Below are 57,671 nucleotides of genomic sequence, written 5' to 3'. Positions count from 1 at the left end.
AACCATCAAGCTTCTCATGCGTACGCGCCGCGTATCTATTTCATCGATCCCCTGCTCGTCGGCCCGCTCGCGAACTGGCCCGCACAGTTCGAGCACGCGGCCGGGCTCGGCTTCGATCACGTCCTGATCGCCTCGCCGTTCGTGCCCGGCAGCAACGGGCATCGCGAGGCGATCGCGGATCATCATCGGCTGCATTCCGTCTTCGAATCGGATGCGAGCGCAGCCGTCGGCCTGCGCCAGCTCGCCGACGCCGCCAAGCAGCACAAGCTCACGATGCTCGTCGATATCGTGATCGACCGCGTGAGCGCCGAAGGCGGGCTCTACCAGGAGAACAAGCACTGGTTCCAGCCGTTCGAAAGCGCGGATGCGCGGCTCGATCCGCGCAAGCCGCCGCGTCAGCGCGATGTCGCCCGTGCGAACTTCGCCGATGGCGAGGCCGCGGATCATCTGACCGGATGGTGGGCGCGCGAGCTGAACCTGCTCGCCGACTCCGGCGTCGGCGGTTTTCGCTTCGATTCGCCGCACGCTGTGCCCGCGCACGTTTGGCGCAGGCTCGGCGCGGCGGTGCGCGAGAAGCATCCGGAGACGCGCTGGCTCGCCTGGACCGTCGGCGTCACGCGTCATGATCTGCACGGTCTCGCCGATGCCGGGTTCGACGCCGTGTTCGCCTCGACGCGCTGGTGGGACTTCAAAAGCGCCTGGCTCTTCGACGAGCACGCGGCGCTGTCGCACATCGCATCGCCGATCGCGCTTCCGGAAGACCCGTTCGGCGCGCGGCTCATCAGCGATCTCTCGGACACGAGCGACACCGCGCTCGTCGAACGCGCGTACACGCGCGTGCTCGACACCGCGGCCGCGCTCGGCACCGGCATCATGGTGCCGATGGGCTTCGAATACGGCGTCGGCCTGCCGATGTCGCCGCAATACGGCATTGCGGCCGAGTACGAGCGTGCGAAGAACGAGAAGCGCATCGACCTCACGGCGCGCGTCAGGCGTGCGAATGAGTTGCAGCACAACGTCGGCACGCTTGCGAGCGTGGGCGAATTGCGCGCGCTGACCGGCGCGGGCACGCCTTACGCCGCGCTCATTCGCGCGGATGGCGGCGATCTGCGCCACAGCAACGACGCCGTGCTCACCTTGATCAATCCCGATCTCGTCGCGCCCGTGCACGTCGATACGCTGCATCTGCTCGAATCGGTGCCGGGCAACTACACGCGCTTCGCGCTCATCGACGATGCGATGGGCAAGCCCGAGCGCCTCGAACCCTTCATGCTCAAGGCGGGCGAAGTGCGCCTCTATCGCGCGGAGGCCGAGCCGTTCATTCTGCTCGCGCAGCCGCAGGTCAAGCGCGGCGCGAAAGCCGCCGACAAGAAATCCGTTGCCGAGGCGATCGCCGCGCCGCGCGTGTCGATCGAAAGCGTGACGCCTTCGGTCGATCACGGACGCTTCCCGGCGAAGCGCATCGTCGGCGAGGCGGTGGAGATTCAGGCCGCGATCTTCGCGGAAGGGCACGACAAGATCGCGGCCGCCGTGCAATGGCGCGCCGCCGACGAAACCGGCTGGCACGAAGCGCCAATGAGCGCCGTGCAGCCCGCCGGCCTCGATCTGTGGAGCGCGCGCATTCCGCTCGAACGCGTGGGCCGCCATGAGTTCGTCGTGATGGCGTGGCGCGACGATTACGCGTCGCTCGTCGATCACATGCAGAAGAAGCTGAAGGCCGGGCAGACGGTGGAACTCGAAGTCGAGGAAGCGAAGCATCTGTTCGCGCTGATCCTCGCCGAAGTGAAGACCGCCGACGATCCCGACAGCGACAGCGCCGCGCTCGACGCGATCGTGAAGGAATTCACGAAAGCGAACGACGCGCGCAAGCTCGAACTCGTGCTCGCGAGCGCGACCGCGAAGGCCGTTGCAGCGGCGCGGCATCGGCCGTTCCTGTCGCGCGATCCGGTCGTGTATCGCGTCGATTCGGAACGCGCCGCCGCGCGCTTCGCGAGCTGGTACGAGATCTTCCCGCGTTCGATGAGCGACGACGTGAATCGTCACGGCACGTTTATCGACGTGATCGGCAAGATGCCGCGCATTCGCGAGATGGGCTTCGACGTGCTCTATTTCCCGCCGATTCATCCGATCGGCATCGCGAACCGCAAGGGCAAAAACAATTCGCTGACCGCGCAGCCGGGCGATGTCGGCAGCCCGTATGCGATCGGCGGCAAGGAAGGCGGCCATACCGCCGTGCATCCGGAACTCGGCAATCTCGACGACTTCAAGGGCATGCTCGAAGCCGCGCATGAACATGGGCTCGAAATCGCGCTCGACTTCGCGGTGCAATGCTCGCCGGATCATCCGTGGCTCGGCGAGCATCCGACGTGGTTCGCATGGCGTCCCGACGGCACGCTGCGCTATGCCGAAAATCCGCCGAAGAAGTATCAGGACATCGTCAACCCGGACTTCTACGCGCAGGACGCGAAGCCCGAATTGTGGGTCGCGCTGCGCGACGTGTTCCTGCACTGGATCGCGGCGGGCGTGCGCATTTTCCGCGTCGATAACCCGCATACGAAGCCCTTCCCGTTCTGGGAATGGGTGATCGGCGACGTGCGCGCGCGCCATCCCGACGTGATCTTCCTCGCCGAAGCGTTCACGCGGCCGCGCGTGATGAATCGTCTCGCGAAGCTCGGTTTCTCGCAGTCGTACACGTACTTCACGTGGCGCGAGAGCAAGCGCGATTTCATCGAGTACATGCACGATCTCACGCAGACCGACGCGAAGGAATTCTTCCGCCCTAACTTCTTCGTGAATACGCCCGACATCAATCCGCGCTTCTTGCAAAGCTCCGGGCGGCCGGGCTTCGTGATTCGCGCGGCATTGGCGGCGACGTTGTCGGGATTGTGGGGCGTGTATAGCGGCTTCGAACTGTGCGAATCCGCCGCGCTGCCCAACAGCGAGGAGTATTTGAACTCCGAGAAGTACGAATTGAGGGCGTGGGACTGGAACCGGCCCGGCAACATCGTGACCGAGATCACGGCGCTCAACCGCATCCGCCGCGCGAATCCCGCGTTGCAAACGCATTTGGGCATCAACTTCCTGCCCGCGCATAACGATCACATCCTGTTCTTCGAGAAGGCGAACGCATCCCGCGACAACGTCGTGCTCGTCGCGATCAATCTCGATCCGTTCAACGAGCAAGGCGCGGATATCGAATTGCCGTGGCAGACGCTCGAACGCTGGGGCGTGCACGAGTGGGACGCGGTCGCGGTCGAAGATCAAGTGACGGGCGAGAAATTCGAATGGCGCGGGCGGCGTCAGCATGTACGGCTCAATCCGCATTCGCTGCCCTTCGCGATCTGGCGCATATCGCCGACATGGGGCTTGCCGAAGCCGCAGCCTTCCGACGCAGGATGAATTCGCGGCAACGAACGAAAGCACAGCGATAACAAGGGCGAATAGCCAGGGCATTTGCCCATAAAGGACATTGGAGCGAAACGTGGATACAAGCGTGAAGCGCAACAAGAAAGCCTCGATTCTCAGCGACGATCCGCTCTGGTACAAAGACGCGATCATCTATCAGGTTCACATCAAGTCGTTCTTCGATGCGAACAACGACGGCATCGGCGATTTTCCCGGCCTGCTCGCGAAGCTCGACTACATCGCGGAGCTGGGCGTCGACGCGATCTGGCTGCTGCCGTTCTATCCATCGCCGCGCCGCGACGACGGCTACGACATCGCCGATTACCGCAACGTGCATCCTGACTACGGCACGATCGCGGATGTGAAGCGCTTCATTCAGGAAGCGCACGCGCGCGGCATACGCGTGATCACCGAGCTGGTCATCAATCACACGTCGGATCAGCATCCGTGGTTTCAGCGCGCACGCCACGCGAAACCGGGATCGAATCATCGCAACTACTACGTGTGGTCCGACACGGACAAGAAGTATGAAGAGACGCGGATCATCTTCATCGACTCGGAGCCTTCGAACTGGACGCACGATCCGGTCGCGGGCCAGTACTACTGGCACCGCTTCTATGCGCACCAGCCCGACCTGAACTTCGACAATCCCGCGGTCCTCAAGGAAGTGCTCTCCGTGATGCGCTTCTGGCTCGACATGGGTATCGACGGGCTGCGGCTGGACGCGGTGCCGTATCTCGTCGAACGCGAAGGCACGAACAACGAGAACCTGCCCGAGACGCACGCGATCCTGAAGAAAATTCGCGCGACCATCGAAGCGGAGTATCCGAATCGCATGCTGCTCGCGGAAGCGAATCAGTGGCCGGAAGACGTGAAGGAATATTTCGGCGACGAAGACGAGTGCCACATGGCGTTCCACTTCCCGCTGATGCCGCGCATCTACATGTCGATTGCGAGCGAGGACCGCTTTCCGATCACCGACATCATGCGGCAGACGCCTGACCTCGGCGTCACGAATCAATGGGCGATCTTCCTGCGCAATCACGACGAGCTCACGCTCGAAATGGTCACGGACTCCGAGCGCGATTATCTGTGGAACACGTATGCGAGCGATCGCCGCGCGCGCCTGAATCTCGGCATTCGCCGGCGTCTCGCGCCGTTGATGGAACGTGACCGCCGCCGCATCGAGCTGATCAATTCGCTGCTGCTGTCGATGCCCGGCACGCCCGTCATCTATTACGGCGACGAGCTCGGCATGGGCGACAACATCCACCTCGGCGATCGCGACGGCGTGCGCACGCCGATGCAATGGTCGTCCGACCGCAATGGCGGTTTCTCGCGCGCCGATCCGGAACAACTCGTGTTGCCGCCCGTGATGGGCTCGCTCTACGGTTACGACGCCGTGAACGTCGAATCGCAAAGCCGCGATCCGCATTCGCTGCTGAACTGGACGCGCAAGATGCTCGCGGTGCGCCGCTCGAAGCATGCTTTCGGACGCGGCACGATTCGCTTCCTGCGGCCGGCGAACCGCAAGATCCTCGCGTATCTGCGCGAACTCGAAGGCGAACCACCGATTCTTTGCGTGGCCAATCTTTCGCGCGCGCCGCAAGCGGTGGAACTCGACCTGTCGGAATTCGACGGCTCGGTCCCGCTCGAAATGACCGCCGACTCGCCTTTCCCTGCCATCGGCAAGCTCACGTATTTGCTGACGTTCCCGCCCTACGGCTTCCTGTGGTTCCAGCTTTGCCCCGGCAACATGCGGCCCGCGTGGGCGCCGGCGCCGTCGGAGCAGTTGCCCGAATTCGTCACGATGGTGATTCGCGCGGGTCAGACCGGGCCGACGCCGGAGAACGTGCGCCTGCTCGAATCCGAGGTGCTGCCGAATTATCTGAGCAAGCGGCGCTGGTTCGCATCGAAGGATCAGAAGCTGAATGCGGTGCGCCTCGCCGCGCTGACGACGATCGAAGGCGCGGGCTTCGCGTTCACCGAAATCGAAGCCGATGTCGGCGATCATTGCGAGCGTTACGTGCTGCCGCTGTCCATCGCGTGGGGCACGGAGACGACCTCGCCGCTCTACATGCAGCTCGCGCTGGCGCGCGTGCGGCGCAACCGCAACATCGGGCATCTGACCGATGCGTTCGCGGTGCCGCAATTCACGTACGGCGTGATGCGCAAGCTCAAGGAACGCGCGGTCGTGCCGACGGTGCAAAAGAGCGAGATCCGCTTCATTCCGACCGAACGGCTTAACGAGCTCAATTACTATCCCGCCGATCTTCCCGAGATCCGCTGGCTCGCGGCCGAACAGAGCAACAGCTCGCTCGTGATCGGCGACAAGGTCGTGCTGAAGCTGGTGCGGCGCGTCGTCGGCGGCATTCATCCGGAAGCGGAAATGAGCCGCTATCTGACGAAGCTGGGCTATGCGAACACCGGCCCGCTCTACGGCGAAGTCGTGCGCGTCGATCCGCAGGGCGTGCCGCATACGCTCGTGATCCTGCAGGGCTTCATCGACAATCAGGGCGATGCGTGGAACTACGCGCTCGATTATCTGCGCCGCATCGTCGATGAACTCGCGGTCGCGCTGGAGCCCGAAGAGCATTCGCAGGAACGCGATGCGCAAGTGGAAGGCCTGGCGGGTTACGGCAATATCGCGGGCATCATCGGCAAGCGGTTGGGCGAACTGCATGTCGCGCTCGCATCGCCGACCGACGAGGAAGCGTTCTCGCCGCAGCGCGCGACCGCCGAGGACGTCAACGGCTGGATCGACGGCACGCTCAAGCTGCTCGAATCGGCGCTCGACATCCTTGCGAAGAAGATCGGCGAGTTCAACGAGCACGACCGTTTCCTCGCGCAAAGCCTGCTCGACCGGCGCGAACTGCTCGTCGACACCGTGAAGCAACTCGTCGCGCCCGATGCGGATGCGCTGTGCATCCGCATTCACGGCGACTTCCATCTGGGCCAGGTGCTGATGGCGCAAGGCGATGCGTATCTCATCGACTTCGAAGGCGAGCCCGCGCGCGCGCTCGACGAACGCCGCAGGAAGACGAGCCCGCTGCGCGACGTCGCGGGCCTGCTGCGATCGCTGTCGTATGCAAGCGCGGCGGCGCAATCGACGACCGAGAACGCGCCCGCGCAGACGGCGGATCGCAAGCGCGCGCTTTTCGAACGGTTGCGCGCGTTCGCCGAGGAGAGCTTCTTGCGGCAGTACACGGAGGCGATCGCGGCGTCGCCCGAAACCATCGCTGCCGAAGGCGTGTTTCAGCCGTTGCTCGATCTCTTCCTGATCGAGAAGGCCGCTTATGAAATCCGCTACGAAGCAGCGAACCGGCCGACCTGGATCGGCCTTCCGTTGCGGGGCCTCGCGTCGCTCGCGAGCCGTTTGCTGGGAGACACGGGCGAGCCGCCCGCTCCGGGCTCGCGCCCCGTGTTCGGAGCAACCAAGGACAATCCGGATGGAACTCACCATGAACAATCGTAGCGATCCGGCGGATACCAGGAATCCGGCGCACGGCCTGAATCCACTCGACATCGACGCACTCGTCGAGGCCCGGCATCCCGATCCGTTCTCGATGCTCGGCCTGCATGAAACCGATCTGGGACACGTCGTGCGCGTGTTCCTGCCGGGATCGTCGTCGGTAAGCGTTTCGGATGCCGGCAGCGGCGAGCATCTCGGCTCGCTCGCGCGCATCCACGAGGCGGGGCTTTACGCGGGCTTCGTCGCGAGGCCGGCGGCGTATCGTCTGCAGATCGACTGGCACGGCACGCCGCAAGAAGCGCACGACACGTACTCGTTCGGCCCGGTGCTCACCGACGACTGGCTCGCGCGCCTCTCGCAGGCCGACCCGTATGCGGTGCTCGAATGCCTCGGTTCGCGGCCGGTCACGCACGGCAATGTCGCGGGCGCGCGCTTCGCGGTGTGGGCGCCGAATGCACGGCGCGTGTCGGTGGTCGGCGACTTCAACACGTGGGATGGCCGGCGTCATCCGATGCGACTGCGTCATGGTTCGGGCGTCTGGGAACTGTTCATTCCGGGCATCGGCGCGGGCACGCGCTACAAGTACGAGATCGTCACGCGCGACGGTCACACGCTGCCGCTCAAGGCCGATCCCTGCGCGATGCAGAGCGAGAAGCCGCCGTCGACGGCATCGGTCGTCGCGGATGCGGATGCGATCGATCACTACGCCTGGACCGATGCCGAATGGATGGCCGCGCGCGGCGGCAAACAAACGCCGCAATCGCCGATCACCATTTACGAAGCACATGCCGAGTCGTGGCTGCGCGTGCCCGAAGACGCGAACCGCGGCATGAACTGGCACGAGCTTGCCGAGCGCCTGATTCCGTATGCGAAGGGCATGGGCTTCACGCACCTCGAATTCATGCCGATCGCGGAGCATCCGTTCGGCGGCTCGTGGGGTTATCAGCCGCTCGGGCAGTTCGCGCCGTCCGCGCGCTTCGGCACGCCGGAGCAGTTCGCGGAGTTCGTGAATCGCGCGCATGAGGCGGGACTCGGCGTGATCATCGACTGGGTGCCGGCGCACTTTCCGAACGACGCGCACGGCCTCGTGCAATTCGACGGCACGCCGCTTTACGAACATGCGGACCCGCGCGAAGGCTATCACCAGGACTGGAACACGATGATCTACAACCTCGGCCGCAACGAGGTTAGCGCGTTCCTGATCGCATCGGGGCTGGCGTGGCTGAAGCGTTATCACGTCGATGGATTGCGTGTCGATGCGGTCGCGTCGATGCTTTATCGCGACTATTCGCGCAAGGCCGGCGAATGGGTGCCGAACATTCATGGCGGCCGTGAGAATCTCGAATCGATTGCGTTCCTGAAGCGGTTGAATCATGAAGTGCGGCATATCCCCGGTATTCCCGGCGCGATCACCATCGCGGAGGAATCGACTGCGTGGCCGGGCGTGACGGCGGACGTCGAGAGCGGCGGCCTCGGCTTCGACTTCAAATGGAACATGGGCTGGATGCACGATACGCTGCATTACATGCAGGAAGATCCGGTGTATCGGCAGTATCACCATCATCTCTATACGTTCGGGATGGTGTATGCGTATTCCGAGCGCTTCGTGCTGCCCTTGTCGCACGATGAAGTGGTGCACGGCAAGGGATCGCTCATCAACAAGATGCCGGGCGACCGGTGGCAGAAGTTTGCCAATCTGCGCGCATATTTCGGCTTTATGTGGACGCATCCGGGCAAGAAGCTCTTGTTCATGGGCGGAGAGTTCGGGCAGTTCGCGGAGTTCAATCACGATGAATCGCCGCATTGGCATTTGCTCGACGATTCGTTGCATGGCGGATTGCAGAAGCTCGTGCGCGATCTGAATTTGCTTTATACGAGCGAGCCTGCGTTGCACAAGTTAGATAGCGATGCGCGCGGCTTCGAATGGATCGTCGGCGATGACAATGCGAATAGCGTCTATGCGTATCGCCGCACGGATGCCGAGGGGCGCGATCTCGTCGTGTTGTGCAATATGACGCCGGTGCCGAGGCTGGCTTACCGTATCGGGCTGCCGCGGCGCGGGCGCTGGAGCGAGGTGTTCAATTCGGACGCTTCGATTTACGGCGGATCGAATATAGGCAATGGCGGCGTTATTCATACGGATGACTATCCGAGTCACGGAAGGGAGCAGTCGGCGGCGTTGACGTTGCCTCCGTTGGCGACCATCGTGCTGCGGGCGGATTGATGTTTGCTTGATCAGGTCTGGGCTTTTCCGAAAGCCCAGACCAACAACGCGCACCATCGAACAGACAAACCGAACGACATAACAAGCAACAAAGCAAAGGCATAGACTTGCCCGACCGTCGAACCGAGAAAGCCAAAACACCGGAGGACCGGCCATATGGCAAATGCACTTCCCGACAAGTTGCTCCCGGGCGCATCCTATCCGCTCGGAGCCAACTGGGACGGGCTGGGTGTCAACTTCGCGGTATTCTCATCGAACGCGCACCGCATCGAGGTATGTCTCTTCGACAGCACCGGCCGCAAGGAACTGATGCGCTTCGATCTGCCCGAGTGCACCGATGAAATCTGGCACGGCTATCTGCCCGGCGCGCACCCCGGCACCGTCTACGGATTTCGTGCGCACGGTCCGTATCAGCCGCAGCAAGGGCATCGCTTCAATCCGCACAAGTTGCTGCTCGATCCCTACGCGAAGAAACTCGTCGGCCCCTGGCGCTGGTCGGATGCGCTCTTCGGCTATCGCGTGCATTCGAACCGCCTCGACATGTCGATGGATCGCCGCGACTCCGCGCCCGCGATGCCGAAATGCATCGTCACCGACGACGCCTTCGACTGGTCGCGCGACGTGCGCCCCGACACGCCCTGGGGCGAAACCATCGTCTACGAAACGCATGTGCGCGGTACGTCGATGCAGCGTCACGACATCCGCCAGCACGAACGCGGCACGTTCGCGGCGCTCTCGTCGCCGTGGTTCATCGAGCATCTGCAGAAGCTCGGCATCACCGCCGTCGAATTCCTGCCGGTCCACGCGTTTCTCAACGACCGCTTTCTCGTCGAACGCAGTCTCAGGAATTACTGGGGCTACAACACCGCCGCGTTCTTCGCGCCGGAGCCGTCTTATCTGTCGACACATCGGCTCAACGAAATGCGCATCGCCGTGCGTCAGTTGCACGCGGCGGGCATCGAAGTATTTCTCGACGTCGTCTACAACCACACGTGCGAAGGCAACGAACTCGGGCCGACCGTCTCGTGGCGCGGCCTCGACAACGCAAGCTATTACCGCCTGATTCCCGGCGACGAGCGTCACTACATCAACGAAACCGGCTGCGGCAATACGGTGAATCTGTCGCATCCGCGCGTGCTGCAAATGGTGATGGACTCGCTGCGCTACTGGAGCACCGCGTTCAACATCGACGGCTTCCGCTTCGATCTCGGCGTGACGCTCGGCCGCGAAGGTCACGGTTTCGATCCGGGCTCGGGCTTCTTCGATGCGGTCCGCCAGGACCCGGTTCTCTCCACGCGCAAGCTCATCTCCGAGCCGTGGGACATCGGGCCGGACGGCTATCAGGTCGGCAATCATCCGCCGGGTTTCGCGGAATGGAACGACAAGTATCGCGATGGCGTGCGACGTTTCTGGCGCGGCGATGCGGGCATGCGCCCCGATCTCGCCGCGCGTCTCACAGGTTCCGCCGAGCTTTTCAACCGGCGTTTCAGGAAGCCGTGGGCGTCGGTGAACTTCGTCGCGTCACACGACGGCTTCACACTCGCGGATGTCACCGCCTATTCGCACAAGCACAACGAAGCGAATCAGGAGGGTAACAACGACGGCCACAACGAAAATTGCAGCGCGAACTGGGGCGTGGAAGGCCCGACCGACGATCCCGCGATTCTCGAAGTGCGCGCCCGTGTCGCCCGCTCGATGATGGCGACGACGCTGCTCTCGCTCGGCACGCCGATGCTGCTCGGCGGCGACGAATTCGGCCGCACGCAGCAGGGCAACAATAATGCCTATTGCCAGGACAACGAGATTTCGTGGATGAACTGGGACGCGGCGCAAAGTCCCGCGGGCGTCGAGATGACGGAGTTTGTCGCGAGAGTTATTGCACTGCGCAAAAACTACCCGGTGTTGCGCGAAACGCGCTTCCTTTACGGCGATCTCGAAGTCCTTCCGGGCCTCTACGACGTGAGCTGGTTCGATGAACGCGGCAACGCGCTCGCGATCGAAGCATGGCAGGACCCGGAAGGCCGCGCGCTCACGCTGCGGCGCGCGGGGCCGGGCGTGGACGGCGAGATCGACGTGCTCCTGCTCATGTTCAACGCATCGTCGCAATCGCTCGTGTTCGCGCCGCCCGCGCCGCACTTGGAATGGAACGTGCTCCTGGATAGCGCAGAGCCCGATTCCGTGACGCGGCCGCTCGTCGGCAGCGAGATAGAAGTGGCCGCGCACAGCATCGTGGTGATGCTGGCCGAGCCGACCGGCGATGCCGACTGGCAGGCGGTCTGGATGGCGGGCGCGCATCAGGGGCCGCGTCTTTTGACGGCGCTGCCGCCCGATCCCGGCACGATGCCCTCGCATCGCGATTCCGAAATCGATTCGCCTCATTGACACTCACAGGCCATCGCGGCACAACAGGCAGGAAATCATGTCCGAACGTCCGATCGATCCGCACAAGCATCATCATGCGTATTGCCTTCCCTTCGGCGCTCATCTGACGGGCGCCGTGCGTGAGAATCCGCGCACGCGCTTTCGTTTCTGGGCGCCATCGCGCGATGCCGTGCAAGTGGAAATCCAGCGCGCGGGCGGCGCGCCCGAGCTCATCGACATGCAGCCGACCGGCGACGGCTGGTACGAGGCCGAAGCCGATGGCGGCGCGGGCACGTTGTATCGCTATCGGCTGGACGCCGATCTCGCGGTGCCCGATCCCGCGTCGCGTTTTCAGCCGCAGGACGTACATGGTCCGAGCGAAGTCGTCGATCCGCGCGCGTATCGCTGGACGCACACGAACTGGCACGGGCGGCCGTGGGAAGAAACCGTGCTTTATGAGCTGCACGTCGGCGCGATGGGCGGTTTCGCGGGCGTCACCGCGCGCCTGCCCGAGCTCGCGCAACTCGGCGTGACGGCCATCGAACTGATGCCGCTCAACGACTTTTGCGGCACGCGCAACTGGGGCTACGATGGCGTGCTGCCCTACGCGCCCGACTCCGCGTATGGCCGCCCCGAGGATCTGAAGAAGCTCGTCGACACCGCGCACGGTCTCGGGCTGATGGTTTTTCTCGATGTCGTCTATAACCACTTCGGCCCGGACGGAAATTATCTGCACGCGTATGCGAAAAGCTTTTTCCGCGAAGGCGTAGATACGCCGTGGGGCCCGGCGATCGACTTCGAGCGGCCGCAAGTGCGCGATTTCTTCTTCGACAATGCCCTGTATTGGCTCAACGAATATCGTTTCGATGGCCTGCGCCTCGACGCAGTGCATGCGATCAACGACGACGAATGGCTGCGCGAACTGGCGCAGCGCATTCGCGGTTCGGTCGAGGCGAGCCGTCACGTGCATCTCGTGCTGGAGAACGAGCACAACACGGCGAATCTGCTGGAAACGCATTTCGACGCGCAATGGAACGACGACGCGCACAATACCCTGCACGTTCTGCTGACCGGCGAGGACGAGAGCTACTACGGCGCGTATTGCGACAAGCCCATCGAAAAGCTCGCGCGCATTCTGGGCGAAGGCTTCGCGTATCAGGGCGATCCGTCGCCGATCCACGATGGCAAACCGCGCGGCGAACCGAGCGCGCACCTGCCGCCCACGCGCTTCGTGACGTTCCTGCAGAACCACGACCAGGTCGGCAATCGCGCAATGGGCGATCGCCTGCGCTCGTTGACCGACGACGAATCGCTCTTCGCCGCGACCGGTCTTCTGCTGCTTTCGCCGCAGATTCCGCTGCTGTTCATGGAAGAGCAATATGGCTCGAAGCAGCCGTTCCTCTTCTTCACCGACTATCACGATCAACTCGCCGATGCCGTGCGCGAGGGCCGTCGCAAGGAGTTCGCGAAGTTCTCCGCGTTCACCGACGAAAAACGCCGCGCGCAGATTCCCGATCCGAACGACAAGAAGACCTTCGAGATGTCGTCGCCGAATATTGCCGACAAGCAGGACGAAGAAGACAGGCTCGAATGGCTGCATTTCTATCGCTCGGCGCTCACGGTGCGCGCGAAGCTCGTCACGCCGCGTCTGAAGGGCGCGAAAGCGCTCGGCGCGGACGTGCTCGGCGACAAGGCGCTCGTCGCGCGCTGGAAGCTCGGCGACGGCGAGACGCTGACCGTCGCGCTCAATCTCGGCGATACGGGCGTCGCGCTCAAGGACACGCCGCCGGGCAAGATCGTCTTCGAGACGCCGGCGCGCGCGCAGGATCGCGCGCGTGACGGCGAGCTTGGCGGCCGCACATTCCTCGCCTGGCTCACCGGCGCCGTGAACGAGTACGCGATCGCGCACGACGCGCGCCGCTTCGAGCCGGCATCGGCCGAAGGAAAAGTCTCGTGAGCGCCGCGACCAAAACGAACTCGACGGGCGCCGCGCGTCCCGTAAGCAGCATCGAGGCGCTCGCGCAACGCGCGGGCTTCGAGATCGAATGGCAGGACGCGCACAAGGCCACGCAACGCGTGCCGGAAACGACGCTGCGCATTCTCCTCGAAAAGCTCGGCCTGCCGTGCGGGAACGCCACGCAGATCAAACAAAGCATGGCCGCCGTCGATGCCGAAATGAGCGGGCGCAAGCTGCCGCCGCTCATCACGGCCGAAGTGGATCGCGGTATCGCGCTGCCGGTGTCGGCGGCGAAACAGGGCGCGCGCTATCGCATCGAACTGGAAAGCGGCGAAGTGATCGACGGGCGCTTCACGTCGCCCAAAGGCGAGACCGCCCTGCTCTCGCCGATCGCGGAGCCGGGCTATCACACGCTCGTCATCAACGACCATCGCACGACGCTCGCGGTTGCGCCCGCGCGCTGCTACACGATCGACGACGCGTGGCGCACGCTCGACGAAGATGCGTCGAACGCGCCGCCGCTGTGGGGCGTCGCGGCGCAAGTGTACGGTTTGCGACGCAACGGCGACGGCGGCATTGGCGACTTCACCGCGCTCGCATCGCTCACGACGCAAGCCGCCAAGTGCGGCGGACATGCCGTCGCGATCAGCCCAATGCACGCGATGTTCAGCGCCGAGCCGAACAAGTTCAGCCCGTATTCGCCGTCGTCGCGGCTCTTTCTGAACATCGCGCATATCGATCCGGCCGCGGTGCTCGGCGCGCCCGCGGCGCGCGCGGCGATCGACAAAGCGGGCGTTGCGAAGGAACTCACCGAACTCGAAGGACTCACGCTGATCGACTGGCCGCGCGCCTCGAAAGCACGTCTCGCGATTCTGCGCGCGCTCTTCGATACGTTCTCCGAAGACCGCGATTCGCCCTTCGCGAAGGACTTCGCCGCATTCGTCGATGAAGGCGGACGTCCGCTCGAAGACCATGCGCGCTTCGAAGCGCTGCAGGCCGCGCAGATCGCCGAAAACCGCGAAGGCCACTGGCGCAACTGGCCCGAAGCGTTGCGCGATCCGCGCAGCGACGCGGTACGCGAATTCGCCGCCGCCAATCGCCGCGAAGTCGACTTCTATCTCTTCACGCAATGGCTCGCCGCGAAGGGCCTCACGCACGCGCAACACGCCGCGCGTGATGCGGGCATGGCCGTCGGGCTCGTCGCGGACCTGGCTGTCGGTTGCGACAGCGCGGGCAGCCACGCATGGTCGTATCGCGAGGAAATGCTCACGGGCGTGTCGGTCGGCGCGCCGCCGGATCTCTTCAATCAGGCCGGACAATCGTGGGGACTCACGACATTTTCGCCGCGCGCGATGCGCACGCAAGGCTTCGCCGCGTTCATCGACATGTTGCGTTGCGCCTTCAAATGCGCGGGCGGCATCCGCATCGATCACATTCTCGGCTTGCGCCGGCTCTGGCTCGTGCCCGAGGGCGAAAGCGCGAAAGACGGCGCGTATCTGCGCTATCCGCTGGAAGATCTGCTGCGGCTTATCGCGCTCGAATCGTGGCGGCATCGCGCGATCGTGGTCGGCGAGGATCTCGGCACCGTGCCGCCCGGATTTACGGAGCGCCTGCAGGAGCACGGCTTGCTTGGCATTCGCGTGCTGTGGTTCGAGCGCGAAGTGGACGGCCCGGGCTTCAAGCCGCCGCGCGAATGGGACAGCGGCGTCACCGCGACGACCACCACGCACGATCTGCCGACCGTCACCGGATGGTGGCGCGGCGAGGACATCGTGTGGCGCTCGAAGATCGGCCAGACGATGGCGCGTGCCGATGGCCGCGACCCCGTCGAAGCGGCGCTCGAAGAGCGCGGCGAAGATCGCGGGCATCTGTGGCGCGCGTTTCAGGACGCGGGCATCGCGCCGGATGACGTGGACGCGCCCGATATCGACAACGCGCCGGTAGACGAGGCGCTCGCGTTCGTCGCCGCGACGCCCGCGCCGCTCGTCACCTATCCGCTCGAAGACCTGCTCGCGCTCGCGGAACAGCCGAATCTGCCCGGCTCGATCGACGAGCATCCGAACTGGCGAAGGCGCATGACAAGGCCCGTCGACGAACTGTTTCTCGACGATGCCTTCGCCGACCGCCTGCTCGCCGTCGATGCCGCGCGCAAGCGCTCCGTGCAACCGAACGAATCCTTATCGAAACCCGAAACACCATGACCGTACCGCGTTCCACGCTTAGGCTCCAGCTTCACAAGGGCTTCACTTTCGACGACGCCGCCGCGCTCGTGGACTACTTCGCGCAGCTCGGCGTGAGCCACGCGTATGTGTCGCCGATCACGACCGCGACCGCCGGCTCCACGCACGGCTATGACGTCGTGGACTACACGGTGGTCAATCCCGAGCTGGGCGGCGAGGACGGCTTGCGGCGCTTCGTCGAAAAGTTGCGCGCGCACGAGTTGGGGCTCATCGTCGATATCGTGCCGAATCACATGGGCGTGGGCGGCTCGGAAAACGCGTGGTGGCAAGACATCCTCGAATGGGGCCGGCACGCCGCGCATGCGCGCTTTTTCGATGTCGACTGGCATTCGCCGGATCCCGCTTTGCGCGGCAAGGTGCTCGCGCCGTTTCTCGGCGCACCCTACGGCGACGAGTTGCAGGGCGGCAAGATCAGGCTCGCGTATCGCGCGGATGAAGGACGCTTCGTCATCGAGTATTACTCGAATGTGTTTCCGGTCTGCCCGGTCGATTACCCCGCCGTGCTTCAGGAAGCGCCCGAACTCGCGCAACGCTTCGTCGGCCTCACGACGCAGCCCGCCGATCAGCCGCGCGCCGCCGATGCGCGCACCGCGCTCGTCACCATCGCGCAAACCGAAGGCGGCCAGGCCGCGATCCAGGCGATCCTCGCCGCGCATTCGCCGGATACGCCCGCGGGCCGCGACCGCTTGCATCGGCTGCTGGAACGTCAGCACTATCGCCTCGCATGGTGGCGCACCGCCGCGGACGAAGTGAACTGGCGGCGCTTCTTCGACGTGAGCACGCTCGGCGGCGTGCGCGTCGAGCGGCCGGAGGTGTTCGAGGCATCGCATGCGCTCGTCTTCAGGCTCTTCACGGAAGGCCTGATCGATGGCGTGAGAGTCGATCACGTCGATGGTCTCGCCGAACCGCGCGAGTATTGTCAGCGGCTGCGCGCGCGTCTCGAAGAGTTATCGGCCGAGCGGCCCGAGGCGTTGCGGCATGGCAATGGGCGCACGTATTTCGTCGTCGAAAAGATACTCGCGCGCGGCGAGCCGTTGCGCCGCGACTGGCAGGTCGATGGCACGACCGGCTACGACTTCATGAACGACGTCGGCGCGCTGCTGCACGATCCGGCGGGCGCGCAACCGCTTGCGGCGCTTTGGGCCGAGATCACGGGCGCGAGCGCATGTTTCGCCGACGAAGCGCTCGCCGCGCGCCGCAAGATACTCGCCGAGAATCTGTCGGCCGAACTGGATCGCGTGTCGCGCGCACTGCATCGCATCGCACGCGACGCGCAGACCACGCGCGATTTCGCGTTCACGTCGATCAGACGCGTGGTCGCGGAGCTGGTCGTGCAATTCCCGGTGTATCGCGTCTATCCCGTGGGCGGCGTGCGCAGCCCCGAGGATGAGCACTTCTTCGCGCAGGCGCTCGAAGCCGCGCGTGCCGTGCTCTCGCGCGCGGATCATGTCGTGCTCGATCAGGTGGCGCAATGGCTCGGCGGCAAGCTGCCCGATGAATTGCCGCAGCCCGAGCGAAGCGAACGCAACGAGCGCGGCGAACGCGGCGAACGTGCGGAACGTGGCCGGGATCGCGCGACGGAGCGCAATCGCGAGCGTGACCGCAATCAGGTGCAAACGAGTCAGATTCCGCCCTCGTCGAGCGGCTCGCAGCGTCGCGCGGCGCAGACGCTGTTCTCGCAACTGACATCGCCGGTAGCGGCGAAGGCCGTCGAGGATACGGCGTGCTATCGCTATGGACGCCTCATCTCGCGCAATGAAGTCGGCGCGGACCCGGGCGAGTTCGCGTTGTCCGTCGATGCGTTTCACGCGTGCAATCGCGAACGCCTCGATGCGTTCCCGCATGCGATGCTCGGCACGGCGACGCACGATCACAAGCGCGGAGAGGACGTGCGCGCGCGCATCGCGGCGTTGAGCGAAATCCCCGGCGAATGGGCCTCGACGCTCAGGCAATGGTCCACGTTGAACACGCCATTGCGACGCGGCCCAAGCGGAGGACACGGCGAAACCAGCGACATCGACGATTGGGCGCCGGGACCGGCTGCGGAAGCGATGCTGTATCAGACGCTCGTCGGGTGCTGGCCGACCACACTCGCCCCCGATGACGAAGCCGGCGTCCACGCGCTCGCCGAACGTGTCGCGGGATGGCAACTGAAGGCGCTGCGCGAGGCGAAGACGCGCACGAGCTGGTTCGCGCCCGACGAAGCCTATGAGACTGCGTGCAGGGACTTTCTGTTCGATATCGTCGCGCCGCAGCGGCGCAACGGGTTTCTGGAGGAGTTGTCCGCGTTCGTCGCGCGCCTTGGGCCGCTCGGCGCGATCAACAGCTTTCAGCAGACGCTTTTACGGCTCACGTCGCCTGGCGTGCCGGATCTTTATCAAGGCACGGAGCTGTGGGACTTCAGTCTCGTCGATCCGGACAATCGTCGACCCGTCGACTATGAATTGCGTCGCAAGTGGCTTGCGGAAATCGAAGAGCAAGGGCCGCCTTCGGAGCAGTTGGCGAACTGGCGCGACGGACGCGTGAAGCTCGCGCTCGTGCGGCGCGCATTGGCGTTGCGCAAGCATTGCGAGTCGTTATTTGCTCAGGGCGAGTACATGCCGCTCGAAGTGCAAGGCGAGCATGCGGGGCGGGTGATCGCGTACGCGCGCCATGCGGGAAGCGCTTTTGCGATCGCCATCGCGACGCGGCTCGCGGCGCCGCTGCTCGATGCGCAGCGAGATGTGCCGCTCGTCGAGCCCGAGCGTTGGGGCGATACGTCGATCGTGTTGCCCGAGGCGCTGCATTCGCGGGCGTTGTTCGACTGGCTGAGCCCGAATGCGCCGAAGGCTGAAGGAGCGCGATTGTTTCTACGCGATGCGCTTGCGGTTATGCCGGTGGCTTTGCTGGTTGAAGAGGGAGTGCCGACGGCGTGAGGGCGTTGGCTCCGTTCTCTTGTGCTTCTATGGAATCCTGTATTCGTGTTGGTTCACTAGGACTGCCCCTGCGCGGGGCAGTCTCTTGGAAAACAGGAATCTGTCTCTCATCCTTATCACGTATCGCTCGGATTGCCGTGGGCATGAGCGTCATCCCGCTAAACGAACTTGGACTTCGATCCGACAACCAGTCCTCGCGGGGAAACGGTGCCTGCGTGAGTGCGACGAGCATCAGAACCTGGTGTCGTAAGCACCTCGCCGCACGTTGCCGTAAGAGGGCGTCATAAGAGGCTGCATGAAAAGCGTTTTGCCTTACGCAACCTACGTCCGACGATAGGCACCACTCGCTCGTCCACCTTACGCGACATTTCGATATTTCTTGAAATATCGAATTCGATGCGCTATCGTTGGGAACATGGACTCCAAACTCGTCGTTCGCGCGCTCGGCGCGCTCGCTCATGAATCGCGCCTCGCGATCTTCCGGACGCTTGTCGTAGCCGGCCCCGAGGGGATGGCCGCAGGTGAAATTGCGCAGCATGTTGGACTCGCGCCGTCGAGCCTCTCTTTTCATTTAAAGGACCTCTCTCATGCCGAACTCGTCAGCGCGCGGCAAGAGGGCCGCTTCGTCTACTACTCGGCCAACTTCGAGGCCATGAACGGACTCATCGGTTTCATGACGGAGAACTGCTGCGCGGGCGCGCCTTGCGCGGCAAGCGACCCGTCCAACTGTTGCGGAGATAAATCGTGAAGCGCATCCACATCCACGTGTCGGTTCAGGATCTCAACGAAAGCGCGCGGTTCTACCGCGCCTTGTTTGGCAACGTCGAGCCCACGGTGAGCAAGCCCGACTACTGCAAATGGGAACTAGCCGACCCAGCGGTGAACTTTGCGATCTCGCAGCGTGGCGCGCCGCTCGGTGTCGACCACATTGGCATTCAGGTCGAGGGTGCGGACGAACTCGCTGAGATGAACGCGCGATTCGCATCGGCTCGTCTGCCTGTTCAGGTTCAAGACGATACAACCTGCTGCTACGCACGATCGGAAAAGGCATGGACGGTCGATCCGCAAGGCGTTGCTTGGGAGACGTTCCATACACTCGAATCCGCACCCGTGTACGGCAAGTCCCATGACCGATCGGCCGAAGCGACCGCCTGTTGTTCGCCCACTGAATCCGCCGTGACCTTGCAGAGGCGTTCGTGAGCAACAAACCGTATTCAATTTTGATCCTATGCACAGGCAACAGCGCGGGCAGCCATCCGCCGGGTACGGTGAACCCGTTCGCCATCGAACGGTGCAAGGCCCTCGGTTACGACGTGTCGCAGATGCGCAGCAAAAGCTGGGATGAGTTCGCGACGCCCGAAGCGCCCCAGATGGACTTCGTCATCACAGTGTGTGATCAAGCGGCCGGGGAAAGCTGTCCGCTGTGGCCGGGCAAGCCGATGACCGCGCATTGGGGATTTCAGAACCCCGCCGCGTTCGAGGGCACCGATGAAGAAAAACGGGCGTTCTTCAACAAGATCTATCGGCAGATCATGAATCGTGTGAGCCAGTTCGTGAACCTGCCTTTGCACGTACTGAACCGCAATTCAGTCCAGCATGAGATGCGCGTGATCGGCAACCGGCCAGCAGAGGGAACGAATGAGCAGCACTGACGCGCAACCTGGTGCAACCGGTCCCGCCATCGGTTTCTTCGAGCGTTATTTGACCGTCTGGGTGGCCCTGTGCATCGTCGCGGGCGTGCTGCTCGGTCAGTTACTGCCCGGTGTATTTCAGGCCATCGGGCGCATGGAAGTAGCACACGTCAACCTGCCCGTCGGGCTGCTGATCTGGGTGATGATTATTCCCATGCTGGTCAAGATCGACTTCGCGGCCATGACGCAAGTGAAGGGCCAATGGCGCGGCATTGGGGTGACGCTGTTCGTCAACTGGCTGGTCAAGCCGTTTTCAATGGCGCTGCTCGGTTGGGTTTTCATCAGGCATGTTTTCGCGGCATGGTTGCCTTCTGATCAGCTGGACAGCTACATCGCAGGGCTGATCCTGCTCGCTGCCGCACCGTGTACGGCGATGGTGTTCGTATGGTCCCAACTTTGCAAAGGCGACCCGTACTTCACACTGTCACAGGTCGCACTGAACGACTCCATCATGATTGTCGCGTTCGCGCCGCTGGTCGCGCTGCTGCTCGGCCTGTCGGCGATCACCGTGCCGTGGGACACCCTCATCACGTCGGTCTGTTTGTACATCATCATTCCGGTGGCGCTCGCGCAATTGCTGCGCCGATACTTGATGTCAGGCGGTGAGGCCCGTTTCCGCAAGGCTGTAGCACGGTTAGGCCCGTACTCCATTAGTGCGCTACTCGCGACGCTCATCCTCCTGTTTGCGTTTCAAGGCGAAGCCATCGTGCAGCAGCCGCTGGTAATTGCCATGCTCGCGGTGCCAATCCTCATTCAGGTGTTTGTGAACTCGGGACTCGCCTATGTCCTGAACCGGCGGCTCGGCGTCGCGCATTGCGTTGCAGGACCGTCGAGCCTCATCGGTGCGAGTAACTTCTTCGAACTGGCCGTTGCGACCGCCATCAGCCTGTTCGGATTCCATTCGGGGGCAGCACTTGCCACGGTCGTCGGCGTACTGATCGAGGTGCCTGTGATGCTGCTCGTCGTGGGCGTCGTCAACCGTTCGCAGGCGTGGTACGAGCAAAAGCACACGATCAATCAACGCAGGATGGGAGGCGCGTGATGAGCCTGACCGACCTTCCGAACATCAGTGTGCCGCACCTTGACACTCCCGACCTCAAGAAGCTAGACCCCGCCAGCATATCGAGTCATGCGCCGCGTATCCTGCTGCTATATGGCTCGCTGAGGTCGACGTCATACAGCCGACTACTGACACTCGAAGCCGAACGCATATTGAGGCATTTCGGCGCCGATACGCGCGTCTTCGATCCTCATGGTCTGCCAATTGTCGATAGCGTCGGCCCAGATGATCCAAGGGTCGTCGAGCTTCGCAAACTGTCTGAATGGTCGGAGGGTCAGGTGTGGTGCAGCCCCGAGCGTCACGGGACCCTTACGGCAGTGTTCAAGAATCAGATCGACTGGCTTCCGCTCGAAAGCGGTGGCGTTCGTCCCACGCAGGGCCGCACGCTCGCCGTCATGCAGGTGTGCGGTGGCTCGCAGTCATTTAACGCGGTCAACGCGCTGCGCGTGCTTGGACGTTGGATGCGCATGGTGACAATCCCGAACCAGTCGTCGGTTGCGAAGGCTTATCAGGAGTTCGACACAGACGGCCGCATGAAGCCTTCCTCCTATTACGATCGCATGGTCGATGTGATGGAAGAGCTCGTCAAGTTCACTCTGCTCGTTCGCGATCGCTCGGACTACCTGACGGACCGTTACAGCGAGCGAAAGGAAGCCCATGCCGAACTTGCTACCTCACTGGCTTCAGCTGCGATGGATCACGAGAACAATGCCAACGCGGACACCGACAGCGGCGAGACCGAGTGACGAACGGCGTGAAAACCTCGCAACATGAATACTGGCAGCAGCGCAGCTCGTATCGCGGGGTTCCGTCACGTGCCGATGGAGACTTCGCTCGTCCTCTTGCGCTTCTATGGAATCCTAGATTCGTGTCGGCTTTATGAGACCGGCACGAATACGGAATCTCGCGAAAAAGAAACGATCAATCCGCTTCCTCAAGCGCCTCTTCCCTTGGATAGACCCGCACCAACACGATCCTCGGTCCATTCATCTTCTTGACGACGATATCGAACCGGTCGAACCCGACCCGTTGCCCTTCGCTAGGCAAATCGCCCAGCGCATTGATGACAAGTCCGCCGACCGACTCCGCGCGCCCTTCGTCGATATCGATCCCTAGCGCGCGTTCCAGCGAAACAACCGGCAAGCTGCCCTTGCCCATCAACGTGCCGTCGTCCATGCGCGACCAATCGGCATCGCCCTGACGAAACTCGTCGTGAATCTGACCGACGAGCGCGCCGAGAAGGTTATCGAGCGTGATGAAGCCGATGGGCTTCGCGCCCTTGCGCCCGACGATCGCGAGACGCGGCGCGCCCTTGCGAAAACGTCGGAACAATTCGAGCGCCGACAGATTCGGCGCGACATACTGCACAGGCCGCACATAGCGCGAGAGCTTGTCGGTCTTCGCGGCGACATCTTTCGAGAAGCTGAAGTTGAAGCCGCGCGCGCCGCCATCGCCCGAGAGCAGCAGGTCCTTCAAATGGATCATGCCGATCACGCGCTCGCCCGATGCATCGGCGAACAGCGGATAGCGCGAAAAACGATGCCGCGCGATCACGGCGAGGTTATCGCGCATCGGCAGATCGTTGCGCAAGCCGACGAGTTCGTGCGCCGGACGCATCAGGTCAGAAACCGTCATGCGGCTGAAATCGAGCGAATGCGCGATCGTGTTCCACTCATCCTCGTTATACGAAGAGGCGCCGCCAAGCCGGCGTCCGCGCAAGATGAGCTTGAGTTCGTAGGTGGAGTAATGCGCGTCGTGACCGTGTTCGCCCGAAATGCCGAAGAGACGCAGCACGAAGTTCGCGCTCGAGTTGAGCACCCAGATGAACGGGTACATCAGCCAGTAGAAGCCGTAGAGCGGCGTGGCAAGCCACAGGCCAACCTGCTCCGCGCGACGGATGGCCCACGACTTCGGCGCCAGTTCGCCGACCACGATATGCAAAAACGAAATGACCGTGAACGCGAAGAAGAGCGAAATCGTGTCGATCAGCTTCTCCGACTCGACCCCGAACAGCGTGAAGAGCGGATGCAGCAGCGAGGCGAACGCCGGCTCGCCGATCCAGCCGAGTCCGAGCGATGCCAGCGTGATGCCGAGCTGACAGGCGGACAGATAAGCGTCGAGCTGCCCGTGCACCTTCAGGAGCAGACGGCCGGGCAGGCCGTTGGTGCGCGCCATTGCCTTGACGCGCGTGGCCCGCAGCTTGACGAGCCCGAACTCCGCCGCGACGAAGAAGCCATTCAACGCGACGAGCAACAATGCGCCGATCAGCGCGACAACCTGAGCCAAAGCAACTCTCTTCGAAAGTGGAAAGCGTCAGTATATGGGCGACAGCTGATCGAAAGTCAATTTACATCCCCGCCACCGGCACGCGCACGGACAGCGTGACCTCGGCATTGTCGACGATGTCGCTATGCTCGAATGCGCCGCCATGCGCTTCCGACACGCGCTTGCACAACGCGAGGCCCCACGCGACACGTCCGCCTTCGCGCGGTTCGAGCGCCTGACGCCGCGCGAACGCTTCGAGCACGTGTGGCGACGCCGTATCGCCGAGTGCCTGCGCCGACGCCGTGAAATGCACGTCCGTGCGCCACATGCTGCCCTCGACGTCGCTCGACGCGCGCACGGTCGCGCCGGCGGGACTCGCTTCGGCGGCGAACGCGAGCATGAGCCAGAGCGCCTGCAGGAGACGCTCGGCATCGCCTTCGAGTTGTTCCTCCGCGAGCGGCGAATCGATATCGATCGTCACGCCACGGGCACGCGCGACGCCGGCACGTGCGAGCGCCGCGCTCTTTTCCAGAAGCGGACGCACCGCGACAGGCGCGAGCGCGACCTGCAGCGCCTTGGTCTCGGCGCGCGTCGTATCGATCGATTGTTCGATGAGCTTCACCTGCTGCTCCACGCCCGAGCGAATGCCCGCGAGCGCGCGCTGCGCGGCGGGATCGTTGGCGTCGACCTTGCGTTCGAGCACGTAGCCCCAGCTATGGATCGCGTTGAGCGGGCCGCGCAAATCGTGCGATACGACAGATAGCACGTGATCGCGCATGAAGAGCGCAGCCTCGGCCCGCAGATGCGCGATGCGATCGGCGGCGCCATTTTCGCTGTCCGACGCGCCCGCCGCCCGCGACACGATAAGCGTCACGCAATCCGGGCCCGGCAGCGCGATGATCGAGAAGGCGCGCGGCGCGTCGTCCTCGTCGAAGCTCACGTGCGCGCGACGCGTGCCGTTGCCCGCGAGCGCGGCATCGGCCACCTCGGCGAGCACGGCCGTGAGCGGACGGGGCAACGGCGTGTCGGCGAGTGCCCGGCCGGTCAGCGCGGCAGGATCGAGATCGAAGAGATGAGCGAGAACGGTGTCGGCGGAGAGGCATCGCTGGGCGGCGTCGAGCACCAGCACGCCGTCGTTTCCTGCGACGGCCGCATCGAAGGACTTGTCGCCTTCGGGCTCGACCGTACTGGAAAAAGACGTTGTCACGATTATGGGTCCTTGCGTGAATCGGTGTTGCGGTTGATGTCGCGAAAGCCGGATGCGTTGCGGCTGCATTGCGCGTTTGCCCTGAGGAATGGGGTGCGCGGATGAATCCCTTCAGGTCATTATATGTGAGCGCCTATGGCACATGCGGCAGCGGTGCGCTGCGCACTCCCGCGCCGTTCACAGCAATTTGCGTGCACGGACGCTTCGGGAGCATGCGCATCGGCGCGTGTTATTCGCCCGTTTTCGGTCCGCACGCGTGGGTCGATTCAAGAAAATATCGCATCACTATTAACTCGTTTTTTGAAAGCTTTCGTTCAATGCGAATCTTCAGAATCGGTCTGCAATACGCGATTTTTTTGGGGCTAGCCGAAGGTTCCGGGCGTAAGCCTGTCTATAGCATTGCACTCGTCGCCGCCGCGTGACTATCACAAGCCACATAAACGTCCATGCGATGTCTAGGTGCAAGGCTGAACGCGCAGGTTCGCTTACCAGCACTTGGCGAAGATTTCAACCGAACGATCGCATTTCGGGGCTATCTTACGTGCGCAAACCCACTGACGAATACGGGTTTTCCTTGTTAAATAGCTCTTGTCGTACAGACAGCGCGCTCCGGAAACCGGCGACGGTCCGGAACCGGCGCGTTTCGTTCAACTTCAGCGCGCCGGATGCCAGGCCAAGGCACGGGTGCGCAGACCTCTTTGGCCCGCGCCGCATCGACGGCAACACGCACGAGCGAAACTATTCGCTCCACGCGTTGTCACCCAAAGGCTCCCCTAAAAAAGGGTGAGCATGCAGGGTTCGTAGCCTTGCGTCATAGTCATAAAATCACGCTGCGCGAAAGCCGGGGAAAAAACCGTTCAATGGCTTCATTTCGAAAGAACTTCACGATCCTGATGACGTTGCAGGTATCGACATACCTCGCACCGCTCCTGACGCTGCCGTGGCTCGCGCGCGTCCTCGGCCCGAGCGAATATGGACGGCTCGCGTTCGGCCTCGCCTTCACCGCATACTTCATTTCAATTACGAACTACAGCTTCTCGTTGACCGCGACGCCCAAGATCTCGATCAACCGGGAAAGCCGTGAGATGCGCTCGAAGGTGTTCTGGGAAACCATCGTCACTCAGGCCGCGCTCGCATTCGCAGGCCTCTTCGTCGTGATCGCGCTGACGTCCTTCATACCTTATCTGAAAGAGAATCGCGAGTTGCTGATCATTGGTTATGGTCAGGCTATCGGTGCAATGCTTATTCCGACGTGGTACTTTCAGGGTATCGAAGATCTCGGCATGTTGAGCGTATTCGTATTCATCGGACGAGCGCTCAGTGTTCCTGCGATGTATCTCTTCGTGCGTGAGCGCGACGATGCTTACCTCGCGATGGCCGTCAATGCTTTGGTGCCGCTGCTATCGGGCATTGCGATTTGCACGTATCTTTATTTCCGGCGCGAGCTCGATTTCGTGCGCGTGTCGCTCAGGACCATCGGTGTTCGTCTGAAGGACGGCTGGAGCGTTTTCATCGCGACGTCGATCGTCGATATCTATGCATCGAGCAACATCGTGCTGCTGACATTCATCTCGGGCACTGTCGCGGCCGGCTACTTCGCTGCGGGCGACAAGTTGATCCGCGCGGCACTGAATATGCTCCAACCGCTCAAGACGGCGGCCTATCCGCGCGTAAGTTTTCTCATGCATCACGCGAAGGAAGATGCCTTTGCTTTTCTGCGCAAGATGTTTGTCGTGCAAGGTCTGATCGTGTCGCTGATCTCGGTGTGCATCTTCTTCGGCGCGCCGCTTGCAGTAAAACTCTTGTATGGACCGAAGTTCTTGCCTACCGTAGAGGTGTTGCGTTGGATGGCGTTCGTGCCGCTGATGGTCGGTCTCACGGATCTCTTCGGTGTTCAGACCATGCTTCCGCTCGGCATGAAGGCGCAGTTCAGCCGTGTGCTGATGGCCTCCGCCGTGTTGAATTTCAGTTTGCTTGCCGTGCTGGCGAATCTCTTCGGCGAGCAGGGTGCGGCGGCTACGGTGCTGATTGTCGAGACGCTAGTGGCTGCAGCCATGGCCTTCACTCTGCATCTGCAAGGCGTGCCGTTGCTCAAGCGTCAGCGTCCGATTGCGGGAAGCGCGGGTTCGGAAACGACGTGAACCGTATGCGGAATTACGACGTGGCTAATAAGATTTCACGCAGTTGTTTATTCACGTCGCCGTCAATGTGAAACTGGCGTGTTATAAAAAGTAACAAGTGATTCTGTTTGGTAACGCATTTATCGAATCACGCACTTTAACAAAGCTTGGTTTTGCACCCAAAAAGCGCAGCGGACGCATACGACTTGCGCGCTACCCCAAAGTTGCATTTAAGTATGTGAGTCAACGAACCGACCCATGCAGTTAGAGTCGATATCTTAATGGTACGAACAGCGTTTAATTAAGAGAGTCTGCAGAATGGAAACAGAAGAAATGTCGGTCGAGCATGTGCAAAAGCTGGCCGATCAGGCCGAGAGCCTGCGCATGCAATCGGTCGCAGTACCACTCAAGGATCTGCAAATCCTTCTACAGATTTGCGAAACGGCGATTGCTCAGCAGAATGCTGCCGCCACGAAATAAGCTTCACGATCCCGTATTCGTCAGCACGATTTAGCTGACCTTCATAACGTTCCCAGGAAGACCGGGAAACGTGCTCCAGGCTGGCTTGCAGCACTTCCAGCCCAGAGTCGCTCAGACCTTTGCTTGAACCTATCGGCTTCACGTCCCGCTGCAGAACAGCCGTTTTACTGGCTTGACTGAGCTTCACTGGCGCGACGCAGAATAACCTTCGCAAAGACCGACATCGGGGCGCCCATCCGGCCAAAGTAACTGGTCCGGGAGCTTGCGGCAGGTAAATCCAGGCTTGGTCATTCAGGCTTGACGGGGGTTCTCGCACCCCATGCACAGGGAACGAGTAATGCTGTGCCGGATCTCGTGGGTGCTTTTCGGACGCGTATAAACGTCGTCCGATTAGTACTGCGACACGCATATCCCGGCCTTCGACACGTCCCTCAAAGGTGGCCATGAACGCCACCGCGGATGCGTTCGCCCTGCGCGAACGCGTCATGTCATTTCCATAACGATTAGGCCATTCCTTCTCATTGCGTTTCGCCGCGGGCGCTCGGCGAAACGCCAATCGAAGAGTTGAATATGAAAGAGATCGTCCATATCACCGAAGCCTTCGGCGGCGGTGTGCTGTCCATGCTGACCCAGCTTTCGAACCGCGCGGCGGCCGCTGGCGTCGGCGTAACGATCCTTCATTCGATCCGGCAGGAAACACCCAATAACTTCGCAAAGCTCTTTCATCCGGCGGTAAAGCTAACCTACGTCAGCATGTTCCGCGAAGTAAGCATGAAGAATGATCTAACCAGTCTTATGAGCCTCGTGCGTAAGCTGAAGGAGTGCGACCCGTCCGTAATTCATCTGCATTCGTCCAAGGCGGGGGTTCTCGGACGCGCGGCCGCGCGCATCGCCGCGCCGCGCGCACGCGTGTTCTATTCCCCGCATGGCCTCGCATTTCTGCGCCGCGACGTCTCGCCGGTAAAGCAGTTCGCTTATCTGAGCTTCGAGCGCATCGCAGCGCGGCTGGGCGGCACCATCGTCGCGTGTTCGAAAAGCGAGCTCTCCGAGATCGAAACGAAGATGCATGCGCGGCGTGCCCGCATGATCGAGAACGGCGTGAACGTGCCGGAGATTCCACCGCGCCTCGGTACCGGCGCTACGGACATCACCATCGGCATGAGCGGCCGGGCGATGTTTCAGAAAAATCATGAAGCGTTCGTCAAGCTCGCATGTGAGCTTCACGACCCGTCCGTGCACTTTCTCTGGATCGGCGGCAACGAGAACGAGTTGCCGGCGGGTACGCCGAGCGGCGCCGTATCGTGCAGCGGCTGGGTCACGCGCGATCGCGCGCTGGAACTCACCTCGGGGCTCGATATCTATGTGCAGACGTCGCGTTGGGAAGGCATGCCTATCGCACTGATCGAGGCGCAGGTCGCGGGCGTGCCTGCCGTCGTGACCGACGTGGTCGGCAATCGCGACGTCGTGCAGCACGGCGTGACGGGCTTCGTCGCGTCGAGCGTGGACGAGATGGCGAAGTACATCGCGATGTTGCGCGACGACCCGGCGCTACGCGCGCGCATGGGCGGTGCGGCGAGAGCATCCGCGAGCAAGCGCTTTTCGATGGACACGATCTTCCGTCAATGGCTCTCGATGTACGAGTTCGGCTCCGACAGACACACGCGCGAACCGCTCGGCGCGAACGAGGTTGCATCGTATGAAACCAGCTCCGATTCACAGTTCTGACGCCCTGCACATGAACACGACCATCGCCACGAACAAGCTCGTCTATAACGGCCGCTTCACGAGCCAGAAGACCACCGGAGTGCAACGCGTCGCGCGCGAGCTCGTCGCCGCGCTCGGACAGCTGCCGCAAGGCTCGCATATGACGCTCGCGGTTCCACCGCAAGGCGGCCTCGATCCCGTGCAAGGTGTCGAGGCCGTCAAGCTCGGCTTCGGCAAGGGCGTCTTCTGGGAGCAGATCGTGCTGCCGCTCTTCGCGGGGCGCTCGCGTATCGTGAATCTCTCGAACTCGGGCTCCATCTTTCGCGCGAACCAGATCATCTATATGCACGATGCCGCGGTGTTCGATACGCCCGCGCATTTCTCGTGGAAGTTCCGCACGTGGTATCACGTGATGTTCTGGATCCTGGCGCGCACGTCGAGCTGCGTGCTGACCAATTCGCAGTTCTCGCGCGACCGGCTCGCGCATCACGTCGGCGTGCCTGCAGAGCGCATTGGCGTAGTGCCGCTCGCGGCCGATCACCTCGATCACATCACGCCGGACGTATCCGTGATCGATGAACTCAAGCTCACGAAGCAACGTTACGTGCTCGCCGTGAGCAGCATGAATCCGACGAAAAACTTCAAGCGCCTCGTCGAAGCGTTCATGCGTCTGAACGATCCGTCGATCGATCTCGTGATCGTCGGCATGAAGAACGCCGCGATCTTCGGCAAGGCGCACGATTTGTCGAGTGCGCCGAACATCAAGCAGGCCGGCTACGTCAGCGACGAAAAACTGCGGGCGCTCTACCAGAACGCGGCATGCTTCCTCTATCCTTCAGTTTACGAAGGCTTTGGCATTCCACCGCTCGAAGCAATGCGCAACGGCTGCCCGACACTCGTCGGACGCGCGGCCGCATTGCCGGAAACGTGCGGCGATGCATCGATCTATTGCGACCCGTACTCGGTCGAAGACATTTCGAACAAGCTGCGCGAGTTGCTCGATTCGCCTGAACTGAGCGAAGACCTGAGACGTCGCGGCCTTGCGCATGCAGAGCGCTTTCGCTGGACCGAAAGCGCCCGCCTGCTGATGCAGTTCATCGACAAGCCGTGAAGACACACGGCATCACCGGCACCGCTGCGCGCAAGCTAAACGCGCGCGCGGCGTCACATCATTCCGACGTGCTCGCCGAAGAACGGCGGGCGCTTTCATGAGGGCCGAATGTCGATGCGAACTCTGGTGGCTGCCGTATCCCTCTTCGGTGCGCTCTGCTGCGCGTCCGTTTTGATCTACGCGCGCAGCGGCACGTCCGACGCCTATCACAGCACTCACTCGGCGACCTCCAAAGCGGACGCCGCAAGCGTCGCGTCGCCGAAAATCGCCTGTGGCAATGGCTCGACAGGCGTGTTCTATGGCATCGCGGGACATCTGGAGCATCACGGCGCGTATGGCATGAGCGGCCACGACTTGCAGATTTCACAACTCCGCGATCTCGGCGTCACGATATATGCGCAGGATGTATCGAGCGAACAGAGCGCGCACATGGTCGCGAATTTCGCGCGCGCGGCGGCGAAGCAATGCATCGGCGTGCTCGCGCTCGTCACACCCTTCGAACCCGAGAAGCGCGCGAGCGAGCAGGAAACCTTCGAGCGCGGCTATGCGCTCGGCAAGACGGCGGGGAGCTTGCTGAAGGGCCTCGTCACGTATTACCAGGTGGGCAACGAATACGATAACTGGACGATACTCGGCTCGGACCGTAGCGGCGAGCATCCGCAGGACTACGACAACGCGAGGTTCATGAAGGCGCGCGGCTCGATCCTCGGTCTGATCAAAGGCATACGCGAAACGAATCCGGACGCGAAGATCCTTCTGACATCGTTCAGCTGGCTTCATTACGGCTTCACCGACATGCTGTATGCGGGCACGCAGCCCGACGGCACGCGCGGCCATCCCATTCCGCATTGGGACATCACCGCGTGGCACTGGTATTCGAACATGGGCTCGATCACGGCGGCGGGCGACAAGAACGTCAACGTGCTCGAACGGCTGCGCGACAGCTATGGCAAGCCGATCTGGATCACCGAGTACGGTGTTCGGCCGACGCACGCGGACCCGGGCGGCTATCTCGTGGGCAACGAAGCATTGAAGGGATTCGTGTCGCTTGCAAAGACCTACAACATTCAGAACGTGACGTTGTACGAGCTGTATGACGACCAGCGCTATGGCGGAGATGGCAATTACGGCGTGATCCAGGATGACGGTAAAACGCGCAAGTCGCGCTTCAATACCGTGCGGGATTTCATCAAGGCCAATCCTATGCCATGAAAGCTCAACCTTTTGTGTTACGAATAAATCATGGGTGTAACCGGCCATTATCGCGTGAAAAGACGTGTGCGCAACCGGCGCGACCGCCCTTACCGCGTCCATTACGTACGCTACACAACAGACGCATGCAGTTTGGGTCAGGAAGATACGCTTAACACTGCTTTTTCCGGACTCAACGTATCGTTTCACAGCAAGCGATGCGTCGCGGGATTCGCGAGTTTCATCCGCCGAATCCAGAGACGCGGTTCCGAGGCACGGAGTGTGCTTCATGAAGATATCGCACTCCGACGAGCCGACGCGCTTCGTCATGCGAACTCGAAGCATCGCGCGCTTCGCACGCTTTTTTCAGAGCCTTTCGCGTCTTTAGTCTGGTCTGGAAGTTCCGACGGCCCCGCGCCGGATCAAATAACACGTAAGACGTACCGCGAGCATGTCGCGCGGGCTTTTCGTTTTTTCTCGGCCCGGGAAACAACGCTCAACTTATCGAACTGAGGACGCGCCATTGAACACCCTCTATGTCAACTCCGGATCCTCGCGCCCTGGCAAGGACGACGGTGAATTCACCGCGAGCGACATGCTCAGGCTCCTGCGCGATCACCTTGGCATTCTCTTCCTGTTCATCGGGATCACGGCCGCGCTCGCGACCGCGTATGCGTTTCTTGCCAGGCCCATCTATTCGTCGGACGTGGTCGTGCGTGTGGATCCGCCCGATCCGAACGCGCTCGGTATCGCGCCGCAAAACCAGATGCAGATGCAGCAGGCCCAGCCGACCGCAAGTCAGCTCGCGCCCGCGGAAATCTCCGTGATGCAGAGCCGCTCGGTGCTCGAACCCGTCGTGAAGCAGTTCCGCTTCGACATCAAGGTCAAGCCGGACACGTTCCCCGTGCTCGGCCAGATCGCCGATCTGTTCGCGAAGAAGGGGCATTTGTCGCCCGCGTGGTTCGGCCTTGATTCATACGGATGGGGCGGAGAGTCGTTGCAGATCGGCCGGCTCGACGTGCCGCCCGCGCTCGAAGACCAGAAGCTCGACTTCGTTTTGCTCGACAACAACCAGTACGAACTGCGCGACCCCGACGGCGCCATGCTCGTGCGCGGCACGATCGGTCGTCCGGCATCGGCGAATGGCGTGTCGATTCTCGTCAATGGCGCGCTCGGTCATCCGGGCGTGCATTTCGACGTGACGCGCCTCAATACGCTCGATGCGATCGCGCTCATGAAGAAATCGATGAAGGTGGCCGAGTCCGCGAAGGACACGGGCGTCGTGCAGATCACCTTCAACGCGGACGATCCCGCGCTGACCGCCGATGTCGCGAACGCGCTCGGCCAGGCGTATCTGACGGCCGCCGTTCAGGCTCGCCAAGCGAACGACACGAAGACGCTCGAATTCATTCGCGGAGAATTGCCGCGCCTCGAAAGCGATCTGCGCCGCGCCGAAGGCAACCTGAGCGCGTTCCGGTCGAAATCGCAGTCGGTGCAGCCGCTCAACGAAGCGCAGGCGTATCTGCAAGGCAGCATCGTGTCGATGCAGCAACTCGCGACGTTGAAACTGCAGCGCACGCAGGCCTTGCAGCGCTTCCAGCCGAACAGCCCGCAAGTCGTCAATCTCAGTCAGCAGATTTCGGAACTGGAAGCGTCGAACAAGCAGATTCAGCAGCGCTTCGACAGCATGCCCGCCTCCGAGCGTCAGAATGCGACGCTCACGCGTGACGCGCGCGTGGCCGAAACCATCTACATGGGAATGGTGAACAAGGCGCAAGAACTTTCCGTGCGCCGCGCAAGCACGAGCGGCGGCGCGCATATCGTCGATAACGCGCTGCGTCCGTATCGTCCGGTGAAACCGAACAAGTCGCTCGTGATCGCCGCGGGCACGGGCCTCGGCTTCTTCATCGGCACGTTCTTCATCTTCCTGCGCCGCCACGCGATGATCGGCGTGACCGATCCGATGTTCGTCGAGCGCCATCTCTCGGTGCCGGTACTGGGCGAAGTGCTGTACAGCCGGCAACAGGCGATGCTCGATCACGAGATTGCCGTGTCGCCCGTGGAGCATGCGCCGCTCACCTACTCCGGCGCGCAGAACGGCGGACCACCGAAGGCGTTGCCGCACATTCATCTGCCGGAGCACGACGCGTTCGCGATGCCGCACGTGGCCGACACGGATCGCGATGCCCGCGTGCTCGCCACGCGCTTCCCGCACGATCCGGCCGTCGAGGCGCTGCGCGCGGTGCGCACGGAGCTGTATCGCGACCTCGCCAATGCGCCGAACAATATCGTGATGCTGACGGGTCCGATTCCGTCGGCGGGCAAGAGCTTCGTCGCGGCGAATCTCTCGGTGCTGCTCGCGGAAATCGGTCTGCGCGTGCTGCTGATCGACGGCGACATGCGGCGCGGCCATATCGCATCGTTCTTCAAGCAGTCGAATCCGGGCGGTCTCTCCGAAGTGCTGAAGGGCGAACTCGCGCTCGGCGACGCGATCCGTTATGTCGGCGTGCCGGGGCTGTCGTTCATGTCGTGCGGCGGCTATCCGGAGAATCCTTCCGAGCTGCTGATGATGCCGGGCTTTCGCAACATGCTCGCGCGTATGAGCGATCAATTCGACCTCGTGATCGTCGATACGCCGCCGTTCCTCGTCGTGACCGATGCGGCGATCGTCGCGAGCGATGCGGGTTCCACCGTGCTCGTGCTGCGCTCGGGCATTCAGAGCGAGGAAGAGATCGAGGAAACCGTAAAGAAGGTGCAGCGTTCGGGCGGCAGGCTCGTGGGCTCGGTCTTCAACGCGATTCCGCGACGTCCGAGCAATCGTCGTAGTTATGGCTACGCGGCGGCTTATACGAGCACGTTCAAGTCGATGAATTAATCGCGGCGCATAATCAAGCGCAGCGGATGAAGCATCGCGCCGCGTGCCCGTCACGCGGCGCTTCACGTTGGTACGCCGGTGTCTGCACGAGGTTTCGACGCGAGCGCGTCGGCAACCGGGTCGAGGAGAGAAACGCATATGAGCGGACGTTTTTCCTTCAGGCATCGGCTCGTGCAATGCCCGCGTTGCCGCAGACAAGTGGGCGCCGCGTTGAGCGTGTGTCCGCATTGCGATTTTCATCGCGTGCAGAAGGCGGAGCCGGTGCAACCCTTGCCGCCGCCCGCGCCCGAACCCGTCGCCACCTGGCGCGTGCCGCGCCTCTCACTACGCTCGGCGCTCGTGATCATGCTCGCGCTGCTGGCGACGTTCCGACCGCGAGCATGAGCCAAGCGAATCATCGAGCCTGCAGGCGTATTGCTTGCTTCGTTTTCGCCATATCAGGCGCGACACCGATAACGACCGACAGCCCGCCTTGCAGCGGGCTGCATCCTACCTTCGACGATGAAAGATAAAGCGGCGCTGACCGATCTCTACTACCGAATCTGGGCCTTCGCGATGCCGGTGACGTCGTTCCTCATCATGCCTTCGATTCAGGGCACGACGATCGGCTATCTGATGTGTTTCCTCTCCGTGCCGCTCGTGCTGCTGTTCGGCGGGCGCTCGCGCAAGAGCTGGATGCACTTCGTGATCGCGGCGCTCGCCGTGTGGCTGCTGATGGTCTGCACCTCGCAGCTCGCGGACATGATGGCGCCCTTCGATCCCGACTTCAGCAAGATCGCGCTCGTCGACGATACCGATCCCTTCACCTTCATCATGCGCAAGAGCATGTTCACGCAGTCGCTCTACGTTGCGGCGGTCGTGCTCTACGCGGCGTATGTGTACCACTACTACAAGCCGACCTGGGACCAGTGGCTTCTCGCGGCCATCACGCTGCTCGCGCTCTACGGCATATTCGAGGTGGCCTATTTCATCGTGACGGGTCAGCCGGGCGACTTCGTCTCCAACCGCGCATTCGGCGATCAGTTCGGCAAGGGCATCGTGCGCTCGGACGGCACGGTGAACGGCAGTTCGTTCCAGCAGATCGACATCAAGGGCTTTCCCATTCAGCGCCTGAAAGCGCTAACCGGCGAGCCGTCGATGTACGCGATGTCCATCTTCCCGTTCTGGGTCTACTTCAACGCGACCTCGCGCGTGCGCTGGCCGGTGTGGGTCATCGGCCTGTCGCTCTTGATGACCACTTCGTCGACGGTGCTGATCGGCTACGCGGTGTATTCGCTCATCCGCGTGCGCAAGCTCGGCATTAATCCGGTGAAGGCGCTGATCGGGCTTTTCGTGCTGTGCGTGATCGCGTATCTGTTGCAGGATTACATCGCCGATCTCTTCAAGCAGATGGTGACGGACAAGCTCGAAGCGAAGACCGAGTCGGGCTCCGACCGCGGCGTGCTTTTCCTCCAGTCGATGCAGTTGTGGCTCAATGCTGCGCCGCTCAATCAGCTCTTCGGCATCGGCTTCGGCTATATACGCTCGACCGATCTTTTCTCGACGCTGCTCGTCAATACGGGTGTCGTCGGCACGATCTTCATCAGCGCGCTGATGCTCTATCCGGCGTTCAAGCTCGACTGGGACCCGCGCGGCATGGCGCTGCGCCAGTGCTGCGCTGCGACCTGGACGATGATGATGGTCTCGGTGCCCGAGTTCGCGTATCTCGCGCCCTGGACGCTCGTCGCGATGGCCTACGTGCGCGTGCGCGCGCTCAAGTTCGCGAGGCAGCAGGAAGGCGATCAGTCCGCCGCGACCGCGATGCCGGATGCGCCGGACGGCGCTTCGATCGGCACCGCCATCGGCAGGCATGTGAGGCCGGAGATCGGCGCGCGCATCGGCTCGCGCTTCGGCCCGCGCGGCCGTCATCTCTGAGGCCATGTCATGAAAGCGGCGCCTGGCGCGCGCCGCCTTGCTTCCGGCGACGTTCTACAATGTCGGTTTTGAACACCGGCTCATCCATCGTCGATGGCCGGGCAACCAGGGAGCAACCATGTCGATTGTCACGACCGATTCCGGTCTCAAATACGAAGATGTCAACGTAGGCGATGGCGCTGAAGCCGTCGCGGGCAAGACGGTCAGCGTTCACTACACGGGCTGGCTGACGGACGGCCAAAAATTCGATTCCAGCAAGGACCGCAACGACCCGTTCGCCTTCGTGCTGGGCGGCGGCATGGTCATCAAGGGCTGGGACGAAGGAGTGCAGGGCATGAAGGTGGGCGGCACGCGCCGTCTCACGATTCCGCCGCAACTCGGTTACGGCGCGCGCGGCGCGGGCGGCGTGATTCCCCCGAACGCCACGCTCGTGTTCGAAGTGGAACTGCTGGACGTCTGAGCTTTTTCCGCATGAGCGCGCCGCTCCATCGCCCCGCCGTGTCGCTGCGCCGCTATGAGGCCGCGCAAGCGTCGGACGTGCACGACTTCCATCAGATCGTGCTCGGCCTCGACGGGTCGATGGAAATGGCCGTCGACGGCAACGGCGCGCGCATCGATTGCAGCGGCGCGTGGATCATCCCGGCGGGCGCGCGTCACGATTACTGGGCCGATGGCGACAATCGCCAGCTCGTGCTCGATCTGCCTGCCACGTCCGTCGCGGTGCCCGCGCGCTACTTCGAGCGGGCGCGCGCGATCGCCATCGACCCTCGCGTGACTCAAGCGGTCGCCGATGTCGCCCGTCGCGCGAATCTGGCCGACGCACAACTCGCGGACCGCTTCGCATGGCAAGCGGCCGCGCATCTGTGCGGCGCGCTGATGCACGACACGAACGATTCCATCGATGCGATGCGCGGTCTCGATTTCGCGCGCATCGACCGTTGGTTGCGTCTGCAACTATCGCAGCCATTGCGTATCGCCGATCTCGCCGCGCATTGCGGCTTCGGCATGCGGCGCTTTCATCAACTCTTCAACGAAGCGTTCGGCGAGACGCCGCATCGCTATCTGCATCGACTGCGTCTCGACACCGCGCTGAGCCTGCTCGCCGATCCACGCGCGTCGCTCACCGATATCGCACTCGATGTCGGCTTCGCCGATCAAAGCGCATTCACCCATGCCTTCTCGAAGCGCTTCGGCATTTCGCCGGGACAATGGCGCAACGGCGGCTTCGGCTCAAGCGCGCCACGCGACGCTTAAGCCAGTCCGCGCGCCAGATCGGCGCGGATGTCCGCGGGATCTTCGAGACCCACGGCAAGACGAATCAACCCTTCGCGTATGCCCGCCGCTTCGCGCACTTCGGGCGCGAGACGCCCGTGCGTCGTCGTCGACGGATGCGTGATCGTCGTGCGCGTGTCGCCGAGATTGCCTGTGATCGAACATAGCTTCGTGCCGTCGATCACGCGCCACGCGTTCGCACGCTGCTGCTCCTGCGTCGCGCCCTTCAATTCGAACGATACGATCGCGCCGCCCGCCTTCTGCTGCTTCTTCGCGATCGCATGTTGCGGGTGCGATTCGAGTCCCGGATAGAACACGCGATTCACGGCCGCATGCGCTTCGAGCCAGCGCGCGACCTCCAGCGCATTCGCCGATTGCCTCTCCACGCGCAGCGCGAGCGTTTCCATGCCCTTCAACAGCACCCATGCATTGAACGCGGACATCGTTGGACCGGCGCTTCGCACGAACGGAAAAACCGTCTCCATGATGAAGCGCTTCGAACCGACAAGCGCGCCGCCGAGCACGCGGCCCTGGCCGTCGAGAAACTTCGTGGCCGAATGCATCACGACATCCGCGCCGAGCTTGAGCGGCTGCTGCAAGGCCGGACTGCAGAAGCAGTTGTCGACGACGAAGAGCGCGCCGTTATGCTTCGCGATTTTCGCGATCGCTTCGATGTCCGCAATCTCGGTCAGCGGATTCGAAGGCGTCTCCAGAAAGAACATCTTCGTTTCGGGCTTCACGGCGGCTTGCCATTCGCCGGGCCGCGTCGGATCGACGAACGTGGTCGTGATGCCGAACTTCGGGAAGATCTGCGTGAACATGCCGATCGTCGAGCCGAACAGACTCTTCGAACTGACGATGTGATCGCCCTGCTGCATCGACGCCATCACGACCGACAATATCGCGGACATGCCCGAGGCCGTCGCCATGCACGCTTCGCCGCCTTCGAGCGCGGCGAGGCGGCTCTGGAACATCGTCACGGTCGGATTCGTGAAACGCGAATACGTGTAGGCTTCTTCCGCGTTCCTGAAGCGCTCGGCCGCTTCCGCCGCGCTCGAAAAGCAGAAGCTCGACGTGAGAAAAAGCGCCTCGGAGTGCTCGTTGAATTCGCTGCGCAACGTGCCGGCGCGCACGGCGAGCGTGTCGAAGTTCAGGTGGTCGTCCATGTTTTTCTCCCTTGTTTTCAGGCTCGCGACGCAAAAAAGCCCGCTTGGTCCTTGCAGACGAAGCGGGCTCGTATGAAGCGCTGAAGACTTTACTCGACCGATAGTTGCAGATGCAACTGTGAGCGGGTCATGCCGCCCTCTTGCGCATCGCTCGCCGCATCGCGATCCGACTGCGATTGCGGCGCGAGACGCGCGGACTCGATGCGATCGAGATAATCGGTGGTCACATCGCCCGTGATGTAATTGCCGTCGAAGCACGATGCCTCGAATCCCTTCAGCGCCGGATTGATGTCGCGGATCGCGCTCTTCAGGTCTTCCACGTCCTGATACACGAGATAATCCGCGCCGATCATGCGCGCGACTTCGTCATCGCTGCGGCCATGCGCAACGAGTTCGCCGCGCGTCGGCATGTCGATGCCGTACACGTTCGGGAACTTCACCGGCGGCGCGGCGGACGCGAAGATCACCTTGTTCGCGCCGGCATCGCGCGCCATCTGCACGATCTCATGCGAGGTCGTGCCCCGCACGATGGAATCGTCGACGATCAGCACATTCTTGCCCTTGAACTCGATAGCCATCGCGTTGAGCTTCTGGCGCACCGACTTCTTGCGGACGGCCTGCCCCGGCATGATGAAGGTGCGGCCCACGTAGCGATTCTTGAAGAAGCCCTCGCGATACTCGACGCCGAGCTTCGCGGCAACCTGCATCGCGGCGGGGCGCGACGAATCGGGAATCGGCATCACGACGTCGATCGGCACGTCCGGCAGCACGCGCTTGATCTTCTCGGCGAGGTAGTCGCCCATGCGCAGACGCGCGTTGTAGACCGGCACGCCGTCGAGGCACGAGTCCGGACGCGCGAGATACACGAGCTCGAAAATGCATGGGTTGAGTTCGGGCTTTTCGGCGCATTGATGGTTGTGCAGATTCCCTTCGGCGTCGATGAAAATCGCTTCGCCCGGTTCGACATCGCGCACGAATTCGAAGCCGATACCTTCGATCGCCACCGACTCCGACGCGACCATCCATTCGACGCCCGTCGAGGTTTCCTGCTTGCCGAGCACGAGCGGACGAATGCCGAACGGATCGCGGAACGCGATCAAACCGTAGCCCGCGATCAGCGAGACGATCGCATACGAGCCCTTCACACGACGATGCACGCCCGCGACGGCCTTCCACAGCGCGTTGGCGTCGAGCTGCAGACCCGAGCTCGCGAGTTGCAGTTCGTGCGCGAATACGTTGAGCAGCACTTCGGTGTCGGACGCGGTATTGATGTGCCGGCGGTCGATGCGGAACATCTCGTCCTTCAACTGCGTCCAGTTCGTGAGATTGCCGTTATGCGCGAGGATGATGCCGAACGGCGCGTTCACGTAGAACGGTTGCGCTTCTTCCTCGCTCGATGCGGAACCGGCGGTCGGATAACGCACCTGACCGATGCCGACATTGCCCGGCAGGCTGCGCATGTTGCGCGTGCGGAACACGTCGCGCACCATGCCGTTGGCCTTGTGCATGTGGAAGTTATTGCCGTCCGCCGTGGCGATGCCCGCCGCATCCTGCCCGCGATGCTGGAGCAGGAGCAGGCTGTCATAGATCAGCTGATTGACGGGACTTTGGGAAACTACACCTACGATGCCGCACATGGCATGGTCCTTCAAAGAGTCGAAACGGGTAGACAAGGCGTTGCCCGGATCATCGACGCCTCTCTCAAAATTTGGCCGTAACGAGGCCGGGGCGAAGCGTCTTCGAGCCGTCGCGCGTTCCTCGTGTAGCGGGCCGTTCGTCTATTGTGCGGCGTTGGGCGCCAGGCCGCCCGCTTCGGGGGCGACGTGCACATACGCGGCGAGCGTATCGGGGAGCAGCGGTTTCAATTCGCGCACGCCTTGCTCGGCCATCGGCCGCAGCAGCGCGTTGCGCCAAAAATCTTTCTCGGGCAGTTCGGTCAAGCCAGCCAGGGCGACCAGAACAACTACCAATATAGCCCCTCTCACGATGCCGAACAGCAAGCCCAACGAGCGATCCACGCCGCGCAGGCCGGTTACTTCCGTGATGCGCGTCAACAGCGCGGACAGCACGCTCGATACGAGCAGCACGGCCGCGACCACCAGCAGGAACGCCACCAGCCATTGGGTGAGCGCGCCGCCGGGCCAGGTCGACGGAATATAAGGCACGACGAACCCGACGAAACGCCCCGCGATCAGAATGGCGGCGATCCAGCCGACCAGACCGAACGCTTCGGCCAACAGGCCGCGCCACATGCCGCGCAGCGCGGACAGGCCGATCACGGCCATCACGGCGTAGTCGAAAACGGTGAACATCGAGCTGACTTAGTTCGATGCCCGGGTGCCGCCGCCCAGGCCGGCCTGCCGCACCTTCACGAGCGCGGCCTGCGCCGACGCGCGATCCGGGAACGGACCCGCGCGCAACAGCGATTTGGTTCCGCCGTCCGACTGCTTGCGATGTTCGAGATATGCGGGCACGCCCGCGGACTTCAACTTGTTGACCCAGTTCTGCGCGGCGGTTTCGTCGTCGAACTGGCCGATCTGCAACACGAAGCGGCTGCCAGCCGGCGACGACGGCGTGTTCGCCGCGCCCGCGCCCGCGTTTGCTGCGGTGTTCGCGTTGGCATCCTCGGACGGTGCGGCGGTTTGCGGCTTCGCGTTCTGGCTTGCGACGGCGGCGGGCTTCGACGGCTTCGTTTCCGCTTTAGCTTCCGCTTTCGCTTCGGGTTTCGCTTCAGGCTTCGGCTGGAGCGTCGCGGCTGGTGCTGCGGCCTGCGGCTGCGTCACGCCGGCGGAAACACTGCCCGACGCGCCCGACGGCGCGTCATGCGCGACACCGGCTTGCGTGTCGGCGTCGGTGGCGTCGCGCGACTGCTTCGCGGCGGGCGCCGGACGGTTGGGAATATCGATGGAGATGTCGTCGGTGACGGGCTTCGGACGCGAATCCAGCACCATCGGCAAGACGATGACGGCAGCGAGCACCAGCGCGATTGCGCCGACGAGCCTGCGGCGCGCGCGCTGTTTCTCCGGCAGGGTGGGATCGAGCATCATCGCGTCGGCGTCGGTGCGCTCGGATCTGCGCGTGCGGCGTTCCGTACGGACGGTTTGACGCGAGCCGCGCGAGGATTCTGAATATGCTTCGCGACCGGAGTCGTCTTTCTTGCCGAACGAAAAAAGTCCCATGTATCGCTTGGTGCCGACGGCAAACCGTCTCATTGATGCTGCTAGTTATGCTGCATTCGGCGGTAAGCCATGACGCCGGCTACCGTGTAGAAACTGCCGAAAACCAAAATTCTATCATTTTCGGTCGCCCGGCTTAACGCATCTTGAAAAGCCGCCGCTGGTGCTTCAAAACGAGCAACGCTGCTGTCGGCGCTGTCGTTGACACCAGCATCGCGCAATACGTGTTCCAGTTGCTCCGCCGAGGCGGCGCGAGGCGTTGGCAGCGCGGTCACGTTCCAGTGGTCGATCTCGCCCTTGAGCTGCTTCACGACGCCTTCGATATCCTTGTCGCCCATCGCGCCGAACACCGCGTAAGTGTACGGAAAATAGCCCATGTTGCCGAGATTTTGCGACAAGACCGCTGCAGCGTGAGGATTGTGCGCAACGTCGAGAATGATTTGCGGCTTGCCCGGCAGCACCTGGAAACGGCCCGGCAACTCGACGTTCGCGAGCCCGAGGCGGATGTCCTGCGCCGAAACCGGCAGCCGGTCACGCAGCGATTCGAGCGCGGCCAGCCCCGCCGACGTATTGATGAGTTGATTCGCGCCGCGCAGCGCCGGATACGCCAGCGACGAGCGCCGTTGCGCACGGCCGATATAGCTCCATTGCTGGCGCTCGTTGCCCGGTTGCGCTTCGTAACGAAAATCGCGTCCGACGAGCCAAAGGTCCGCGCCGACCGACTCGGCATGATCGATCAGGCTCTGCGGCGGCGACGGATCTCCGCACACCGCTGGCTTTCCCGTGCGAAAAATGCCGGCCTTCTCGAAGCCGATCTTCTCGCGCGTGTCGCCGAGATAGTCCGTATGGTCGATGTCGATGCTCGTGATCACCGCGCAGTCCGTATCGACGATATTCACCGCGTCCAGACGACCGCCGAGCCCGACTTCGAGAATCACCGCATCGAGCTTGCGCGACGCGAAGAGATGCAGGATAGCAAGCGTGGTGAATTCGAAATAGGTCAGCGAAACCGGCTCGGGCAGACTCGCGCGCGCCTTTTCCACGGCCGCGAAATGTTCGAGCAGATCGGCGTCGCTCGCCTCGGCGCCGTCGATGCGCGCGCGCTCGTTGAACGACAGCAGATGCGGCGACGTATGACAGCCGACGCGATACCCCGCGCGCAGCAGGATCGTTTCGATGATCGCGCACGTCGAGCCCTTGCCGTTCGTGCCGCCGACGGTGATGACCGGGCAGTCGAAATGCAGGCCGAGCGCATCCTTCACCTTGCCGATGCGCGCGAGACCCATGTCGATGCCGACCGGATGCGCCGCTTCCAGATGGGCGAGCCAGGCGTCGAGAGTGGGGAAAGTGTTCATTTTGGAGACCGGGAAAGCAAAACGCCGCGCGGAACCTCGGGGTTCGGGCGCGGCGCAGCGCTTTATATCAGCGACTCAGGCGACGGAATCGGCGGATTGCCGCGTCATCAGCGCCATCAATTGGGCCAGTTCTTCGCGCATCTTGCGGCGATCCACGATCATGTCGATCGCGCCCTTCGTCAGCAGGAATTCGGAGCGCTGGAATCCTTCCGGCAGCTTTTCGCGCACGGTCTGCTCGATCACGCGCGGGCCGGCAAAGCCGATCAGCGCTTTCGGCTCGCCGATCACGACGTCACCGAGGAAGGCGAAGCTCGCTGACACGCCGCCCATCGTCGGATCGGTCAGCACGGAGATGAACGGCAGCTTCGCGTCCGCCAGTCGGGTCAGGAGCGCCGTGGTCTTGGCCATTTGCATGAGCGAAAGCAGGCTTTCCTGCATGCGCGCGCCGCCCGACGACGTGAAGCAGATGAACGGCACGTTCTGCTCGATCGCATTGCGCGCGCCGCGCACGAAGCGCTCGCCGACCACCGAGCCCATCGAGCCGCCCATGAACGAGAATTCGAAGCCCGCGACGACGCACGGAATCGTGTGGATCGCGCCGCCCATGACGACCATGGCGTCGGTCTCGTCGGTATCCTCCATCGCTTCCTTGATGCGGTCCGGATACTTGCGGCTGTCCTTGAACTTGAGCGCGTCGACCGGCACGATTTCCTGGCCGATTTCATAACGGCCTTCCGGATCGAGCAGGTGGTCGAGCCGCTCGCGCGCGCCAATGCGCATGTGATGGCTGCACTTCGGGCAGACGTGCAGATTCGCCTCGACGTCGTTGCGATACAGCACCGCCTCGCACGACGGACACTTCACCCACAGGCCCTCGGGAATGCCCTTGCGGCTTTTGGGATCGGTTTGCTTGATCTTCGGCGGCAGCAGTTTGTCGAGCCAGCTCATCGTTTTTCCTTGATTGATCGGTCGCCGCGCGGCGCACGCCCGAATCGGGCGGCCCGCGGCGGCGCGTATTTTACTGTGCGGCGTCGAGCGCCTGACGAATTTCCGCGATGAAGCTCGTCAGCGACGCGGCCGCGGTGTCCGGCTTCGCGTCTTCGAGCAATTGCACGAGGCGGCTGCCGATGACGACGGCGTCCGCGACATCGGCGACGGCGCGCGCGGTCTGGGCGTCGCGAATGCCGAAACCGACACCGACCGGCAGGGGCACACGCGACTTGATGGCCGGGATTTTACTCGCGATGCTGGAAACGTCCAGATTTGCCGCGCCGGTCACGCCTTTCAGCGATACGTAATAGACATAGCCGCTCGCGATCTTGCCGACCGCCGAGACGCGCTCGTCCGTCGACGTCGGTGCGAGCAGGAAGATCGGATCGATGTCCGCCGCGCGCATCGCCGCGCCGAAGCTCTCGGCCTCTTCGGGCGGGTAATCGACCACCAGCACGCCGTCGACGCCCGCTTCCTTCGCGGCTTTCGCGAAGGCCTCGGCGCCCATGCGCTCGATCGGATTCGCATAGCCCATCAGTACGACGGGCGTCTTGTCGTCGGTCTCGCGGAATCGGGCAACGTCGGCGAGCACGCGCTTGAGCGTGACCCCGCGTGCGAGCGCACGCTCTGACGAACGCTGGATGACCGGGCCGTCGGCCATCGGATCGGAGAACGGCACGCCCAGTTCGATGACGTCCGCGCCGCCCTTCGCCAGCGCGTGCATGAATTCGACGGTTTGTTCCGGATTCGGGTCGCCCGCGGTGATGAACGGGATCAGCCCTTTCCTGCCCTGCGCGGCCAGCGCCGCAAAAGTAGTCTTGATGCGGGACATGAGATTTCTCGTAATCGTATTCGTTGGCGTCGGATGTTTTTGTATGCATCCGATGCGATCAGCGGCGAAAAAGACGCTATTCGGCCTGCGCGGCAGTGTCGGTCGTCACGAGCGCCTTGCGTCGCACGCGCGCGGGCTCGTTCGGCGTGAGCCGCGCGGCCCGCGCCTGGACAACGCGGCCTTCGGCGATCGCGCAGTAATCCGCGTTGATCTCGTAGCCCGTGAACTGCCGGCCGTGACGCGCGCATGCGACCGCCGTCGTGCCGCTGCCCATGAACGGATCGAGCACGCGTCCGCCCGGCGGACAACTCGCAAGCACCATGCGCTCGACAATCTCAAGCGGCTTTTGCGTCGGATGATCCACGCGCTCCGCGTGCTGCCTGTGCAGACGCGACACCGACCAGACATCCTTCGGGTTGTAGCCCATTTCGAGCCACTTGCTGCCTTCGAAAATCTTGCGCGAGCGCGCCTTTTTCGTCTCTGCGTCGTAAGGAATGCGCACCGGATCGAGATCGAAGTAGTAATCCTTCGATACCGCGAAATAACCGATGTTGTCGTGCACTGACGTAAATTTGCGCGTCGTTCCGCCCATGCTCGGCACGCGACGGTCCCAGACGATCTCGTTGATCATCAGCAGCCGGCGCTTCAGGAACACGAACAGTTCGGGCGAATATTGCCAGGTGCAGAAAATGTAGAGCGAACCACTCGGCTTGAGCTTCGGAATCGCCAGATCGAGCCAGCGATAAGTCCAGTCGAGGAAGGCGCCGCCCGACAACATGTCCGAATCGTTCCCGTAGTTCTTGCCCAGACCATAAGGCGGGTCCGCGACGATCAAATCGATCGACGCGTCGGGAATGTTTTCGGCATCGGCCAGAAAGTCGCGGTTGCGGATGTCGCTGCCAACGCCCTGGAGGGCGCCGGCGGACAACGGTTCGTCGATGACGGTGCGCATCTATCGGGAGCTCAGAACTGAATGCCCGATCGCTCGGCGACCGTGTGCATGTCCTTGTCGCCCCGACCCGACAGATTGACGAGCAGCACCTTGTCACGCGGCAACGTCCTGGCGAGCTTCGCGCCGTAGGCGAGCGCGTGACTCGATTCAAGCGCCGGGATGATGCCCTCGATGCGGCAACAGTCGTGGAAGGCCTTGAGCGCTTCGTCGTCGGTGATGCCGACGTACTCCGCGCGCCCGGCGTCCTTCAGCCACGCGTGCTCCGGACCGACGCCCGGGTAGTCGAGACCCGCCGACACTGAATGCGTCTCGATGATCTGCCCGTTTTCGTCCTGCAGCAGATAGGTCCGATTACCGTGCAGGACGCCGGGACTGCCGCCCATGAGCGAAGCCGCGTGGCGTCCGGTATCGATGCCGTCGCCCGCCGCTTCGACGCCAATCAATCGGACGTCTTTATCGTCGATATACGGATAAAATATGCCCATCGCATTCGAACCGCCGCCAACGCACGCAATCACGGCATCCGGCTGACGACCGGTCATTTCGGGCATTTGCACGCGGCACTCGTCGCCGATCACGCGCTGGAAGTCGCGCACCATCATTGGATATGGATGCGGACCCGCCACCGTGCCGATGATATAGAACGTGTTCTCGACATTCGTCACCCAGTCACGCATGGCTTCGTTGAGTGCGTCCTTGAGCGTCTTCGAGCCGGATTCCACAGGCACGACCGTCGCGCCGAGCAGCTTCATGCGGTACACGTTCGCCGCCTGACGACGCACGTCCTCCACGCCCATGTACACCACGCATTCCATGCCGAAGCGCGCTGCGATCGTCGCCGTCGCCACGCCGTGCTGGCCTGCGCCAGTCTCGGCGATCACGCGCGGCTTGCCCATCTTCCGGGCGAGCAGCGCCTGACCGATCACGTTATTTACTTTATGCGCGCCGGTGTGATTCAAATCTTCACGCTTCAGATAAAGCTGCGCGCCGCCGAGCATCTCGCTCCAGCGCTTGGCGTGATAAATCGGCGACGGACGGCCCACGTAGTGCTTGAGCTCGTACTCGTATTCGGCGATGAACTCGGGGTCCTGACGCGCCGTGTCATAGGCGACGCGCAATTCGTCAAGTGCGTGAATGAGGGTTTCGGAGACGAATACGCCTCCATATTGGCCGAAATGGCCTCTTTCGTCTGGCAAGTTGTACATTGGGTCACTCTCTCGGTTACGTGGCCGACTGCGTGGCCCACGTTCGATCATCCGGCGTCCGCCTCGCGCACCGCGCGCACGAACGCCGCCATTCGGGCGGGATCTTTCACGCCCTTGACGCCCGGCACTTCGATGCCGCTTGAGACATCGACCGCGTACGGGCGCACACGCCGAATGGCGTCACGGACGTTTTGCGTGTTCAATCCACCACTCAAAGCGGCCCGATGCCCGAGATCTGTTGGGATAAGTGACCAATCGAATACCTTTCCACCGCCGCCGAAGCCCTCGACGAGCGCGTCGAGCAAAAGACCACCTGCGGCTTTGAACTTGAACGACGATTCTATCAAATCGCTTGTGGACGTATCAGACCCAATTCGCAGTGCGCGCCAATAGGACAAACCCGCAATCGATGCGAGTTCCTCGCATCGCTCGGGCGTCTCGTCGCCGTGGAATTGGAGCAGCGAAAGCGGCACGTTCGACGTGACTTCGCGAATCCATTCGGGCGTCGCGTTGACGAAAAGTCCGACGGCGGACACGAGCGGCGGCACCTGCCGCGCCAGTTCGACCGCCTGCGCGACACTCACCGACCGCGGGCTCGGCGGATAAAACACAAAACCCACGGCGTCGGCGCCCAGCGCGACGGCGTACTGCACGTCTTCGACGCGCGAAAGTCCGCATAGCTTGATGCGGGTACGATGCAAATCTCGTTCGGTCATGTCGGATCAGCCCAGATTTCGCTCCAGGGCACGCTGGCGATATGCGGCGGCGGCACCGCGAAGTGTTCAGGATAGCCGACCTCGGCCAGATACAGCCCGTCGGGCATGAACGTCGGCGCGGCCAGGCGACGGTCGCGGGCGGCGAGCACCTCGGCCATCCACGAGGCTGGATGACGGCCCCGTCCGATCGCGACCAGGCATCCCATCAAGTTACGCACCATGTGATGCAGGAACGCGTTGGCGCGAAAGCGAACGTGGATGAAATCACCCTGCTCGCGCACGTCGATCTGATGGAGGTGCTTCACAGGCGTTTTCGACTGACATTCGGCGGCGCGGAACGAGGAAAAGTCGTGCTCGCCGATCAGACACGCGATCGAATCGCGCATCGCCGCCACGTCGAGCGGTGTGTGTACCCAGCCCGCGCGCTTCGCGAGCATGGGTGAACGCACCGGATTGACGTACAAAAGATAAAAGTAAGTGCGCTCGAAGGCCGCGAAACGCGCATGAAAGTCGTCGGGCATCGGCTTCGCCCATTGCACCGCGACGGTTTCGGGCAAGAACGCGTTCGTGCCCCGCACCCACGAGAACTCGGTGCGATCCAGATCGGTGTCGAAATGCACGACCTGACCGAGACCGTGCACGCCGGTATCCGTGCGCCCGGCGACAACGGTCGAAAGCGGCGTCCGCGCGAATGCCGCGAGCGCGCGCTCCAGTTCGTTTTGCACCGTCTTCCCGTGCGGCTGTGTCTGCCAGCCGCTAAACGCCGAACCGTCGTACTGAATGCCTAAAGCGATGCGCATCTCAGGAATGCGGTGCGAGAGTCGACAAAAGCGTGGCGGCCTGCTGGCGCGTCGCGGAATCGTTCGATTCGATGACTTCCTGAAGCAGCGTGCGCGCGCCCGGAAGGTCGCCCAACTCGATGTATTCGGCGGCCAGTTCGAGCTTGTTGCGCGCGATCGTCGCCAGTTGAGCGGGCGTCATCGCGGGCAACGGCTCGGTCGCGCTCGACGTCGATGTCGGCCCGAGATCGAAGTCGAGACTGAGCGGGCCGAATTTCGTCGCGCCGAGACCGGCGACCGAACCCGCGCCCGCTGTCCCCGCTTCGATCTGCGACGCCACCGACTGAGCTTGCGACTGGCCCTGCCGCGCCGCGTCGGTGTGCGCCACCTGCGGTACGAACGGTACATGCTCGATCGGCTGCGCACCGGCGGGCGGCGGTTGCAGCGCCGCGCGAGGCGTCTCTGTCATCGACGACGTAACGGTCTTCGGCTCGGCCGCGCCGGGTGGCTTGATCAATAATTCCAGGCGCGGCGGCAACTCCATTTCGAGCGAGTCCAGCGCCTGGATCGCTTCCTGGGGAAACTTGGGCATCGGGAAACGACGCGCCAGCGCCGGCTCTTCATCTGGCGCGATTCCCGATTCTTCCGCCGCGCGGGCCGCCTGCTCTTCGACATCGCGCTGATCGGCCGCGCGTCGTTCAGCGGCCTGCTCTTCGGCGGCGCGCGCCTGAAGCTCGCGCAGTTCCGCCTCGCGCGCGACGATTTCGCGTGCGGCCGTCTCACGCGCCTGCTCTTCGCGCTCCGTGACCTGACGCAATTCAGTCTCGCGGTTCTCGGCTTCACGGCTTGCCTGTTCGCGTGCGAGCGCTTCTCGCGCGGCGGCTTCGCGTGCGTGGAATTCACGTTCTTCCGCCTCGCGTGCCGCGGCCTGGCGTGCCGCGGCTTCGCGCTCTTCGATTTCCCACTTCTCGGCTTCCCGGTGCGCCGTTTCTCGTGTCGCAATCTCGCGCGCGTGCTGCTCGCGCTGTTCGTGTGTGTCGGATTCGCTGACCGGCGGCAGGAAATCGGGATGACGAGCGGCCGGCGCAGCCGGAACGAACTGATCTTCCTGTTCCGGCTGATTCGCCTGAACGGGCGAAACGCCTGCCGCGGCGGCCGGCCTCGCCTCGGTCGCCGGCGGCAACGCCTCTTCATGCGAGACGTCGGGTGCCTGAGCCGCTTCAGCGTTAGCGATGCTCGCGGCCGCCGCAGCCAATCCGGACTGGTCACGCCCGGAAGATTTGTCTTCGGCACCGTCTGGTGCTTTGCGCAGCGCTTCGTTGCGGGCGGCGGCGGCGTCCTGTGCCTCCTCCAGACTCGCGAACGTCCGGGGCCCACGATCGACACCGTCACCGTTCGCCGCGACAGATCGCTTCTTGCGTCGCATTTTGAGGAGCACGACACCGAGCACGACGATCACGATGGCGATGATGAAGGGCGACAGGCCGATGGTCGCCGCTGTCACGCCGCTGCGATTGGCCGGCGCCGGGGCCGCCGCCGTGGCGGGCTCGCTCGCGGGCGCCGCGGTCGCCGATGCGGCCTCGGGCGTCGTTTGCTCCGGCGCCGCCGGTGCGCTTGCTTGCGGCTCGACGGCCGATGCGGGCATCGCCGCCGGCGCCGCCGCGACGCTCTCCGACGCCGGCGCGGCTGCGGTGACAGACGCGGGCGTTTCGGCGGGCGCGGTCTGCTGCGCCTCGGGCGCCGAGGCCGCTGCAGGCGGCGCACCGCTCAGATCGGCGGGCACGTTGAGCACCGCGCCGAGCTTCAGCTTGTTGATGTCGTGATTCCCGAAGGCGCCCGGATTGGCGTCGAACAAGGCACGCGCCGCCTTCGCGCGGACGTCGCGGTCCTTCGACCCGGTGAGCTCGCCGGCGATGTCATTCAGCGATTGTCCCGGCTTGACCGCGTATGTCTGTCCTGTCGCCGCAGCGGCCGCGGCCGTGGCGCCGCTCGCCTGCGCGAGCGCATCGCCGGGATTCGCCCAGAACATCGCGCATACCGCGAGACTTGCCACGGCGAACGCCGCACGCGATGACGAAATGAGAGACCGGCGTGGTCGTTGGATCATTGAGGCTCCGGGTGCGACAAAAATTGGTACATACGACGCAGATCGCGCAACAACCACGGTTTTGCAATAAAACTGCGCAAAAACAAAAAGCGTCGCGGGATTCGCGACGCTTTCGAGGCTGACACGCGCTTCCAGGCGCGTAGTTTACTTTACTTGTCGAGCAGAATGCGCAGCATGCGGCGCAGCGGCTCGGCGGCGCCCCACAGCAACTGGTCGCCGACAGTGAACGCCGACAGATACTCGCCGCCCATCGCCAGCTTGCGCAGACGGCCGACCGGCACCGTCAGCGTGCCCGTGACGACCGCGGGCGACAGATCGCGAATCGACGCATCGCGCTCGTTCGGCACGACCTTCACCCAGTCGTTCGCCGACGCGAGGATGCCATGCACTTCGTCGAGCGGCACGTTCTTCGCCAGCTTGATGGTGAGCGCCTGCGAGTGGCAGCGCATCGCGCCGATACGCACGCACAAACCGTCGACGGGAATCGAGCCCGGCGCGCCCATCGCGGGCTTGCCGAGAATCTTGTTGGTTTCCGCGCCGCCCTTCCACTCTTCCTTCGACATGCCGTTGCCGAGATCCTTGTCGATCCACGGAATCAGCGAGCCCGCGAGCGGCACGCCGAAGTTGTCGACGGGCATGCGCTCGCCGTTCATCGCGGCGAGCACGCGGCGGTCGATGTCGAGAATCGCCGACGACGAATCGGCCAGATCTTCCTTCGCCGAACCGTAGAGCACGCCCATTTGCTGGAGCAGTTCGCGCATGTTCTGCGCGCCCGCGCCTGACGCGGCCTGGTAGGTCATCGCGGTCGTCCATTCGACGAGGTTCTCGCGGAACAGTCCGCCGAGCGCCATCAGCATCAGGCTGACCGTGCAGTTGCCGCCGATGAAGTCGCGCCCGCCCTTCACGAGCGAATCCTTGATGACGTCCAGGTTCACCGGATCGAGAACGATGACCGCGTCGTCCTTCATGCGCAGCGCGGACGCCGCGTCAATCCAGTAGCCCTTCCAGCCCGCCGCGCGCAGCTTCGGATACACCTCGTTGGTGTAGTCGCCGCCCTGGCACGTGATGATGGCGTCGCACTTCTTGAGGTCGTCGATGCTCGTCGCGTCTTTGAGCTTCGTCTCGTTTTTGGCGAACGACGGCGCGTTGCCGCCCGCATTGCTGGTGCTGAAAAACACCGGTTCGATCAAGTCGAAATCGCCTTCCTGCTGCATGCGTTGCATCAGGACGCTGCCGACCATACCGCGCCAACCAACGAGACCTACGTTCATGACTAACCTTTGACTGTGGACGCTTCCCCGCATCTTTACCCGGCGTGGCCGCGCGGGGAAGACGCTCGGACACGAGGGACGATCAGCGAATCGTGATCGCTTTGATGGAGATTTTCGTAATGCGCGTCTTGATCGTGGCTTCGAGTGCCGCGATGCGCGTGCTGATGGCGAGTTCCGTCGCGACGGCATTTGAGCCGCGTCCGATGGAACCCAGAGAGAATTGAGAGTTCTTCGCCATAGCAAATAAATATACACGATAACCCGACGTTTTCGTCGGGCCCATGCTGCAGGTGCGTGAAAATCGTGCGGATCGTGCGCCAATTTCCGTAAAAAGAGACGATCGGCCGCCTTTTTTGCTTTCAGGTGCCGATCGTCTTTCGGGCATCACAGCGCCTTCAGCACCGCATCGCCCATTTCCTTCGTGCCGACGATCTTACCGTCTGCCGTTGCGATGTCGCCGGTGCGATAGCCCTGCTCCAGCACCTTCTTCACCGCGCGTTCGATGCGGTCCGCCTGCTCCGTCTTGCCCAGCGAATAACGCAGCATCATCGCCGCCGACAAAATGGTCGCGAGCGGATTCGCCACGCCCTTGCCGGCGATATCCGGCGCGGAACCGTGCGACGGCTCGTACAGGCCCTTGTTGTTTTTGTCGAGCGACGCCGACGGCAGCATGCCGATGGAACCGGTGAGCATCGCGGCTTCGTCCGACAGGATGTCGCCGAACATGTTGCCGGTCACGACAACGTCGAACGCCTTCGGCGCTTTCACGAGCTGCATCGCGGCGTTGTCGACGTACATGTGCGACAGCTCGACCTCCGGATATTCCTTTGCGACGTCGATCATCGTGTCGCGCCACAGTTGCGACGTTTCGAGCACGTTCGCCTTGTCGACGCTCGTCAGCTTCTTCTGACGCTTCTGCGCGGCCGCAAACGCGACGTGCGCGATGCGGCGCACTTCGGGCTCGGAATAGCGCATCGTGTCGAAGCCTTCCTTCGCGCCCGCGAACGGGCCGTCCGGTGCTTCACGCAAGCCGCGCGGCGCGCCGAAATAGATGTCGCCGTTCAGTTCGCGGACGATCAGAATGTCGAGACCCGACACGATTTCCGGCTTCAGCGACGACGCGCCCGTCAGTTGCGGATAGCAGATCGCCGGGCGGAAGTTCGCAAAGAGTTGCAGATGCTTGCGCAGGCCGAGAATCGCCTGTTCGGGGCGCAGCGCGCGCTCCAGCTTGTCGTATTTCCAGTCGCCGACGGCGCCGAACAGGATCGCATCGGCTTCTTTTGCGAGCGCCAGCGTGGAATCGGGCAGCGGATGGCCCTTCGCCTCGTAGCCCGCGCCGCCGACCGGCGCTTCTTCCAGTTCGAACTTCTCGCCGAGCGCGTTCAGCACCTTGACCGCTTCGGCCATGATTTCCGGACCGATCCCGTCGCCGGGGAGCACTGCAATCTTCATCGTCTCTTCCTTCTTCGTGTGTCGTAGTTCGGTTAGCCAACGAGCCGGTTGTTCAGCCACGGCTGCTTGGTCAGCCGCTCGGCCTCGAACTGCTTGATCTTGTCGGCATGACGCAACGTAAGGCCGATATCGTCGAAACCGTTCAGCAAGCAGTACTTGCGAAAGCCCGGCACTTCGAACGCGTACTCGGTGCCGTCGCCGGTGCGCACGACTTGCGCTTCGAGATCGATCGTCAGTTCGAAGCCGACGAACGCGTAGGTCTCGTCGAACAGCTTGTCGACCTGCTGCTCCGTCAGCACGACCGGCAACAGACCGTTCTTGAAGCAATTGTTGTAGAAGATGTCCGCGAAGCTCGGCGCGATGATCGCGCGAAAGCCGTATTGATCCAGCGCCCACGGCGCGTGCTCGCGCGAGCTGCCGCAACCGAAATTCTTGCGCGTCAGCAGAACAGACGCGCCCTGATAACGCGGCTGATTCAGCACGAAATCCGGGTTGAGCGGACGCTTGCTGTTGTCCTGGCCGGGCTGGCCGACATCGAGATAACGCCATTCGTCGAACGCGTTCGGGCCGAAGCCCGTGCGCTCGATCGACTTCAGAAACTGCTTCGGGATGATCGCGTCCGTGTCGACGTTTTCGCGATCGAGCGGCGCGACGAGGCCGCTATGCACAATGAATTTTTCCATGACGATCGAACCTCTCGGGATATTTAAGCGAGCTTGCGCACGTCGACGAAGTGGCCTTCGATCGCGGCGGCGGCGGCCATCGCGGGGCTCACGAGGTGCGTGCGTCCGCCCGCGCCCTGACGGCCTTCAAAGTTGCGGTTCGAGGTCGATGCGCAGCGCTCGCCCGCTTCCAGGCGGTCGGCGTTCATCGCGAGGCACATCGAGCAGCCCGGCTCGCGCCATTCGAAACCGGCGTTCGTGAAGATCTTGTCGAGGCCCTCGCGCTCGGCCTGGGCCTTCACGAGACCCGATCCGGGCACGACCATCGCGAGGCGAATGTTCGACGCCACGCGCTTGCCCAGCGACTTCACGACGTACGCGGCCGCGCGCAGGTCTTCGATACGCGCATTCGTGCACGAGCCGATGAAAATCTTGTCCGGCTTGATCGATTCGATCGGCGTATTCGGCTGCAATGCCATGTAGGTCAGCGCGCGTTCCATCGCGTCGCGCTTGACGGGATCTTTTTCCTTGTCGGGATCGGGCACGCGACCGTCGATCGACGTCACCATTTCCGGCGACGTGCCCCACGTCACTTGCGGCACGATCTCGGCGGCATTCAACTCGACGACGCGATCGAATTGCGCGCCGTCATCCGACTTGAACTGACGCCAGTACTCGACCGCCTGATTCCACTCGACGCCCTGCGGCGAGTACGGACGATCCTTCAGATAGTTGATGGTCGTGTCGTCCACCGCGACCATGCCGGCGCGTGCGCCCGCTTCGATCGCCATGTTGCAGACGGTCATGCGGCCTTCCATCGTCAGCGCGCGAATGGTCGAGCCGCCGAATTCGATCGCGTAACCCGTGCCGCCTGCCGTGCCGATCTTGCCGATGATCGCGAGCACGATGTCCTTCGCCGTGCAGCCGCGCGGCAACTGGCCCTCGACCTTCACGAGCATGTTCTTGCTCTTCTTCTGCAAGAGCGTTTGCGTGGCGAGCACGTGCTCGACTTCCGACGTGCCGATGCCGTGCGCCAGCGCGCCGAACGCGCCGTGCGTGGACGTGTGCGAGTCGCCGCAGACGATGGTCATGCCCGGCAACGTCGCGCCCTGCTCCGGCCCGATGATGTGCACGATGCCCTGACGCAGGTCGTTCATCTTGAACTGCGTGATACCGAAGGCATCGCAGTTTTTGTCGAGCGTATCGACTTGCAGCTTCGACACGGGATCGGCGATACCGTGCGAGCGGTCGGTCGTCGGCACGTTGTGATCGGATACGGCCAGGTTCGCGCTGATGCGCCACACCGGGCGCTCGGCCAGCTTCAGGCCTTCGAAAGCCTGCGGGCTCGTCACTTCATGCAGCAGGTGACGGTCGATGTAGAGGATCGAGGTGCCGTCCTCTTCCGTGTGGATAACGTGCGTATTCCACAGTTTGTCGTAGAGAGTCTGTGCCATGGTGAGCGCTTTCGTGTGTGACCGCGGGGATGGGTTTGACGACTTGTTAGTCGATTATGCCACCGTCGAGCGGCGCCCGGGTAGTACCAGTCTACGAAAAAACTCAATAAAAACAGTAATTTGCGTAGTGTCTTCAGTACCCGGATAAGGAGTACCCGGATGACTTCGACAAGCCTCAAAATAGAAAAAGCCCCGGCGAACGCTTCGCCGGGGCTTTTCACACGACATCTGACTCGATCGGCTTAGCGCTTCGCCAGCGCTTTCGCTTCACGCGGCGTCTGGCCAATGAACAACTGACGCGGACGGCCAATCTTCTGCTCCGGGTCTGCAATCATCTCGTTCCACTGCGCGATCCAGCCGACCGTACGCGCCATCGCGAAAATACAGGTGAACATCGACGTCGGGATGCCCAGCGCGCGCTGCACGATGCCCGAGTAGAAATCGACGTTCGGATACAGCTTGCGCGACACGAAGTATTCGTCTTCCAGCGCGATCTTTTCGAGTTCCATCGCGAGCTTGAAGAGCGGGTCGTCGTGCAGGCCGAGTTCGTTCAGCACTTCGTAGCACGTCTCGCGCATCAGCTTCGCGCGCGGGTCGTAGTTCTTGTACACGCGATGACCGAAGCCCATCAGCTTCACGCCCGAATTCTTGTCCTTCACCTGCTTGATGAACTCGGGAATGTTGTCGACCGAGCCGATCTCTTCGAGCATGTTCAGCGCGGCTTCGTTCGCGCCGCCGTGCGCCGGGCCCCACAGACACGCGATACCGGCCGCGATACACGCGAACGGATTGGCGCCCGACGAACCCGCGAGACGCACCGTCGAGGTCGACGCGTTCTGCTCGTGATCCGCGTGCAGAATCAGGATGCGGTCGAGCGCGCGCACGAGCACGTCGTTGACCTTGTACTCTTCGCAAGGGTTCGAGAACATCATGTGCATGAAGTTCGCGCTGTACGAGAGTTCGTTCTTCGGATAAACGAACGGCTGACCGATGCTGAACTTGTACGCCATCGCGACGAGCGTCGGCAGTTTCGCGATCATGCGGATCGCGGAGACTTCACGATGACGCGGATCGTTGATGTTCAGCGAGTCGTGATAGAACGCCGACAGCGCGCCGACCGCAGCCGTCAGCACGGCCATCGGATGCGCATCGCGACGGAAGCCGCGGAAGAAGAAGTGCATCTGCTCGTGCACCATCGTGTGACGCGTAACCGTGTCCACGAATTCCTTGTTCTGCGCGGTATTCGGCAGCTCGCCCTTCAGCAGCAGATAGCACGTTTCGAGGAAGTCGGCGTTCACTGCGAGCTGCTCGATCGGGTAGCCGCGATACAGCAGTTCGCCCTTGTCGCCGTCGATGTAGGTGATCGCGGAATTGCACGACGCCGTCGACATGAAGCCCGGGTCATACGTGAACTTGCCGGTCTGACCGTACAACTTGCGGATGTCGATCACGTCCGGGCCCATCGTGCCCTTGTAGATCGGCATTTCGACGCTCGGCGAGTTGTCGCTGAACGATAGCGTGGCTTTAACATCTGACGGGGTCATAGCACATCCTCAATCGAAGTATGGATACAGGTTTTCGATAATTTGCACGACGGAAGCTGCGCGGCAAAAGTGTTTGATCGGCCTGTGTGCAGTGCAACAGGCCTATTTTGCAAAACTCCGCGAATTCCTGCTGGAATCAGACGGTGCGCAGTACTTCCAGCAATCGGATCACGTCCGGCGTCGCCAGGTCGCCTTCAGGCTCCGTGCGCGCCAGCAGCAAGTCCATCAGTTCGTTGTCGCTCAGTTCCAGCAGGCGGGTCAATGCGGCCACGTCGGCGTCACTGAGGTCATGCTCATATCGGCTGAAGAAACGATCGAAGATCAGATCGTTTTCCAGCAGGCCGCGCCTTGCGCGCCAACGAAGGCGCGCGCGGCGAAGAGGGTCGGACTGGTGAGATTCGTCCATTTTCAAACCGCCCGGCGCACCATCAATTCCTTGATCTTGCCGATCGCCTTGGTCGGATTGAGCCCCTTGGGGCACACGTCGACGCAATTCATGATCGTATGGCAGCGGAACAGACGATACGGATCTTCCAGGTTGTCGAG

Annotated in this window: 44 protein-coding genes and 1 pseudogene (1 of these 45 running past the window's edge); 23 read left to right on the top strand and 22 right to left on the bottom strand. The window is 62.8% G+C overall.

The window, feature by feature from the left end; all coding sequences use genetic code 11:
• From AWB82_RS24300 to arsH, 12 genes are all read left to right on the top strand, one after another.
• Positions 1–3,399: the 3' portion of a maltotransferase domain-containing protein gene (locus AWB82_RS24300; RefSeq protein ID WP_086971775.1), read on the top strand. Its footprint begins 6 nt before the window's first position; 3,399 of the gene's 3,405 nt are visible here — the last part of the coding sequence; its start codon lies off the left edge, out of view; its stop codon occupies positions 3,397–3,399.
• A 94-nt stretch (positions 3,400–3,493) separates the two neighbouring features.
• The gene (gene treS, locus AWB82_RS24295; protein ID WP_096031457.1) at positions 3,494–6,880 is read left to right on the top strand and encodes a maltose alpha-D-glucosyltransferase; all 3,387 of its coding nucleotides are present in this window, start codon (positions 3,494–3,496) and stop codon (positions 6,878–6,880) included.
• Complete coding sequence (gene glgB, locus AWB82_RS24290; protein WP_086971771.1) at positions 6,867–9,101, top strand: 1,4-alpha-glucan branching protein GlgB; 2,235 nt, start codon at positions 6,867–6,869, stop codon at positions 9,099–9,101. The genes treS and glgB overlap by 14 nt, the downstream gene beginning before the upstream one ends.
• A 156-nt stretch (positions 9,102–9,257) precedes the next feature.
• Positions 9,258–11,483 carry a glycogen debranching protein GlgX gene (glgX, locus tag AWB82_RS24285; protein ID WP_086971769.1) on the top strand — a complete coding sequence of 742 codons (2,226 nt, stop codon included), beginning with the start codon at positions 9,258–9,260 and terminating at the stop codon, positions 11,481–11,483.
• Positions 11,484–11,520: 37 nt separating this feature from the next.
• Positions 11,521–13,419, top strand: a complete 1,899-nt coding sequence (gene treZ, locus AWB82_RS24280) for a malto-oligosyltrehalose trehalohydrolase (RefSeq protein WP_086971767.1) — start codon at positions 11,521–11,523, stop codon at positions 13,417–13,419.
• Positions 13,416–15,620, top strand: coding sequence for a 4-alpha-glucanotransferase (malQ, locus tag AWB82_RS24275; protein ID WP_086971765.1), 2,205 nt, complete (start codon positions 13,416–13,418; stop codon positions 15,618–15,620). Before treZ ends, malQ begins: the two co-directional genes overlap by 4 nt.
• Positions 15,617–18,574: a malto-oligosyltrehalose synthase gene (gene treY, locus AWB82_RS24270; RefSeq protein ID WP_086971763.1), complete on the top strand. Its 2,958-nt coding sequence runs from the start codon at positions 15,617–15,619 to the stop codon at positions 18,572–18,574. Before malQ ends, treY begins: the two co-directional genes overlap by 4 nt.
• Positions 18,575–18,989: 415 nt before the next feature.
• On the top strand, positions 18,990–19,322 hold the full coding sequence (locus AWB82_RS24265; protein ID WP_086971762.1) for an ArsR/SmtB family transcription factor: 333 nt from the start codon (positions 18,990–18,992) through the stop codon (positions 19,320–19,322).
• Positions 19,319–19,774, top strand: coding sequence for an ArsI/CadI family heavy metal resistance metalloenzyme (locus tag AWB82_RS24260; RefSeq protein WP_086971760.1), 456 nt, complete (start codon positions 19,319–19,321; stop codon positions 19,772–19,774). The genes AWB82_RS24265 and AWB82_RS24260 overlap by 4 nt, the downstream gene beginning before the upstream one ends.
• Positions 19,771–20,226: an arsenate reductase ArsC gene (locus AWB82_RS24255; RefSeq protein WP_086971758.1), complete on the top strand. Its 456-nt coding sequence runs from the start codon at positions 19,771–19,773 to the stop codon at positions 20,224–20,226. The genes AWB82_RS24260 and AWB82_RS24255 overlap by 4 nt, the downstream gene beginning before the upstream one ends.
• Positions 20,213–21,307, top strand: coding sequence for an ACR3 family arsenite efflux transporter (gene arsB, locus AWB82_RS24250; RefSeq protein WP_086971757.1), 1,095 nt, complete (start codon positions 20,213–20,215; stop codon positions 21,305–21,307). The genes AWB82_RS24255 and arsB overlap by 14 nt, the downstream gene beginning before the upstream one ends.
• The gene (gene arsH, locus AWB82_RS24245) at positions 21,307–22,071 is read left to right on the top strand and encodes an arsenical resistance protein ArsH (RefSeq protein WP_086971754.1); all 765 of its coding nucleotides are present in this window, start codon (positions 21,307–21,309) and stop codon (positions 22,069–22,071) included. The genes arsB and arsH overlap by 1 nt, the downstream gene beginning before the upstream one ends.
• A 175-nt stretch (positions 22,072–22,246) precedes the next feature.
• On the opposite strand, the gene AWB82_RS24240 is transcribed toward arsH, so the two are convergent.
• Positions 22,247–23,611 (bottom strand): hemolysin family protein, encoded by a 1,365-nt coding sequence (locus tag AWB82_RS24240; protein ID WP_086971753.1) that lies wholly within the window; start codon positions 23,609–23,611, stop codon positions 22,247–22,249.
• Between the two features lie 61 nt (positions 23,612–23,672).
• Complete coding sequence (locus tag AWB82_RS24235) at positions 23,673–24,797, bottom strand: sensor histidine kinase (protein WP_327345406.1); 1,125 nt, start codon at positions 24,795–24,797, stop codon at positions 23,673–23,675.
• A 101-nt stretch (positions 24,798–24,898) separates the two neighbouring features.
• Between AWB82_RS24235 and AWB82_RS37265 the strand changes: the two genes are divergently transcribed.
• The 11 genes from AWB82_RS37265 to AWB82_RS24190 all read left to right on the top strand — a co-directional run bounded on the left by AWB82_RS37265 (position 24,899) and on the right by AWB82_RS24190 (position 37,446).
• Positions 24,899–25,219: a hypothetical protein gene (locus tag AWB82_RS37265; RefSeq protein WP_143756831.1), complete on the top strand. Its 321-nt coding sequence runs from the start codon at positions 24,899–24,901 to the stop codon at positions 25,217–25,219.
• Between the two features lie 438 nt (positions 25,220–25,657).
• Positions 25,658–26,938: a flippase gene (locus AWB82_RS24230; RefSeq protein WP_086971752.1), complete on the top strand. Its 1,281-nt coding sequence runs from the start codon at positions 25,658–25,660 to the stop codon at positions 26,936–26,938.
• A gap of 297 nt (positions 26,939–27,235) precedes the next feature.
• Positions 27,236–27,397: a hypothetical protein gene (locus tag AWB82_RS37725; RefSeq protein WP_159462621.1), complete on the top strand. Its 162-nt coding sequence runs from the start codon at positions 27,236–27,238 to the stop codon at positions 27,395–27,397.
• A gap of 570 nt (positions 27,398–27,967) precedes the next feature.
• Positions 27,968–29,122 carry a glycosyltransferase gene (locus tag AWB82_RS24225; RefSeq protein ID WP_235023420.1) on the top strand — a complete coding sequence of 385 codons (1,155 nt, stop codon included), beginning with the start codon at positions 27,968–27,970 and terminating at the stop codon, positions 29,120–29,122.
• Between the two features lie 10 nt (positions 29,123–29,132).
• Entirely contained in the window at positions 29,133–30,212 is a 1,080-nt protein-coding gene (locus AWB82_RS24220) for a glycosyltransferase family 4 protein (RefSeq protein WP_086971748.1), read from the top strand.
• Positions 30,213–30,320: 108 nt separating this feature from the next.
• Positions 30,321–31,424, top strand: coding sequence for a glycosyl hydrolase (locus tag AWB82_RS24215; RefSeq protein ID WP_086971746.1), 1,104 nt, complete (start codon positions 30,321–30,323; stop codon positions 31,422–31,424).
• A gap of 502 nt (positions 31,425–31,926) precedes the next feature.
• Entirely contained in the window at positions 31,927–34,278 is a 2,352-nt protein-coding gene (locus tag AWB82_RS24210) for a polysaccharide biosynthesis tyrosine autokinase (protein ID WP_086971744.1), read from the top strand.
• Between the two features lie 138 nt (positions 34,279–34,416).
• Positions 34,417–34,662, top strand: a complete 246-nt coding sequence (locus AWB82_RS24205; protein WP_086971742.1) for a hypothetical protein — start codon at positions 34,417–34,419, stop codon at positions 34,660–34,662.
• 117 nt (positions 34,663–34,779) lie between these two features.
• Positions 34,780–36,192, top strand: coding sequence for a hypothetical protein (locus AWB82_RS24200; RefSeq protein WP_086971740.1), 1,413 nt, complete (start codon positions 34,780–34,782; stop codon positions 36,190–36,192).
• Between the two features lie 118 nt (positions 36,193–36,310).
• The gene (locus tag AWB82_RS24195; protein WP_086971738.1) at positions 36,311–36,652 is read left to right on the top strand and encodes an FKBP-type peptidyl-prolyl cis-trans isomerase; all 342 of its coding nucleotides are present in this window, start codon (positions 36,311–36,313) and stop codon (positions 36,650–36,652) included.
• Between the two features lie 11 nt (positions 36,653–36,663).
• Positions 36,664–37,446, top strand: a complete 783-nt coding sequence (locus tag AWB82_RS24190; RefSeq protein WP_235023419.1) for an AraC family transcriptional regulator — start codon at positions 36,664–36,666, stop codon at positions 37,444–37,446.
• Here the strand turns inward: AWB82_RS24190 and AWB82_RS24185 are convergent.
• The 20 genes and pseudogenes from AWB82_RS24185 to sdhB all read right to left on the bottom strand — a co-directional run.
• Positions 37,443–38,630, bottom strand: a complete 1,188-nt coding sequence (locus AWB82_RS24185; protein WP_086971734.1) for an O-succinylhomoserine sulfhydrylase — start codon at positions 38,628–38,630, stop codon at positions 37,443–37,445. The genes AWB82_RS24190 and AWB82_RS24185 overlap by 4 nt on opposite strands.
• Positions 38,631–38,719: 89 nt before the next feature.
• Positions 38,720–40,267, bottom strand: a complete 1,548-nt coding sequence (gene purF, locus AWB82_RS24180) for an amidophosphoribosyltransferase (protein WP_086971732.1) — start codon at positions 40,265–40,267, stop codon at positions 38,720–38,722.
• A 141-nt stretch (positions 40,268–40,408) separates the two neighbouring features.
• Positions 40,409–40,942: a CvpA family protein gene (locus tag AWB82_RS24175; protein WP_086971730.1), complete on the bottom strand. Its 534-nt coding sequence runs from the start codon at positions 40,940–40,942 to the stop codon at positions 40,409–40,411.
• A gap of 9 nt (positions 40,943–40,951) precedes the next feature.
• Positions 40,952–41,809 carry an SPOR domain-containing protein gene (locus AWB82_RS24170; RefSeq protein ID WP_086971728.1) on the bottom strand — a complete coding sequence of 286 codons (858 nt, stop codon included), beginning with the start codon at positions 41,807–41,809 and terminating at the stop codon, positions 40,952–40,954.
• A gap of 41 nt (positions 41,810–41,850) precedes the next feature.
• On the bottom strand, positions 41,851–43,161 hold the full coding sequence (folC, locus tag AWB82_RS24165) for a bifunctional tetrahydrofolate synthase/dihydrofolate synthase (protein WP_086971726.1): 1,311 nt from the start codon (positions 43,159–43,161) through the stop codon (positions 41,851–41,853).
• A gap of 75 nt (positions 43,162–43,236) precedes the next feature.
• The gene (gene accD, locus AWB82_RS24160; RefSeq protein WP_086971724.1) at positions 43,237–44,109 is read right to left on the bottom strand and encodes an acetyl-CoA carboxylase, carboxyltransferase subunit beta; all 873 of its coding nucleotides are present in this window, start codon (positions 44,107–44,109) and stop codon (positions 43,237–43,239) included.
• A gap of 70 nt (positions 44,110–44,179) precedes the next feature.
• Entirely contained in the window at positions 44,180–44,983 is an 804-nt protein-coding gene (trpA, locus tag AWB82_RS24155) for a tryptophan synthase subunit alpha (protein WP_086971722.1), read from the bottom strand.
• 76 nt (positions 44,984–45,059) lie between these two features.
• Entirely contained in the window at positions 45,060–45,935 is an 876-nt protein-coding gene (locus AWB82_RS24150; protein WP_086971720.1) for a DNA-methyltransferase, read from the bottom strand.
• An 11-nt stretch (positions 45,936–45,946) separates the two neighbouring features.
• Positions 45,947–47,140 carry a tryptophan synthase subunit beta gene (trpB, locus tag AWB82_RS24145; RefSeq protein WP_086971718.1) on the bottom strand — a complete coding sequence of 398 codons (1,194 nt, stop codon included), beginning with the start codon at positions 47,138–47,140 and terminating at the stop codon, positions 45,947–45,949.
• A gap of 47 nt (positions 47,141–47,187) precedes the next feature.
• Positions 47,188–47,856 carry a phosphoribosylanthranilate isomerase gene (locus AWB82_RS24140; protein ID WP_086971716.1) on the bottom strand — a complete coding sequence of 223 codons (669 nt, stop codon included), beginning with the start codon at positions 47,854–47,856 and terminating at the stop codon, positions 47,188–47,190.
• The gene (truA, locus tag AWB82_RS24135; RefSeq protein WP_086971714.1) at positions 47,853–48,656 is read right to left on the bottom strand and encodes a tRNA pseudouridine(38-40) synthase TruA; all 804 of its coding nucleotides are present in this window, start codon (positions 48,654–48,656) and stop codon (positions 47,853–47,855) included. Before truA ends, AWB82_RS24140 begins: the two co-directional genes overlap by 4 nt.
• A 1-nt stretch (position 48,657) precedes the next feature.
• A complete protein-coding gene (locus AWB82_RS24130; RefSeq protein ID WP_086971712.1) occupies positions 48,658–50,742 on the bottom strand; it encodes a FimV/HubP family polar landmark protein in 2,085 nt (694 codons plus the stop codon).
• Between the two features lie 149 nt (positions 50,743–50,891).
• Positions 50,892–52,013, bottom strand: a complete 1,122-nt coding sequence (gene asd, locus AWB82_RS24125) for an aspartate-semialdehyde dehydrogenase (RefSeq protein WP_086971710.1) — start codon at positions 52,011–52,013, stop codon at positions 50,892–50,894.
• An 82-nt stretch (positions 52,014–52,095) separates the two neighbouring features.
• A complete protein-coding gene (locus AWB82_RS37260; protein WP_143756829.1) occupies positions 52,096–52,398 on the bottom strand; it encodes a hypothetical protein in 303 nt (100 codons plus the stop codon).
• Positions 52,398–53,465, bottom strand: a complete 1,068-nt coding sequence (gene leuB / locus AWB82_RS24120; RefSeq protein WP_086971708.1) for a 3-isopropylmalate dehydrogenase — start codon at positions 53,463–53,465, stop codon at positions 52,398–52,400. Before leuB ends, AWB82_RS37260 begins: the two co-directional genes overlap by 1 nt.
• 32 nt (positions 53,466–53,497) lie before the next feature.
• A complete protein-coding gene (gene leuD / locus AWB82_RS24115; protein WP_086971706.1) occupies positions 53,498–54,148 on the bottom strand; it encodes a 3-isopropylmalate dehydratase small subunit in 651 nt (216 codons plus the stop codon).
• A gap of 23 nt (positions 54,149–54,171) precedes the next feature.
• Complete coding sequence (leuC, locus tag AWB82_RS24110; protein WP_086971704.1) at positions 54,172–55,581, bottom strand: 3-isopropylmalate dehydratase large subunit; 1,410 nt, start codon at positions 55,579–55,581, stop codon at positions 54,172–54,174.
• Between the two features lie 242 nt (positions 55,582–55,823).
• Positions 55,824–57,125 carry a citrate synthase gene (gene gltA / locus AWB82_RS24105; protein ID WP_086971702.1) on the bottom strand — a complete coding sequence of 434 codons (1,302 nt, stop codon included), beginning with the start codon at positions 57,123–57,125 and terminating at the stop codon, positions 55,824–55,826.
• A gap of 136 nt (positions 57,126–57,261) precedes the next feature.
• Entirely contained in the window at positions 57,262–57,531 is a 270-nt protein-coding gene (locus tag AWB82_RS24100; protein ID WP_086971700.1) for an FAD assembly factor SdhE, read from the bottom strand.
• A 2-nt stretch (positions 57,532–57,533) separates the two neighbouring features.
• Positions 57,534–57,671 (bottom strand): annotated as a pseudogene (gene sdhB, locus AWB82_RS24095) (succinate dehydrogenase iron-sulfur subunit); the annotation flags it as partial.

The organism is Caballeronia glebae (genome assembly GCF_001545035.1).
GTDB classification, from domain to species: domain Bacteria; phylum Pseudomonadota; class Gammaproteobacteria; order Burkholderiales; family Burkholderiaceae; genus Caballeronia; species Caballeronia glebae.
Note: the sequence above shows the minus strand (reverse complement) of the source record. Positions and strands in the feature narration are given on the sequence as shown.

Bases quoted from the DNA above. Each gene is read 5' to 3' on its own strand.
- treZ (WP_086971767.1), top strand. From the start codon at position 11,521: ATGTCCGAACGTCCGATCGATCCGCACAAGCATCATCATGCGTATTGC.
- AWB82_RS37260 (WP_143756829.1), bottom strand. From the start codon at position 52,398: ATGCCCGAAAGACGATCGGCACCTGAAAGCAAAAAAGGCGGCCGATCG.
- trpB (WP_086971718.1), bottom strand. From the start codon at position 47,140: ATGTACAACTTGCCAGACGAAAGAGGCCATTTCGGCCAATATGGAGGC.
- glgB (WP_086971771.1), top strand. From the start codon at position 6,867: ATGAACAATCGTAGCGATCCGGCGGATACCAGGAATCCGGCGCACGGC.
- leuB (WP_086971708.1), bottom strand. From the start codon at position 53,465: ATGAAGATTGCAGTGCTCCCCGGCGACGGGATCGGTCCGGAAATCATG.
- treY (WP_086971763.1), top strand. From the start codon at position 15,617: ATGACCGTACCGCGTTCCACGCTTAGGCTCCAGCTTCACAAGGGCTTC.
- glgX (WP_086971769.1), top strand. From the start codon at position 9,258: ATGGCAAATGCACTTCCCGACAAGTTGCTCCCGGGCGCATCCTATCCG.
- AWB82_RS24140 (WP_086971716.1), bottom strand. From the start codon at position 47,856: ATGACCGAACGAGATTTGCATCGTACCCGCATCAAGCTATGCGGACTT.
- truA (WP_086971714.1), bottom strand. From the start codon at position 48,656: ATGCGCATCGCTTTAGGCATTCAGTACGACGGTTCGGCGTTTAGCGGC.
- AWB82_RS37265 (WP_143756831.1), top strand. From the start codon at position 24,899: ATGAATCCCTTCAGGTCATTATATGTGAGCGCCTATGGCACATGCGGC.
- AWB82_RS24130 (WP_086971712.1), bottom strand. From the start codon at position 50,742: ATGATCCAACGACCACGCCGGTCTCTCATTTCGTCATCGCGTGCGGCG.
- leuD (WP_086971706.1), bottom strand. From the start codon at position 54,148: ATGGAAAAATTCATTGTGCATAGCGGCCTCGTCGCGCCGCTCGATCGC.
- AWB82_RS24170 (WP_086971728.1), bottom strand. From the start codon at position 41,809: ATGGGACTTTTTTCGTTCGGCAAGAAAGACGACTCCGGTCGCGAAGCA.
- AWB82_RS24190 (WP_235023419.1), top strand. From the start codon at position 36,664: ATGAGCGCGCCGCTCCATCGCCCCGCCGTGTCGCTGCGCCGCTATGAG.
- trpA (WP_086971722.1), bottom strand. From the start codon at position 44,983: ATGTCCCGCATCAAGACTACTTTTGCGGCGCTGGCCGCGCAGGGCAGG.
- AWB82_RS24200 (WP_086971740.1), top strand. From the start codon at position 34,780: ATGAAAGATAAAGCGGCGCTGACCGATCTCTACTACCGAATCTGGGCC.
- AWB82_RS37725 (WP_159462621.1), top strand. From the start codon at position 27,236: ATGGAAACAGAAGAAATGTCGGTCGAGCATGTGCAAAAGCTGGCCGAT.
- purF (WP_086971732.1), bottom strand. From the start codon at position 40,267: ATGTGCGGCATCGTAGGTGTAGTTTCCCAAAGTCCCGTCAATCAGCTG.
- AWB82_RS24175 (WP_086971730.1), bottom strand. From the start codon at position 40,942: ATGTTCACCGTTTTCGACTACGCCGTGATGGCCGTGATCGGCCTGTCC.
- arsB (WP_086971757.1), top strand. From the start codon at position 20,213: ATGAGCAGCACTGACGCGCAACCTGGTGCAACCGGTCCCGCCATCGGT.
- AWB82_RS24225 (WP_235023420.1), top strand. From the start codon at position 27,968: ATGAAAGAGATCGTCCATATCACCGAAGCCTTCGGCGGCGGTGTGCTG.
- AWB82_RS24150 (WP_086971720.1), bottom strand. From the start codon at position 45,935: ATGCGCACCGTCATCGACGAACCGTTGTCCGCCGGCGCCCTCCAGGGC.
- AWB82_RS24185 (WP_086971734.1), bottom strand. From the start codon at position 38,630: ATGGACGACCACCTGAACTTCGACACGCTCGCCGTGCGCGCCGGCACG.
- AWB82_RS24100 (WP_086971700.1), bottom strand. From the start codon at position 57,531: ATGGACGAATCTCACCAGTCCGACCCTCTTCGCCGCGCGCGCCTTCGT.
- AWB82_RS24265 (WP_086971762.1), top strand. From the start codon at position 18,990: ATGGACTCCAAACTCGTCGTTCGCGCGCTCGGCGCGCTCGCTCATGAA.
- accD (WP_086971724.1), bottom strand. From the start codon at position 44,109: ATGAGCTGGCTCGACAAACTGCTGCCGCCGAAGATCAAGCAAACCGAT.
- AWB82_RS24230 (WP_086971752.1), top strand. From the start codon at position 25,658: ATGGCTTCATTTCGAAAGAACTTCACGATCCTGATGACGTTGCAGGTA.
- AWB82_RS24195 (WP_086971738.1), top strand. From the start codon at position 36,311: ATGTCGATTGTCACGACCGATTCCGGTCTCAAATACGAAGATGTCAAC.
- arsH (WP_086971754.1), top strand. From the start codon at position 21,307: ATGAGCCTGACCGACCTTCCGAACATCAGTGTGCCGCACCTTGACACT.
- AWB82_RS24220 (WP_086971748.1), top strand. From the start codon at position 29,133: ATGAACACGACCATCGCCACGAACAAGCTCGTCTATAACGGCCGCTTC.
- gltA (WP_086971702.1), bottom strand. From the start codon at position 57,125: ATGACCCCGTCAGATGTTAAAGCCACGCTATCGTTCAGCGACAACTCG.
- folC (WP_086971726.1), bottom strand. From the start codon at position 43,161: ATGAACACTTTCCCCACTCTCGACGCCTGGCTCGCCCATCTGGAAGCG.
- asd (WP_086971710.1), bottom strand. From the start codon at position 52,013: ATGAACGTAGGTCTCGTTGGTTGGCGCGGTATGGTCGGCAGCGTCCTG.
- AWB82_RS24205 (WP_086971742.1), top strand. From the start codon at position 34,417: ATGAGCGGACGTTTTTCCTTCAGGCATCGGCTCGTGCAATGCCCGCGT.
- leuC (WP_086971704.1), bottom strand. From the start codon at position 55,581: ATGGCACAGACTCTCTACGACAAACTGTGGAATACGCACGTTATCCAC.
- AWB82_RS24215 (WP_086971746.1), top strand. From the start codon at position 30,321: ATGTCGATGCGAACTCTGGTGGCTGCCGTATCCCTCTTCGGTGCGCTC.